Below are 45431 nucleotides of genomic sequence, written 5' to 3'. Positions count from 1 at the left end.
TCACCACCGTGCCATGGCCGCTCGCCCCTCAGAGCAGGCGCCGTTCTCTCTCCAAAACTTTTTGCAGAACCTTCAGCACACTATCGCAGTAGGGCAGTAGGGCAGTAGGGCAGTAGGGCAGTAGGGCAGTAGGGCAGTAGGGCAGTAGGCTATCGCTTCGGGAGCGCGCTTCTCTACAATTCACCTACTGCCGTACTGCCTTACTCCCCTATTCCCCTAACTATCTGCTCCGCCGCCGCTCCGATGCCGGCTGGAACGCCACGCGGGCGTGGTACTTGCAGTAGGGGCCGGTTTCGGCGGCGTCGTTGCCGCAGAAATGGAAGTCTTCCGAAAGCGGATCGCCGTTCGGCCATTTGCAAGTGCGCTCGTTGAGTTCGACAAGTTGCAGATGCCGCGAGATCGGCACGACGACGTTCTCGACCGGGCGGATATAGTGGCGCGCCACCGGTTCGGCATCGAACTGCGCCTTGAGCGCGGTCGCACCGATCGACATCGAGGTGGTGGCATGGCGCGTGGCGCTTGCTGCCCGGGACACCGATTTCTGGATCGTCGATCCCTGCACCGTCTTCTTCTGGCGTGCCGGTGAGGCGGTCGTGCGTCCGCGACCGGACAGTTTCAGCCGGTGCACTTTGCCGATGACCGCATTGCGGCTGACCCCGCCAAGCTGTGCGGCGATCTGGCTGGCGCTGAGGCCCTCCGACCACAATTTTCTGAGAAGTTCGACTCGCTCGTCAGTCCAGTTCATGAGACCGCGCTCCTGCTGAAACGTGCGGCAATCGGAATCCATTCCCGACCCGGCTTCTGCCGGGCAGACACCACATATATCGGGTGATTAGGTCCGCCGCACGAAATCTAGTTATTTCTCTACTACAATTACCTTATGCGCTGACTCGGTGACAAGAGTCCCAAGGCCAACACGAATCGGTTTTTTCGGTTTTCCCCAACTTGCCCGGTCGCTTATGAGCCGGCGTTATGCTGGGGGGCTTGCCGCGCGACCTTGCGCGACCTTTTCGTTGACTTCACGGCCGAAAAACACGATAAGCCACAAGGGCCGCCGCTTTGGCGGCTTTTTGATTTTTCCGGTTCCGGAGACGCATATAATGAGCGGTTCGGCGCTTTTCGAGACCTTTGTTCGCGCACCCCTGGCTTTCGACCACGGTGAAGGCACCTGGCTGGTCACCGACAAGGGCGAGCGATATCTCGATTTCGCCGGCGGCATCGCCGTGAATTCGTTGGGCTACAGCCATCCGCATCTGGTCGCGGCCCTCACCGAGCAGGCCGCCAAGCTCTGGCACGTCTCCAATCTGTACGAGATTCCTGGACAGAGCCGGCTCGGCGAGCGGCTGGCCGACGCAAGCTTCGCCGACAAGGTGTTCTTCACCAATTCCGGCGCAGAGGCGCTCGAATGCGCCATCAAGACGGCGCGGCGCTACCACTTCGTCAAGGGCCATCCCGAGCGCTACCGCACAATCACCTTCGAAGGCGCCTTCCACGGCCGCACCCTGGCGACCATCGCCGCCGGCGGCCAGTACAAGTATCTGGAAGGTTTCGGCCCCAAGGTCGACGGCTTCGACCAGGTCGGCTTCGACGATGTGGATGCCGCCGAGAAGGCGATCACGCCTGAAACCGCGGCGATCCTGATCGAGCCGGTGCAAGGGGAGGGCGGCATCAGGCAAGTGCCGACGCAATCGCTGAAGCGGCTCAGGCAGCTCTGCGATCAGCACGGACTGCTCCTGATTTTCGACGAGGTCCAATGCGGCGTCGGCCGCACCGGAAAGCTGTTCGCGCATGAGTGGGCGGGTGTCACACCCGACCTCATGGCGGTGGCCAAAGGCATCGGCGGCGGCTTTCCGATGGGTGCCTGCCTCGCCACCGACGAGGCAGCGGTCGGCATGACCGCCGGCGTGCACGGCACCACCTTCGGCGGCAATCCGCTGGCAATGGCGGTCGGCAACGCCGTGCTCGACGTGGTGCTGGAAGACGGCTTTCTCGAAGACGTCCGGCGCAAGGCACTGCTGTTGAAGCAGGGGCTCGCTGGCGTCGCCGACGAATTTCCGGATGTTATCGAAAGCATCAGGGGCACCGGCCTGATGCTCGGGCTTAAATGCGCGATGCCCAACACCAAGGTCACGGTGGCACTGCGTGACCAGCATCTCTTGACGGTTCCGGCCGGCGACAACGTTATCCGCCTGCTACCGCCTCTCACCGTCACCGACGCCGAGATCCACGAAGCGCTCAAGCGCATTCGTGCCGGCGCCAAGAGCCTGGCAGATGCCATCGTCGCTGCCGCTGCGAAGTAATCCTGGAATTTCTGATGTCCCTTCGCCATTTCACCGATCTTTCCGCCGTTTCCGAAGGCGATCTGCGCTTCATGCTCGACGACGCAGCGGTGCGAAAGGCAAGGCTCAAGGCCGGCGAACGCAGCAAGCCGCTCGAAGGCAAGGTGCTGGCGATGATCTTCGACAAGCCGTCGACGCGCACGCGCGTGTCGTTCGACGTCGGTATGCGGCAGTTGGGTGGCGAGACGATCATGCTGACCGGCACCGAGATGCAGCTTGGCCGCTCGGAGACCATTGCCGACACGGCCAAGGTGCTGTCGCGCTATGTCGATGCCATCATGATCCGCACCACCTCGCATGACCGGCTGCTGGAACTGACGGAAAACGCTACGGTCCCCGTCATCAACGGGCTGACCGACGAGACCCATCCCTGCCAGCTGATGGCCGACATCATGACCTTCGAAGAGCACCGCGGTCCGGTGGCCGGTAAAACGATCGCCTGGACCGGCGACGGCAACAACGTGCTGCATTCGCTGCTGGAGGCATCCGCGCGGTTCCATTTCAAGCTGAACGTCGCCGTGCCCGAGGGCAGCGAACCGGCCCAGAAGCATGTCGACTGGTCGAAAGCCAATGGCGGCAAGCTGAAATTCAGCCGTTCGCCCGAGGAGGCCGTTCACGAGGCCGACTGCATCGTCACCGACTGCTGGGTGTCGATGGGCCAGGAGCACCGTGCCCGCGGCCACAATGTCTTCCTGCCCTATCAGGTCAATGCGGCACTGATGGCGAAAGCCAAGCCGGACGCGCTGTTCATGCACTGTCTACCGGCGCATCGCGGTGAGGAGGTTACCGACGAGGTCATCGACGGACCGCATTCGGTGGTGTTCGATGAGGCCGAGAACCGGCTCCATGCCCAGAAGGCGGTCTTGGCCTGGTGCCTGGGCGCTTGATACGAGCCGCGGTGATCCGGGCCGGCCTGATCTGCGCCGCCTTGATCTGGGCCGCCTTGATCCGGGAGTTGGTGGTGCCTATCTCAGGCGCATCACGCAAATCGAGCGCGTCTCGTCGCATGCGCCCCGGAGGGCGGCATCGCCGCGCCCCGGAGCTTTGTCATGTTGGAAACTCATCAATTGGCTGAACATAAACCCAAGCTCGGCGAATTCGGCTACGCCGGCGACGACCATGTCGTGCCGTTCGAGGTCGGCCCGCTCGACGTGCGCGGTCGCACCGTCCAGCTCGGGCCGATGCTCGATGCTATTCTCAGCCGCCACGACTATCCCGAGCCGGTCGCCCGGCTCCTGGCTGAAGCCTGTGTGTTGACGGTATTGCTCGGAACTTCGCTGAAGTTCGAGGGCAAGTTCATTCTGCAGACCCGCACCGACGGGCCGGTCGACATGCTGGTCGCGGATTTCTCCACGCCGCACGCGCTGCGCGCTTATGCCCGCTTCGATGCCGACCGGCTGCAGGCTTTGACTTCTGCCGGCGAGACGTCACCGCAGACGCTGCTCGGCAGCGGCGTCCTGGCGCTGACCATCGACCAGGGCGCTCACACACAACGCTACCAGGGCATCGTCCAGCTCGACGGCGTCACACTGGAAGATGCCGCACGCACTTATTTCCGCCAGTCGGAGCAGATTCCGACCGACCTCCGGCTTTCGGTTGCCAAGCTTCTGACGCCCGGCGTCGGCGGTGCCCGCGAGCAATGGCGGGCCGGTGGCCTGCTGGCACAATTCCTGCCGCAGTCGGCGGAGCGCATGCGCGTACCCGACCTTCCCGGTGGCGACGGCGATCCGCGTGAGGAAATCCACGACCCGACCGACAATTCCTGGCAGGAGCTGCTGGCGCTGGTTGGTACTATTGAACCGACCGAGCTGATCGATCCGACGATCGGCGCCGAACGGCTGCTTTACCGGCTTTTCCACGAGCATGGCGTCCGCGTGTTCGGCGGGGTGCCGGTCGCCGACCAGTGCTCATGCTCGAGGGAGAAGATCCACGGCATCCTCGAAGGCTTTTCCGCCGAGGAGATCAGGGACAGCACCGAGGATGGCAGCATTCACGTCGCCTGCGAATTCTGCTCGAAGCAATATGACTTCGACCCGGCGGAGTTTGCAGCGGCCGGATGACGGCCGTCAATTGACGGTGCGCCGCATTCCCGGCAAGTCGAGCGAGAAGGCGGGGATGGCGACGTCGAACGTCTCGCCCCGCTTGTTGCGCATGGTGTAGTGCCCGACCATGATGCCGGACGGCGTCGAGAGCGGGCATCCAGACGTATACTGATAGCTGTCGCCGGGGTTGAGTCCGGGTTGCTCGCCGACGACCCCGGGGCCGCGCACTTCCTCGACCTTGCCGGTGCCGTCGGTAATGTGCCAGTAGCGCGACAGAAGCTGCACGAACTCATCCGACTGATTGTCGATGGTCACCTGATATCCCCAGACATAGCGGTTTTGCGGCGGGTCGGAGTGATCCTCCAGATAGAACGGCCTGACCTGCACTTCGATGTTGCGGGTGACGGCGCTGTACATAAACTGCTCCAAAGCAATGTAGATGGAACTTCGACGCTCAGCGCAGTTTGATCAACGATGCGCGTCATCTCCTTGCCCGACTCGAGCGCAGGTGCCGAAAAACAATGTCATTTAAGTGACACATGACAATGATGGTGTGCAGGCTTGTGCCGGGCGACTCAGCGTTCTGTCGAATTGTTGAAAACGGCCGTCATGCGGCCGGCACTTCTGGAGTGACCAGATCTCGATGGAACCGACATTCGCAGCCGCCCTCCTTTCCATAGCCCTCCTTCTTTCAAATCTCGCCAGCATCCTGTTAGCTTCGCTGAAGCTGAAGCGACCAGGCAGGATCGCACCGCCCGCGGCCAACGCGCCGCCGGTATCGATCGTCATCCCGGCGCGCGGCGTCGAGCCGTTTGCCGAAGAGACGCTGGAGCGCGCCTTCTCACTCGACTGGCCGCGCTACGAACTCATCTTCTGCGTTGCCCATGCCGACGACCCGGTGGTCAAGCCGATCACCGCCGCAATGGCGCGCTTTCCAGCTATTCGCGCCCGTCTTCTAGTCGGTGACGACCGCATCAGCGGCAATCCAAAACTCAACAATTGCGTGAAGGGTTGGGAAGCGGCGCATTATAGCTGGGTCATCCTTGCCGATTCCAACGTGCTTATGCCGAGCGACTACGTCCAGCACCTGATGGCGGCGTGGCGGCACGACACCGGCCTCGTCTGCTCGACGCCGATCGGCTCGCGGCCGGACGGCTTCTGGGGGGAGGTCGAATGCGCCTTTCTCAACACGCTGCAGGCACGCTGGCAGTACGCCGGAGAGGCGCTCGGCCTCGGCTTCGCGCAGGGCAAGAGCATGTTGTGGAATAAGCCGATGCTCGACGCCAATGGCGGCATCTGCGCGCTTGCTGCCGAGATCGCCGAAGACGCCGCCGCGACCAAGCTGGTCAACGGGTTCGGACTGCGGGTCAATCTTGTCGCCTCGCCCTTCGAACAGCCGCTCGGCCGGCGCACGTTTGGCGAGATCTGGTCGCGGCAGGCGCGCTGGGCGCGGCTGCGCCGCGTCACCTTCGCGCTGTTCTTCGCCCCCGAGATCCTGATCGGCGCAGCGCCGCCGCTGGTGCTGGCGCTGAGGGCGGCGGCGGCCGCCGGCGTCAGCCTGCCGGCAACCGCCATCGCCGTGCTGGTCGCGGCCTACCTGCCGGAATGCGCCTTGGCCTCGGCCAAGGGATGGCACCTGTCGCTGCGCACCATCCTGGCGATGATGGCGCGAGACCTGATGCTTCCCGCCATTTGGGCGCGCGGATGGCTGAGCGGCGCCGTCGACTGGCGCGGCAATGTGATGACTATCCAGACCAAGCCCGTCGCGGAGCTGGAAGAGACCCCGTCCGGCGCCTGATCGGCGCGTCCCCGCTCGCCTCTATTCGGCCAGCCCTTATCCGGCAACTCTCAGTGCCTGCTCGATGTCTTCGAGCAGGTCGTCGGCGTCCTCAAGGCCAACTGACAGCCTGAGCGTTCCCGGTCCGATGCCGAGCTCGGCGCGGGCCTCATCGGTCAAGTTCTTGTGCGTCGTCGTCGCCGGATGGGTGATCAGGCTCTTGGCGTCGCCGAGATTGTTGGAAATCAGCACGACGTCGAGTGCGTTCTGGAAGGCAAAGGCCGCCTGCTTGCCGCCCTTCACATCGAGGCAAATCAGCGTCGAGCCACCCGACATCTGCTTCTTGACCACCGCCGCTTGCGGGTGGTCGGCACGGCCAGGATAGATGACACGGGCGATTTGCGGGCGCTCGGCGAGGAAATCCGCGATGCGGCCGGCACTTTCCGTTTGCTGGCGTACGCGTAGCGGCAGCGTCTCCAGGCCTTTCAGCAGCGTCCAGGCATTGAAGGGCGAGAGGCTTGGGCCGGTGTGGCGGAAATAGTCATGCAGGTTCTCGTCGATCCATTTCTTGTCCGACAGAACGATGCCGCCAAGACAGCGCCCCTGGCCGTCAATATGCTTCGTGGCCGAATAGACGACGATGTGGGCGCCGAGCTGCAGGGGTTTCTGCTGCAAGGGCGTAGCGAAGACATTGTCGACGATCAGCCTGGCGCCGATCGAATTGGCAAGTGCCGCGACGGCGGCGATGTCGATCACCTCCAGCGTCGGATTGGTCGGGCTTTCCAGAAAGAACAGTTTGGTGTTCGGCTTGACCGCCTTTTCCCAATTGGCGATGTCGGTGCCGTCGACCAGCGTTGCCTCAATGCCGTATTTCGGCGCCAGCGTCTCGACCACCCAGCGGCAGGAGCCGAACAGCGCGCGCGCCGCGACGATATGGTCGCCCGCCTTGGCGCTGCACAGCAGTGCTGCCGTCACCGCCGCCATGCCGGATGCCGTGGCGCGCGCGTCCTCGGCTCCTTCCAGCGCGCACATGCGTTTCTCAAACATGTCGACCGTCGGATTGGCATAGCGCGAATAGATGAAGCCCGGCTCCTCGCCCTTGAAGCGGGCCTCCGCCGCTTGCGCCGTCTCGTAGACATAGCCTTGGGTGAGATACATCGCCTCGGAGGTCTCGCCGAAGCCGGAACGCAGCGTCCCGGCATGCACGAGTGCGGTCTGAGGCTTCCAGTCGCGCTTCTTGGTCATCATTCCATCCAAACACCAAAATTGGTCCAAACAACAAAAAACCGGTCGCGAAAGTCGCAACCGGTCCATATGGCCTTGCGGCCCGACGGTCCTTTAGCGACTTGTTTAACGTGGCTGCAAGCCGACCGGCCAAATCACCACGGGATAACGAGCTTTAGACCCGCGCCACGCTTGCGTCAATTGCCGGCATGATTAAGAGGGTTGTACCAAGCAGGTGCCAAAGGCGTCCACGGTCGGACCTGCGACAGAACAAGACCTCGCCCGGCGTTCGAACGGAGCCAGACCCTTGCGGCAGACAGGCATTCTTCCCGATCAGGATATTTCCGCGCTGTTCCAGACGGGCGCGCTGAAATCGCCGCGCACGCTCGATTCCGATCAGATCCAGCCGGCCAGCCTTGACCTCAGGCTCGGCGACAAGGCCTGGCGGGTGCGTGCTTCCTTCTTGCCCGGCCCGGACTACAGGGTTGTCAACAAGCTCGACCGGCTGAAGCTGCACGAGATCAACCTCGCCGAAGGTGCCGTGCTGGAAACCGGCTGCGTCTACATCGTGCCGCTGCTCGAAAGCCTGGCGCTGCCCGCGCATATTTCCGCCTCGGCCAACCCGAAAAGCTCGACCGGACGGCTCGATATCTTCACCCGGGTAATGACCGACCGTGGCCACGAGTTCGACAAGATCGCCGCAGGCTATGAAGGTCCGCTCTATCTGGAGGTCAGCCCGCGCACTTTCCCGATCGTCGTGCGCACCGGCTCGCGGCTGTCACAGATCAGGTTCCGCACCGGCAATGCGCTCTTGTCAGAAAGCGAGCTGCACGAGTTGCACCGCGCCGAGATGCTGGTCGCCACCGAACCACCCAACATCTCAGGCGGCGGCATCGCGCTGTCGATCGACCTCGACGGCGACAAGGATGGGCTTGTCGGCTATCGCGGCAAGCACCACACCGGCCTGGTCGACGTCGACAAGCGCGCCGCGCAGGATGTCGTCGATTTCTGGGAGCCGCTCTACAAGAGCGGTGCCGGCGAGCTGGTGCTCGATCCGGACGAATTCTATATTCTGGTGTCGCGCGAGGCGGTGCATGTGCCGCCAGTCTACGCCGCCGAAATGACGCCTTTCGACCCGCTGGTCGGCGAGTTCCGCGTCCATTATGCCGGTTTCTTCGACCCGGGTTTCGGCCATTCGGCGTCGGGCGGCACCGGCAGCCGGGCGGTGCTCGAGGTGCGCAGCCACGAAGTGCCGTTCATCCTCGATCACGGCCAGATCGTCGGACGGTTGGTCTACGAGCACATGCTGAAACGGCCGCAGGCGCTCTACGGCACAGATCTAGGCTCGAACTATCAGGCGCAGGGCCTGAAACTGTCCAAGCATTTCCGCGTCGCCCGCTGATCTTGTTCGCAGGCCATCAGCCGCGAAACAGATATTCTTTCGCGGCGCCAAGGCAGCCATGAAACTGACCGACAAAGAGCAGTTCTCGCACTGCCAATCGCTTCTTCCCCCAAAAACCTCTGGTTTGCTTCTCGTCGTCAAGTGAGGCGCTTGAGCTGGACTGCAAGGGGAACAACTGCTTGCCGAGACATCCCAGCACATGGGCTCTGGCGGAGTCGATACCGCAGGCTCTGCCATTGTCGTTCAGTCTGTCAGCGCGGAGTGCGGACGTCATGCGATCCGCGTTGCGCATCAGAAAGCTCACTTGCGATTTCGAATAGCCGGTGGCCAGAAGCCGGTCAGTCATCGACATTCGGGCTTCGCGATAGGATCTTGCGCTGCATTGTCCGGCGCTGTAAGCCGCTGGGGAGAAATAGGCGAGGAACAGGACTAAACTTACGAACACAGTGCCAATCCGCAGGCCGTTCATTTCTCGCCCCTGAATTATGTCACCAGTTTACAACGCCTTCACCGCCACCTTCACCGGCTGCTCGATTTCAAGCGGGTTGCGCAGAGGCAGGCCGAAATCCTGCGCCTCGATTTCGAATACGTCACCGGCCTCGGTCCTGATGCCGTCGGCGAAGGACAGCGTCGCCGTGCCGAACATGTGTACATGCACGTCACCCGGCTGGCGGAAGGCCGAGTATTTGAAGTGATGATGCTCGAGATTGCCAATGGTGTGCGACATGTTCGCCTCGCCCGACAGGAACGGCTTTTCCCAAAGCAGCTTGCCGTCGCGTAGGATGCGTGAAGCGCCGCGGATGTCGGACGGCAGGTCGCCGATCAGGATCTCCGGGCCGAACGAAGCGTTGCGCAGCTTGGAATGGGCGAGGAAGAGATAGTTCACACGCTCGGTGACGTGGTCGGAAAACTCGTTCGACAGGGTGAAGCCGACACGGAACGGGGCGCCGTCGTCGCCGATCACATAGATCCCGGCGATTTCCGGCTCCTCGCCGGCATCCTGGGCGAAGGCCGGCGACATAAGCGCCGCACCGGGCGCCACCGCCATGGTGCCGTTGCCCTTGTAGAACCATTCCGGCTGCACGCCGGTCTGGCCCTTCGCCGGCTTGCCGCCCTCAAGCCCCATGCGGAACATCTTCATGGAATCGGTCAGCTGTTCCTCGCCGTCCGTGCTGAGCTTCTTGTGCATGGAATCGCGGGTCGCGGCGGAGCCGAGATGCGTCAGCCCGGTACCGGTGAGATGGAGATGCGCCGGATCGGGATGGTTGATCGGCGACAGCAGCCGGCCCTTCTTGTAGGCTGCGTCGAGATCGACGGTTTCGCCGAAGCCCTTGCGCTCGATCAGGGCGACAAGCCCGCTGCCGGTACGCGCGGCTTCCATCGCCAGCGAATAGACGCTGCGGGCGCCGTTGATGACGCGGGTCTTGCCGCCGCTGCGGGCAACGACGCGGATCGTCTCGGCGTCGTCGAGGATTTGTGAGATCAGCATGGTAACCCTCTCTGAATTGTGGGCTTGGCGTGCCTTTCTTGGCAAACCCTGCCCTGCGCGGCCCGGACCCTGTCCGCGCCTCGGTTGAAATTCTTCGTCCGGATTGCGCTCGCGGATCAGGTCCCTCGGGGGACTTCTTTGCGCCGCCCGGCAGCGCCGCGATGTGACCCGTATGCCTCCTGGTTGCCTCTCAAGCCTTGTTCTTGTTGTAGACGTCGAAGACGACGGCGCCGAGCAGCACCAGGCCTTTGACCACCTGCTGCCAATCGACATTGACGCCCATGATCGACATGCCGTTGTTCATGACGCCCATGATGAAGCCGCCGACCACCGCGCCGATGACCTGGCCGACGCCGCCCATCGCCGAAGCGCCACCGATGAACACCGCGGCGATGACGTCGAGCTCGCTGCCGAGGCCGGCCGCCGGCACAGCCTGCCCCAGGCGCGCTGCGATAATCAGGCCGCCGAGTGCCGACAGCACGCCCATATTGATGAACACCATCAACGTCAGCCGTTCGGTCTTGATGCCCGATAGCTGGGCTGCCTTGACATTGCCGCCCATCGCATAGATGCGACGGCCGATCGTCATGCGTTTGGTAACGAAGACGAACAACGCGATCAGCACGCCCATCACCATGAGAACGATGGGGAGGCCCCTATAGGTGGCGAATTGGTAGACGAGAAACAGCGCCAGCGCGCTGATCACCAGGGTCTTGACGACGAACAGCGAGAAGGGCTCGGCTTCGTAGCCATGTTTCTCGCGGGTGCGCCGTGCCCTGAGCCCGAAATAGGCATAGGCGAGCACGGCGACGAGGCCGATCACGATCGTCGTCAGGTGCAGCGTCAGGCCGCTGCCGACAATGGTTTTGCCGGCGGCGTTCACGGTTGGCGGTATCAGCGTCAATGGGCCGATCAGGTCCGGAATGAAGCCGGAACTGAGCGCCTTGAAGCCGACGGGAAGCGGCCCTACGGAAGACCCGCCACCCAGCAGCGCCTGGCAGATGCCGCGGAAGATCAGCATGCCCGCCAGCGTGACGATAAAGCTCGGTATTCGGTGATAGGCAATCCAGTAGCCTTGTGCCGCGCCGATCGCACCACCGACGATCAGGCAGATGATCGACACCACCAGCGGATTGCTCAATGGGCCAAGCGGCCAGATGACCATCATCATCGCCGCCAGTGCGCCGATGAAGCCGGCGACGGAGCCGACGCTGAGATCGATGTGACCCGAAACGATCACCAGAAGCATGCCCAGCGCCATCACGATGATGAAGCTGTTCTGCTGCACGAGATTGCTGAGGTTCACCGGCTTGAACAGCGTTCCGGACGTGGTGAACTGGAAGAACACCATGATTGCGATCAACGCCAGCACCAACCCGTATTCGCGCAGGTTGGTGACCAGCGCCGAGACGGCAATGCGAGGTCCCTGTTGTAGATCCTGGGCAACGCCGGTCTGCGGCCCGGGAGCGCTTTCGGTGCTCATGATGCTTTTCCTTGTCCGCGGACGATGGCGCGCATTATCTTTTCCTGGCTGGCGTCGCTTGCCGCCATTTCGCCGACGATGCGTCCTTCGTTCATGACGTAGATGCGGTCGGTGATGCCGAGCAGTTCGGGCATTTCCGACGAGATGACGATGATTGCCTTACCCTCGGAGGCGAGACGCGCGATGATCGTATAGATTTCATACTTGGCGCCGACGTCGATACCGCGTGTCGGCTCGTCGAGGATCAGCACTTCCGGATTGGCGAACAGCCATTTCGACAGCACCACCTTCTGCTGATTGCCGCCAGAAAGGTTGCCGGTCATCTGGTAGACGCTCGAGGCGCGGATATTGGTCCTGCCGCGATAATCGTTGGCGACCGAAAGCTCGCGCAAATCGTCGATCACGCCGTGGCGCGACACGCCGGGCAGGTTGGCCAGCGTGATGTTGTGCTTGATGTGGTCGATCAAGTTGAGACCGTAGGTCTTGCGGTCCTCGGTAACGTAGGCAATGCCGTGTTCCACCGCCTTGCTCACCGAAGAGACGTCGATCGGCTTGCCGTTGAGGAACACCTCGCCGGTGATGCGACGGCCATAGGACCGGCCGAACAGGCTCATGGCAAACTCGGTCCGGCCGGCGCCCATGAGCCCGGCAATGCCGACCACTTCGCCCTTGCGGGCGTTGAGGTTGATACCCTTGATGACCTGCCGCTCGGCATGGATGGGGTGGTAGACCGACCAGTTTTTCACTTCGAGAACGGTCTCGCCGATCTTCGGCTCGCGCGGCGGATAGCGGTCGTCGAGCGAACGGCCGACCATCGAGGTAATGATGCGGTCCTCCGAGATGTCCTTCTTGGCCAGCGTCTCGATGGTCCGCCCGTCACGGATGATGGTGACCTTGTCGGCGACCCGGTTCACCTCGTTGAGCTTGTGCGAGATCAGGATCGAAGTGATGCCTTGCCGCTTGAATTCGAGCAGCAGATCGAGCAGCGCCTGGCTGTCCTTTTCGGACAGGCTCGCGGTCGGCTCGTCGAGAATGAGCAACTTCACTTCCTTGCTGAGCGCCTTGGCGATCTCGACCAGCTGCTGCTTGCCGACGCCGATATTGGTGATCAGCGTGTTGGGGTCCTCCTTGAGGCCGACCTTCTTGAGCAGGGCGCTGGTGCGCGCCTCATTGGCATTCCAGTCGATGACGCCGTATCTGGCGTGCTCGTTGCCGAGAAAGATGTTTTCGGCGATCGACAGCATCGGCACCAGCGCAAGCTCCTGGTGGATGATGACGATGCCCTTGCGCTCGCTGTCATGGATGCCTTTGAAATGGCACTCATCGCCGCGATAGATGATCTGGCCGTCATAGGTGCCGGACGGATACACACCCGACAGCACCTTCATCAGCGTCGACTTGCCGGCGCCGTTCTCGCCGACCACGGCATGGATCTCGCCTTCCTCGACCATGAGCTTGACGTTCGACAGCGCCTTGACGCCGGGAAACGTCTTGGTGATGTCGCGCATCTCCAAAATCGTCGATGCCATTGAGAATACCACTCCTGCGAGGTCCGCAAACAATACCGGGCTGGCTCGCCAACGAAAAGGGGCCCTGCCTGCGCAGGACCCCAGGCTTTGTAACCGCGATTACTTCAGTTCTTCGGCCTTGATGTAGCCGGAGTCGACCACCAGGGCCTGGTAGTTCGACTTGTCGACGTCATGCGGCGTCAACAGGATCGAGGGAACGACCTTGACGTCGTTGTTGTAGGTCGTGGTGTCGAGGCCTTCCGGCTTGCCGCCCGAGAGCACCTTATCGACGAGTTCGACCGTCGCCTTGGCGAGTTCGCGGGTGTCCTTGAACACCGTCGAATACTGTTCGCCGGCGATGATCGCCTTGACCGAAGCGGTCTCGGCGTCCTGTCCGGTGACGATCGGCCATGGCTGATCGGCGGTGCCGTAGCCTACGGCGCGCAGCGAAGCGATGATGCCGCGCGACAGGCCGTCATAGGGCGAGAGCACGCCATCGACGCGGCTGCCGTCCGAGTAGTTGGCGGAGAGCAGATTGTCCATACGGGCCTGGGCGGTTGCCGCCAGCCAGCGCAGCGTGCCGACCTTGTCCATGCCCATCTGGCCGGACTTCACGACGAGGGTCTTGTCGTCGATTAGCGGCTGAAGAACCGACATGGCGCCGTTATAGAAGAAGAACGCATTGTTGTCGTCCGGCGAACCGCCGAACAGCTCGATGTTGAACGGGCCCTTCTTCTCGGGATAACCGAGACCCTTGAGCAGCGATTTGGCCTGGATGACGCCGACGCCGAAATTGTCGAAGGTGGTGTAGTAGTCGACATTTGGCGTCTTCTTGATCAGGCGGTCGTAAGCGACGACGACAACGCCGGCGTCATTCGCCTTCTGCAACGCATCGCCCATCGTGGTGCCGTCGATCGAAGCGATGATCAGCGCCTTCGGGCCCTTGGTGATTTCGTTTTCCAGCTGGCTGAGCTGGTTCGGAATGTCGTCCTGCGCGTACTGCAGGTCGACAGTGTAGCCCAGAGCCTCGAGCTGGGACTTGACGGCGTCGCCGTCGTTGATCCAGCGCTGCGAGGTCTTGGTGGGCATCAGCACGCCGATCAGGCCTTCGCCCGCCTGCGCCGGCAGCGTCATGGCCGCGATGCCTAGGGCCGCGACGGCGGCCAGTGTCTTGACAATCTTCACATTAACTCTCCCTGGTTGATGGACGCGTACCCTTGGGTTTCGTGGGCCGCGCAATCGTGCAGGAGCGCCAAACGCGCCGCTGCCGTCAATCGATCTCCGGTATCCTCCCAATCGGCCCCGAGACTCTGGTTTCAATCGATACGAGTTTTCCCTCGTCACCGACCGTCAAGCCTCAGGACGCGCGAAGGGTGTGTCGCTTTGCCATAACTGTCAAATGCGATCTTTGATGGTTGCTATATCGAGACTGATATGGCTTAGGCTAGTGACGACGCTGCCGGATCCAGCCAGGGCGCCGGGCGTAAGAGTAGGGAAGAATCATGGCGGCGCTGCGAAATCCTGACGGAATATCAGCCAGTTACGATGAAATTCCGGGTGATGGCGGAACCTTGCTGCGCAGCGGCTTGAGCCTGCGTCACATGCGCATGATCGCAGCCCTCGACGAGCACGGCCGGGTGAGCGCCGCGGCCCAGGTCATGAACATCTCGCAGCCGGCGGCCTCGCGCATGATCGCCGAGATGGAGGCCGTGCTCGACGTCAAGCTCTGCGAAAGGCTGCCGCGCGGCGTCACGCTGACACCCTATGGCAAGGCGTTGGCACGGCGCGCGCGATCGATCCTGCTCGAGATGCGCGAGGTCGATCGCGAGATTTTCGAGCTCAAGGCGGGCAAAGGCGGCTCGGTGTTCCTGGGCGCGGTGACAGCACCGGCGATCGAGCTGGCGGTGCCGGCGATCCGCGAGATCCGGCGCCTTTATCCGCGCATCGAAATCACCATGCAGGTCGAGACATCGAACGTCCTGGCGCGCGAGCTGATCGCCTCGCGCCACGATTTCATCATCGCCCGCATCCCCGACGACCTCAATCCGCGGCTGTTCGAAGCGCGCGTCATCGGCGTCGAGAAAGCCTGCCTGATCGTGCGCCGCGGCCACCCGCTGACCAAGGGCAAGGCGGTGCGGCTGGAAGACACCGCCGCCTATGACTGGGTTTTCCAGTCGGGCGGCTCGCCGCTGCGCCAGGCGATGGAAAGCAACTTTTTGAACCGCAACATCGCGCTGCCGGACCGCATCCTCAACACCAGCTCGCTGCTATTGACTCTGGTCATGGTCGCGCAATCCGACGCCATCGCGCCGGTGTCGATCCAGGTCGCGAAGTTCATCCAGAACCCCGAGGGCCTGGCCGGCGCTATCGATGTCGTCCACACTGAATTCGACATCGAGGTCAGGCCGTACAGCCTGATCACGGTGAAGAACCGCGCGCTGTCACCGGCAGCCAAGATGCTGCACGATTTTATTTTGCGAGAGGTGGGCTGAGGGTTGGAGCGGGTAGCGGGCGCATCCCGTGGCCGGCCAGACGACCAGACAGGCCCGCCAGCAGCGGCGCCGATGCACGTCGGCCACTACTGCCTGATGCTCAAAAAAAGCCCGCCAGCAGAAGCCAGCGGGCCAAGGGTAGACTTTCCGGTTGGGGTCATTCGAGGCCCCGCCGACCCTCAATGTGAGATATTCCACGAACTGGCACATCGGCCAAACAGATGAAAGACGGCCAGCCGGGCTGTAAAACTGCCTATAAATCCGCTGGTTTTCAGCTTGGCCAGAACAAGTGCAATGCACCGGGGGCAAAAGCTGGAGCGGGTAGCGGGAATCGAACCCGCGCGTTCAGCTTGGGAAGCTGACAAGCTACCATTACATCATACCCGCGCTGGTTCCTCCGATATCATGGCCCGGCGCCGATGCGCAATCCGGTTTGAGGGCTCGGCTTGATGCAGGGCTATCAACTGCGTATTTCTAGGCATGTGCCCGAATCGCGGCACCCGACTGTGGAGACAGGCTTGTCCGCACTGAACCGCTTTCTCGGCGATACGCCGCTCCGGGTGATCCTGAAGCTGCTTGTGGTGTCGTTCCTCGTCGGGCTGGTCATGAATGCCTTCGGCTGGTCGCCGATGGATGTGCTTTACGGCATTCGCAAATTCTTCATCGACCTGTGGAATTTGGGCTTCCACGCCATCGACCGTTTCCTCGGCTACATCCTGCTCGGTGCCGCGATCGTCGTGCCGGCCTTCATCCTGCTCAGGATCGCTAACTACCGGAAATGAATTTTCAGGCGTAGCCCGCCGCCACCTCGAACAGGATGGCGTGCCGTGCAGCAAGTGCTGCGACATCCGTCGAATAGCCTCCGCCGATAACGCCGCATACCGGTATGCCAAGCGTGCGGAAATGGCGGATCACCATATCGTCGCGGGCACGCAGCCCGTCATCCGTGAGCGACAACCTGCCGAGCCGGTCCTCGACATGGACATCGACGCCGGCATTGTAGAAGACGAGGTCCCAGCGCCTTCGCGCCGACAACTCCGGCAGGATGGCGTCCAGCCGCTCCAGATAGGCTGAATCGCCGGCGCCGTCGGGCAGGGCGACATCGAGATCGGAGGCGATCTTGAGCGCGGGGTAGTTGCGGTCGCCATGCATGGAGAAGGTAAACACGCGCGGCTCGTCGTTGAGGATATCCGCCGTGCCGTCGCCCTGATGCACGTCGAGGTCGACGACCAGGATGTTTTGGACAGCAGCTTCGGCGAGCAGCACCAGCGCGGCAACGGCTACGTCGTTGAAGGTGCAGAAGCCGGCGCCTTGCGCGCGCCGCGCGTGATGGCTGCCGCCGGCGGTGTTGCAGGCGATGCCGTTCAGCAACGCCAGCCGCGCTGCCAGCACCGTGCCGGCCGTTGCGAGCTGCGCCCTCAGCGAAACCCGCGGTCCCACGGGAAAGCCGATCTCGCGCTCGATCGCCACCGGCACTTCGCAGGCAAGCACCTGGTCGACATAGTCGACCGCGTGGGCAAGCTTCAGCCATGATGGCCGCGCCGCCTCCGGCATGTTGAGCGCTTCGGGCTGCGCCAGGCCGCGTGCCCGCAAGGCATCCATCAGCAGCGGATATTTGCTCATCGGGAAGCGGTGGTTGACGGCGAAGCCGGCGTCGTAGTCGGGATGATGAACGATCTGCAAGGGCATGGGACGGGCGGTGCGCCAGAGGCGGGTTTCGGTTGACCATAGCGGGGTGGATGGTTGCGCGAGGTCCGCAAACTGGGGCACATCGGCTAGCCGATCAAGCCGCAACAGGAAGCAACACGCGTTTGGAGCAGGCTTTACCCACCGAAGTCCACGCCACCGAAGCCAGGGCCTTCGTCGTCACCAACCGCTCGGTGCTCGCCATCGCCGTGCCGATGACGCTTGCCTATCTGACGACGCCGTTGCTCGGAATTGTCGACACGGCGGTGATTGGGCAGTTCGGCGACGCCGCCCTTCTCGGCGGCCTGGCGGCCGGCGCCCTGATCTTCGACGTCGTTTTCACCACCTTCAACTTCCTGCGCTCCGGCACCACCGGCCTCGTCGCCCAGGCCTTCGGGCGCGGCGATGCGCTGGAGGAGCAGGCGGTGTTCTGGCGCGCCGTGCTGATCGCGGTCGTCGCCGGCGTCGTGCTTGCCGCGCTTGCGCCGCTGGTCTCCACCGCCGGGCAATGGTTCATAGGCGCCGAACCGCGCGTCAGCGCGGCGATGGACGTCTATATCCGCATCAGGATGCTCGCCGCACCGTTCTCCCTGATCAATTACGCCATCCTCGGTTACGTGCTTGGGCGCGGCGAGGGCGGGCTCGGGCTGATGCTGCAATTGATACTGAACGGCATCAACATCGCCCTCTGCTTCCTGCTTGGCCTGGAGTTCGGCTGGGGCGTCGCCGGCGTCGCCTGGGCGACGCTCACCGGCGAATTCGTCGCCATGCTGCTGGGTCTCGCCATCGTCGGCCGGCGCTTCTGGGCGGCACCCAGGCTGCCGCGCCACCGCGTCCTCGATCTGCCGGCATTCCTGCGCATGATGTCGCTCAACCGCGATATCATGATCCGCTCCTTTTCGCTGCTCGCCGCCTTCGCGCTGTTCACGCGCCAGGGCGCGCAGTTCGGCACGCTGACGCTGGCCGCCAACGCCGTGCTGATGAACCTGTTCCTGGTTGCCGGCTATTTCATCGACGGTTTCGCCACTGCCGCCGAGCAGCTCGCCGGCCGCGCCATCGGAGCGCGCGCCGCCACCGCCTTTAACCAGGCGGTGCGGCTGACGCTGCTTTGGGGACTCGGTCTGGCCGGCGCGGCGACACTCTTCTTCCTGCTGGAGGGCACGGATCTGATCGCCCTGATCACGACCGCGACGGACGTCCGCGCCATTGCCGACATCTACCTGCCCTGGGCGGCGTTCACCGCGCTCAGCGGCGTGCTGGCTTTCCAGATGGACGGTGTCTTCATCGGCGCAACATGGTCGCGCGACATGCGCAACATGATGCTGTTGTCATTCCTGGCGTTCAGCGCCGCGCTGCTGATCCTGGCGCCGGCCTTCGGTAATCACGGCTTGTGGGCGGCGTTGCATGTCTTCCTGCTGGTACGCGGCTTCAGCCTGCTCGCCATATTGCGGCTGCGGGTGCGCGCGGTCTTTGGCTGATCGCTAAAACGGTTTCGCCGCCCAGTGATCGAGGCGGCTGTCGCGAAGCTCGCGCAGCGACTTCAGCCGTTGACTGTCCATGAAACGGGCCATGCCGGAAAGAATGCGCCCCGGCAGCGCGGGCCCGGCATAGATCATGCCGGTATAGAGCTGGACGAGATCGGCGCCGGCACGGATCTTTTCCAGCGCCGTCTCGGCGGAATCGACGCCGCCGACGCCGATGATGGTGGGATCCGGGCCAAGCAGTTTTCGCATCCTTGCCAGCACGATAGTCGAGCGCTCGAACAAGGGTTTCCCCGAAAGCCCGCCGGTCTCGCCGGCAAGGCCGGCGCTGCTCAGGCCGGCTCGCGCGATCGTTGTGTTGGAGACGATGACGCCGTCCATTTGCTTGTCGCTGATCTCGGCGGCGATGTCCTCAAGCTCGGCCTCGACCAGATCCGGCGCGATCTTGAGGAACACGGGCGGTTTTGCCGGTGCTGCCGCACGCGCGGCCATGACCCGCGACAGAAGTTCGCCAAGCTGTTCGCGTGCCTGCATGTTGCGCAGGCCCGGCGTGTTCGGCGAGGAGATGTTGATTGCCAGATAACTGGCATATCGCGCGAACCGGACCACGCCGCGTTCATAGTCACTGACGCGGTCGGTGCTGTCCTTGTTGGCGCCGATGTTGACGCCGACGATGCCGGCACGGCCCATGCGGGCGGCAAGGCGCTTTTCCGCGGCGGCGTGGCCTTCATTGTTGAAGCCCAGCCGGTTGATCACTGCCCCGTCCGAAGGCAGCCGGAAGATGCGCGGCTTCGGATTGCCGGTCTGCGGCAGCGGCGTGATCGTGCCGACCTCGGCGAAGCCGAAGCCGAGGCCGAGCAGCGCGTCCGGCACTTCGGCATTCTTGTCGTAACCCGCGGCCATGCCGAGCGGGTTCGGGAAACCGAGCCCGCAACGGCTGACCTTTAACCTGTTGTCCTGCGGCGGACGACCGGCGACCGGCAGCCCGCATCTCAGCGCGGCAATCGACAGCCCATGCGCGGTTTCCGGATCGAGCGTGAACAGCAGTTTCTGGCCGATCCGGTCGAACGCGCTCATTCGGCCTCCAGCGCCGGGAATTCATGCCGGCCGTCAGCGCCGAGCGGCAATGCCTGCACCGAAACGACCGCATCGAGGCCGAGCCCGCCATAGAGATGCGGGAACAGGGCGCCGCCGCGCGAGACCTCATATTTCAGCGCATCGCCGAGGCGCGCGCTATCGACGGCGACCAGCAGCAACCGGCTTTGGCCGGCGAAATGTTTGGCCGCCGTTTCCCGAACCTGCCCGGCGGTGGAAAAATGGATGAAGCCGTCGGCGACGTCGATCGGCGCGCCGGTGAAGCCGCCTTCTCTTTCAGCCTCGCGCCACAGCGCCTCGGGAACTATCTTGTAGATGATCTCGGACATCGTTGCGCTATAGTCCGAACCGACCACGCGGGGAAGGGCAGGCCCGTGTTCTTCCCCATTTCAGGTTCATCCCCATTTCAGGCGCAAACTGTGATAGATTGCGCTGACTGGCTCATGGAGGAAAACATGCGTCTGAAACACGTCTTGATCCCCGCAGCACTGGTGTCGCTTGTCGCGGCGTCGGCCTTTTCCGAGGAAGCCGATCGCTACCGGTTGGAGAAATCGGCCAATGGCTATGTCCGCATGGATACGCAAACCGGCGCCATGTCGCTCTGCGAGGAACGCTCCGGCCAGCTCGTCTGCAAGACGGCGGCCGACGAACGTGCCGCCCTACAAGATGAGGTCGACCGGCTGCAAAGTTCGGTGAAGGCGCTCGACGAACGCGTCGCCAAGCTCGAAAATTCGCTTGCCGCCCGTTTCGAATCGACTTTGCCCAGCGAGGAGGATTTCAACAAGACGATGGGCTACATGGAGCGCTTCCTGCGCAGCTTCATGGATATCGTCAAGGACATGGACAAGGACGACGACGGCGCCAAGCTCAATTCGCAAAAGACCTAGGCAATTCGCAAAAGACCTGGGGCGGGAATAGCAAGCCGCCCACGCCGGACGGCAGGCGTAGCGTTACAATCGTTCAGATCCTGCAAGGCGGAACATCGCCAACGGGATTCGGGGAGGGATATCACCGTTGGGCTACACATTCGTCATTGCCGATGATCACCCGCTTTTTCGCGGTGCATTGAGGGAGGCACTCGCGGGTATCGGAGATGTTGCCGCCATTCACGAGGCTGGCGATTTCGAAAGCGCCAAGGCGCTTGTCCTGGCCAATGAGGATGTCGATCTGGTGCTGCTCGATCTCTCGATGCCGGGGGCAAGCGGTCTTTCCGGCCTGATTTCGCTGCGCGGCATCCATCCGGCGGTGCCGATGATGGTGGTCTCGGCGCATGACGATCCGGTGACGATCCGGCGCGCGCTCGATCTCGGCGCCTCCGGCTTCATCTCCAAATCGGCCAGCATGGAGGAGATCCGCAATGCGGTGCAGTCGGTGCTCGCAGGCGATATCGCGGCTCCCGTCGGCATCGATCTCGGCGTCGAGCGCGATCCCGAGATTTCCGACCTGATCAAGCGGCTGCAGGCGCTGACCCCGCAGCAGACGCGCGTGCTCAGCATGCTGGCTGAGGGACTGCTCAACAAGCAGATCGCCTATGAGCTCGGGGTCTCCGAAGCGACGATCAAAGCGCATGTCTCGGCCATCCTGCAGAAGCTCGGCGTCGACAGCCGCACGCAGGCGGTCATCCTTTTGTCCAAAATCGGCAGCGACCCGCTGCAGACGGCCGGCTGATTCCTATTCGGCCGCCGGCGCCAGCGGCCTGACCCTGGCCATCATCGAGCGCAGCATCGCCGGTTTCAGTGGTTTGCTGATCACCGGCACGTCGAGCCTGCCGGCGGCGGCGCGAACCTCGCTGGAGCGGTCGGCGGTGACCAGCACGGCCGGCAGGTCCTCGCCATGGATCGCACGCAACTGGGCGATCAATTCGAGGCCGGTCCTGTTGTCGAGATGATAGTCGGCAAGCACGAGGTCCGGCCGATGCATGCCGGACCTGTCGAGATCCTCCGCGCCGGAAAGCGTGTCGACGCTGCAGCCCCAACCCTCGAGCAGCAGCCGCATGCCGTCGAGGATGCGGGCGTCGTTGTCGATGCAGAGCACATGGAGCCCGGCAAGCGAGGCCGCGGCACGGGCAGGCGGCTTCGCCTCGGCCTCGCGCCGCGGTGCCTGCACGGCCACCACCGGCAGCAACACGGAAAAGCGTGTGCCCTTGCCTGGGTTGGAGAAGATCCGGATTTCGAGGCGCAGGACGCGGGCGATGCGGTCGACAATGGAGAGCCCAAGGCCGAGGCCTTCCGCCTCGCGTGCGCCCTCGTCGAGCCGGGTGAATTCGCGGAACACGGTGTTGAGCTCGTCGCCGGCAATGCCGATGCCGGTGTCGATAACCTGGATCTCGGCCAGTTCGCCGCGCCGCCGCGCGCCGACCAGGATGCGGCCACGGCGCGTATACTTGATGGCGTTGGAAACCAGGTTCTGGATCAGCCGGCGCAGCAGATTGCGGTCCGTCATGACGCTGAGCGACGACGGCATGATCGAGAGTTCGAGCTTCTTTTCGGCGGCAAGCGGCCGGAAGTCGTTGCCGATCTGGCGCAGCAGCCCGTCGAGGCCGAAGCTCGTATCGTCCGGCTTCATCGCGCCGGCATCGAGGCGCGAAATGTCGAGCACCGCGCCGAGGATGGTCTCGACCGATTCCAGCGACGATTCGATGTTCATCGCCGCCTTGCCGGCAGGTCCCTTGCCGGTCTTCTCGATCAGCGACGAGCAATAGAGGCGGGCGGCGTTCAGCGGCTGCAGGATGTCGTGGCCGGCGGCAGCGAGGAAGCGGGTCTTGCCGAGATTGGCCTCCTCGGCCAGCATCTGCGCCTGCGCCAGCTCCTCATTGACGCGGGTGAGCTCGGCGGTGCGGCTCTTCACTCGCTGTTCCAGGGATTCGTTCGCGCGCTTCAGCGCCAGATCCTGCTCGACACGTCCGGAAATGTCGGCGTAGGTGGCGACGATGCCGCCGTCCGGCATCGGATTGGAGCGCAATTCCAGGATGCGCCCGCTTGTCTTCAGCTCCATCTGCCATGGGCTGACGAAGCTGGTCAGGCGGTTGAGCATGGTGACGCGCTGGTCTGCCGGTATGTCACCGCGCTCGGCAAGGTGGCGCAGGATACGATCGAGTGAGACGCCGACCTGGCCCATCTCGTCGGGCAGGTCGAACAGCGCCCGGTACTGGCGGTTCCAGCAAATCAACCGGAAATCGCGGTCGAAGACAGTGATGCCCTGTTCCATCTGGTCGAGTGCGATCTGCAGCAGGTCGCGATTGTGCTGCAGCGCCTCGGTGGCGTCATCGAGCAGGCGGAAGGCGTCCTTGGATTCGCGGTCGTTGCGGCGCAGCAGCAGCGACAGGATCAGCCGCGCCGAAGAGGAGCCGACGGCACTGGCCAGAAGCTGCTCGGAGAAGCGGATGACATCCATGCTGGCCTGTTCGTTGCCGAGCAGTGAAGTGCCGCTGCTCTTTTCGAACGACTGAAAGGACCGCTCGGTCCGTTCGACACCGAGATAGCGCGCGATCGTGTCCTTGAGGTCGTTGACGGTAATGGTGGTGCGGAAGCGGCGCAGGCTGGGCAGCGGACCCGCTTCGCGCGGCACGAAGATCGACGCCTGGATGCGTTCCAGCGGCACAGAGGCGCGCGATAGCGAGCCGAACACAAAAAACAGCGTGTTGATCGACAGGCTCCACAGCACGCCATGGTTCAGCGGCTCGGCGACGGTGCCGAAAAGAGCCTGCGGCCGCAATGCATCGAAGCCGAACAGGCCGTGGACGAGGATGCCGGTATCGGGCGCGACGAGCGAGGGAAGCAGCAGCGTATAGCTCCAGACGACGATGCCGGCGACCATGCCAAGCGCCGCACCCCGGCCGTTGGCGCCGCGCCAGACCAGGCCGCCGATCATTGCCGGCGCGAACTGTGCGATCGCGGCGAACGACATCAGGCCGATCGAGGACAGCCGCGCGCTGTTGGTGCTCTCGCGGTAGTAGAGAAAGGCGATGAACAGCATGATGAAGATCGCCGCCCGCCGTACATTGAGGATGAGCGTCGACCAGTCCTCGTTCTCGGATGTCGTGGTCCGCAGAAGCCGGCGCACGAACAGCGGAATGACCAGGTCGTTGGAGATCATGATCGACAGCGCGACGCTTTCGACGATCACCATTGCGGTCGCCGCCGACAGCCCGCCGATGAAGGCGGCCATGGCCAGCACGTCGTGGCCGCTGAACAGCGGCAGCGACAGCACGTAAAGGTCGCTGCTGGTCCTGGGGCCGACCAGTTCCAGGCCGGCCAATGCGATCGGCAGCACGAACAGGTTGATTGCCACCAGATAGAGCGGAAACACCCATGTCGCGGTGCGCAGCTCGGCCTCGTTGCGGTTTTCGACGATGGTGACGTAGAACTGGCGCGGCAGCATGAGGATGGCAAAGCCGCTCAGGCATGTCAGCACCAGCCAGGTAGCGAGCGAGGTGTTGTAGCCCATCGCCTTGCGCACCTGCGTGTTTTCGGCGAGCTGGTCGAACATATCGCCTGGCCCGCCGAAGATCAGGAACGTGACCATCAGGCCGATCGCCAGGAAGGCGGCGAGCTTGACCACGGTCTCGACCGCCACAGCCAGCACCAGCCCGTCCTGGTGCTCGGTGGCATCGGCATGGCGCGTGCCGAACAGCACCGCAAACAGCGCCAGCAGCATGGCCACGACCAGCGAGATGTCACTGACGAACGGATCGAACGACGGCGGCGAGCCGGTATAGTGCTCGACCATCAGGCTGACCGAGCCGGAGATTGCCTTCAATTGCAGCGCGATATACGGCACGGCGCCGATGGTCGCGATCAGCGTGGCGATCGCCGCGACAGCGAAGCTCTTGCCGTAGCGGGCACCGAGAAAGTCGGCGATCGAGGTGATCTTCTCGGTCTTGGCCAGCCTGACGATGCGCTGCAGCAGCGGAAAGCCGAACACGAACACCAGGACCGGTCCGATATAGATGCCGAGGAACTCCAGGCCGCGCTCGGAGGACAGGCCGACCGAGCCGAAGAAAGTCCAGGAGGTGCAGTAGATCGCGAGGCTGAGCGCATAGATGAACGGCCGGGCGCGGCCGGGCCCGGTTGAAGTCGAGCGGCGGTCGCCCAGGCTGGCGATGACGAACAGCAACGTCACATAGGCGATCGCGATGATGACGATGAACCAGCCTTGCACGGCTCGAACTTCCTCCCTGCGCCGGCTTTTTCATCCGGCCTTCCAGACGCAATCACAGCTTGGCGACCGAGTCCATCGCGGCTTTCGGCGTATTATATCGGCTGCGTCGGGCAATCGTGACCGGCTGAAACCAGCTTTTGCTCCTGTTGCAACCGCAGGTTTTTGCTATTCTGCCTGCCGGTCGATGCCGGAGGAGCGGCAGAACGGCCGGTCAAGACAAGGAGGCGTCGAATGCTGAAAGAGTTTCAGGAATTCATTTCCAGGGGCAATGTGATGGACCTGGCCGTCGCCGTCATCATTGGCGCTGCCTTCGGCAAGATCGTCACCTCGCTGGTCGACGACATCATCATGCCGGTCATCGGGGCGATTTTGGGCGGATTGGACTTCAACAACTACTTTCTGCCCTTGTCCTCGGCCGTTAACGCCACATCGCTGGCTGAGGCAAAGAAACAGGGCGCGGTCTTCGCCTATGGCAGCTTCATCACCGTGGCGCTGAACTTCCTTATCCTCGCCTTCATCATCTTCCTGATGGTCAAAGCGGTGAACAATCTGCGCCAGCGGCTGGAGCGCGAGAAACCGGCCGCCCCGGCCGCTCCGCCGCCGGCCGATGTCGCGCTGCTCACCGAAATTCGCGATCTCCTCGCCAGAAAGTAGCGCCTGCGGTAACTTTCTGGACCAAAACCCCGGTCGCTTGCGGCCGGGGTTTTCTGTTTTCGTCCGCCCTGAAACACGCTAGCAGTCGAGCAAACGAAAGCGGACCATCCATGACCCTGATCGATACTCTGCGCGCCGAAGCGCGGGCGGCGCCTGAAAGCGGCATTGTCGCCGTCATGAATCGCGGCCGCGGCCGCGACGGCATGATCCCGCTCTGGGCCGGCGAGGGCGACCTGCCGACGCCTGCCTTCATCACCGATGCCGCCGCCAAGGCGATGGCTGGCGGCGAAACCTTCTACACCTGGCAGAGGGGCATTCCTGAACTCAGGCAGGCGCTCGCCCGCTACTACACCAGGCATTTCGGCAAGACTTTCGCCAACGAGGAATTCATCGTCACCGGCTCCGGCATGCATGCCATCCAGATGGCCATCGATGCGGTGGCCGGCAAGGGCGACGAACTCGTCTACCTGTCGCCGGCATGGCCGAACTTCGCCGCCGCCGCCGGCATCGCGGGCGCCGTTCCAGTCGCGGTCACGCTCGATCAGTCGGGCAATGGCTGGTCTTGCGATGTCGACAAGATCGCAGCGGCGATCACGCCACGGACCAAGGCGCTGTTCGTCAACACGCCGTCCAACCCGACCGGCTGGACCGCCGACAAGGAGACGCTGCAGGCGATCCTCGATCTCGCCCGCGAAAGGGGCCTGTGGATCATCGCCGACGAGATCTACTCGCTGTTTCATTACGGCCATGGCCGCGCGCCGTCCTTCATCGACATCATGGCCGATGAGGATCGCATCCTGTTCGTCAATTCCTTTTCCAAGAACTGGGCGATGACCGGCTGGCGCATCGGCTGGATCAAGATCCATCCCGCCTTGCAGCAGGTGTTCGAGAACCTGGTCCAGTATTCGACTTCCGGCGTTGCGCAGTTCATGCAGCGCGGCGCCGTCGTCGCCCTCGACGAAGGCGACGCCTTCATCGTCGAGCAGGTGGAGCGGGCGAGGGCGGCGCGCGACCTGGTCTGCGGCATTCTCGCTACCACCGGCAGGGCGCGGTTCACAGTGCCGCAGGGCGCATTCTATTTGTTCTTTGCGGTCGACGGCATCACCGATTCCCGCGCTGCCGCCTTCGACATGCTCGACCGCGCCAATGTCGGCCTGGCGCCCGGCACCGCCTTCGGCCCCGGCGGCGAAGCCTTCCTCAGGCTGTGCTTCCACCGCCGCCTCGACCAGCTCGAGGAAGCGGCAAATAGGCTGGCGAAATGGATGAAGACTGTCTGAGCGACTTCGCTCTGACGACCAAATGGTTCTCGGCGTAGAGTTTTAAACGACCTTCAGCCGCCCGACTTCGGCACCAGCAGCGGAATGACGCGATCGCTTTTGGCGACCGACGGTCGGCCGGCGGACCCGTACGGAATCCCCAACGCGTCCCATGTCTCGACCAGTGCGTCCTGCAGCGACGCGATCAGCGCGTCCGAATGGAACGGTGTCGGCGTGATGCGCAGCCGCTCGGTGCCGCGCGGCACTGTCGGGTAGTTGATCGGCTGGATGTAGATGCCGTGCACACCGAGCAGGCGGTCGGTGGCCATCTTGCAGAGCTCGGGATCGCCGACCAGAAGCGGCACGATGTGGGTAGGCGACTCCATCACCGGCAGGCCGGCCGCGGCCAGCACTTGCTTGGTCCGTGTCGCCTGACGCAGCTGCGCATCGCGCTCGGCCTGCGAGCGCTTGAGATGGCGGATCGAGGTGGTTGCCGCGGCAGCGATCGCCGGCGGCAACGCCGTGGTGAAGATGAAGCCCGGCGCATAGGAGCGCACCGCGTCGATCACCGCAGTGTTGCCGGCGATGTAGCCGCCAAGCGTGCCGAACGCCTTGGCCAGTGTGCCCTCGATGATGTCGATGCGGTCGGCCAGCCCTTCGCGCTCGGTGATGCCGCCGCCGCGCGGCCCGTACATGCCGACGGCGTGGACCTCGTCGATGTAGGTCATGGCGTTGTAACGCTCGGCGAGATCGACGATCTGCTTGATCGGCGCGATGTCGCCGTCCATCGAATAGACGCTCTCGAAGACAATCAGCTTGGCGCGCTCGCGGCCGGCCGTCTGCAGCAGGCTTTCGAGATGCGCGACGTCGTTATGGCGGAAGATCTTCTTCTCGGCGCCCGAGCGCCGCACGCCCTCGATCATCGAAGCGTGGTTGAGCTCGTCCGAGATGATCAGGCAATTGGGAAGCAGCTTTGCAATGGTCGAGATCGACGCCTCGTTGGAAACGAAGCCGGAGGTGAAAACCAGTGCCGCTTCCTTGTCGTGCAGGTCGGCCAGCTCCAGTTCGAGCTCGACCAGCGGGTTGCTGGTGCCGGAGATGTTGCGGGTGCCGCCGGCCCCCGACCCCATCTTGCCTGCCGCCTTCTGGAACGCGGCAATGACGTCGGGATGCTGGCCCATGCCGAGATAGTCGTTGGAGCACCAGACGGTGATTTCCTCGGCGCGGCCATTGGCGCGCCAGATGGCGCGCGGGAATTTCCCGACGATACGCTCAAGGTCGGCGAAGACGCGGTAGCGACGCTCCGCATGGAGCTGGTCGATCGCTTCCTCGAAAAACCGCTGATAGTTCATGTCGCCTTCCCAGTTTTGCGCGGGATCATAGTCATTGGCCCATTCGTCGTCCACCTGGCCTTTTTGGTCAAAATGCCACGCCCCGAGCCTGTTCCTAACGACCACGGAACGTGGCCTATTCCCTTGATGTGGATCAATCTTGTTTCACGACAATGCCACGCGCCGATGAGACCGGTTACCGCAGGTTCTAATGGCCTGGCGGCAGGTTTTCCAGTAAGGCGGCGTTTGAGACAGTTCCGACAAATCATGAATAGCGAGGATGCGGATGACGGTTTTGGTGACAGGCGGGGCCGGCTATATCGGTAGCCATATGGTCTGGGAATTGCTGGACACGGGCGACAACGTCGTCGTCCTCGACCGGCTTTCCACCGGCTTTGAATGGGCGGTGGCCCCGGAAGCAAAGCTCGTCGTCGGCGACGTCGCCGACAGGGAACTGGTCGCCTCGATCATTCGCGACAATAAGGTCGACGCGATCATCCATTTCGCCGGCTCGATCGTGGTCCCCGAATCGGTCGCCGACCCGCTTGCCTATTACGAGAACAACACCTGCAAGACGCGCACCTTGATCGAGACCGCGGTGCGCGAAGGCGTGCCCAATTTCATCTTTTCCTCGACCGCCGCCGTCTATGGCGGCGCCGGCCTGGAGCCGGTGCGCGAGGATGCCCGGCTTGCGCCGGAATCGCCCTATGGCCTGTCCAAGCTGATGAGCGAATGGATGCTGCGCGACGCGGCAATTGCCCATGGGTTGCGCTATACGGCGCTGCGCTATTTCAACGTCGCCGGCGCCGATCCGAAGGGCCGCACCGGCCAGTCGACGCCCGGTGCCACGCATCTGATCAAGGTCGCTTGCGAGACGGCGCTCGGCAAGCGCCCCTTCATGCAGGTGTTCGGCACCGACTATCCGACGCCGGACGGTACCTGCATGCGCGACTATATCCACGTCAGCGACCTGGCGGCGGCGCATCGGCTGGCGCTTCAGCGGCTGCGTGCCGGCGGATCGAGCCTGGTCGCCAATTGTGGTTACAGCCACGGCTATTCGGTGCTCGAGGTCATCGACAGCGTCCGCCGCGTCTTCGGCCATGATTTCGAGGTACGGATGGGCGATCGCCGCGCCGGCGACGCCGCCGCGGTCGTCGCCAATTCGGAGCTGGCGCGCGGCGAGCTCGGCTGGACCCCGCAGCGCGACAACCTCGACCGGATCGTTGCCGATGCGCTTGCCTGGGAGCGCATCCTGACCAGCAAGAATTCGGCTCTGGGGTGAAGTGGGCTCTCCGCAAAGGTTGGTTCAGCGCGCTGGGGGCGGAATGAAAATCCTGGTGCTTGGGGCCGGCGTCGTCGGTACGGCGGCGGCCTATTATCTGGCCAGCGACGGCCATGAGGTGACGGTGATCGAGCGCCATCCGGCGGCAGCACGCGGCACCAGCCGGTCGAATGCCGGCCTTGTGTCGCCCGGGGATGCCACCGCCTGGGCCTCGCCAGCCGCGCTGAAGACGTTCCTGCGCGGCCTCTACAACCACGATCTCGGCATCAAGGTGCGGCTGCGCTTCGATCCGTATTTTTTCGCCTGGAGCCTGCGCTTCCTGCGCCAGTGCACGCATAAGCGCATGCGCGCCAACACCGACGTCAAGCTGCGTCTGGCGCTCTATTCGCGCGACTGCATCAACGCCGTCTCCGCCGAAACCGGCATCCACTATGACGAGCGCAAGAAAGGCATTCTGTATTTCTTCCGCTCGCAGCAGAGCTTTGATACCGGCACCGACAATTATCGTTATCTCGGCGAACACGGCCTGCCGATCGAGATCGTCGGCCGCGACCGGCTGGTCGAGCTCGAACCCGGCCTTGCCGGCGCCAAGGACAAGATAGCCGGCGGCGTCTATTCGCCGATCGACCAGACCGGCGACTCCAGCCAATTCACGCAGCGCCTCGCTGCCTATGCCGCCGAGAAACTCGGCGTCCAATTCCTCTACGGCACCACGGTCGAAGGCCTCGACATCGACGGCGACCGGGTGCGCGCCGTGATGACCTCGGCCGGCCCGGCGGCCGGTGACGCGGTGGTCATTTCCATGGGGCCTGAGAGCGGTCTGCTCGGCCGCCGCTACGGCATCGACCTGCCCGTCTATCCCGTGAAGGGCTACACCGTGACTGTTCCGCTGGAAGATGAAAGCAAGGGGCCGATCATGGGCGGCGCCGACGAGGACCGGCTGATCGGCTATTCCAGGCTGGGAAATCGGCTGCGGATGTCCTCGACGGCGGAGTTCACCGGGTTCGACCGCACGTTCAAGCCACGCGATTTCAACTCGATCCTGAACACCGGCAAGGACCTGTTCCCCGGCGCTTTCGACGAGAGCAAGGCTGAGCTCTGGGCTGGACTTCGCCCGATGATGCCGAACTCCGTGCCGGTCATCGGACGGGCGCGGTACGACAATCTCTACCTCGACACCGGCCACGGCCATCTCGGCTGGACCATGGCCTGCGGTTCGGGAAAATTCCTTGCCGACATAGTTGCCGGCCGCAAGCCGGAGATCGATCCGCAAGGGCTGGTCTACAGGAACTAGGCATCTCCAGACATCAGGGCGCCATGAGCTCGGCGGTCAGGCTCGTTCGTCGACCGCCGCACGCCACGAGCGCGCGTAGTTCGCCCAACTCGGATCGGCCGACGGTTCGGTCCTTTCGCCTCTGCCTTGCGGTGTCCCCTGGTCCGACGCCAGCAAGGCGGCGCCGATGCTGGTGCCTGTCGCAGCCCCGGAGGCAATGACGGCGCGCGCCGCCGCCGCAGCCAGCATGCGGGTGAACAGCCGGTTGCGGGCGAAGGGTCCTTCGACGATGGTGGGACCGTCCGCGCCGATCAGGTCGAGGCAGGTCGCGGTCATCAGCGCCAGGTAGAACGAGATGGCGACAAAGCGCTGGCCGACGCTCATACCGTCCGCGTTAAGCCATGATGCGGTATGATGCGGAAACGGCCCCGAACCCTGTTGGGTCGAGGGCAATAGGGACGTCTTGCGCGCTAGCACCGTGGCAACATCGTCTTCCGTCCAGTTCTCCGATTGGCCCTCGGTCAGCACGGAAAACTCGCGGCCACCCATGAAGCGCGCCGAGGGCACGGGATCGCCGAGCGCGTTGACATTGACAAGCGTGTCGCGTGCCGGGTCGAGCGCGACCTTGTTGCCGCCAATCGCCATCGACACCACCCAGGTGCCCGTCGAGACGACGGAGAAAGGCGGCTTGTCGGACAGGAGATGCGGCAGCAGCGAGGCGTTGGAATCGTGCAGGCCGCAAAACACCGGCGTTTGCGGGTCGAGGCCGGTTTGTCGGGCAAGGGCGGGCAGGATCGGCCCCAGGCGGTCCTTGGCCTGCCGCACCGGCGCCATTAGCCGGCGCCATCCCAGCCGGTCGACCAGCGACGAAAAATCCGCTTTCCACGGGTTCCACAGATCGGTGTGGCAGCCGAGCGAAGTCACCTCGCCGGCGGCGACGCCGGTCAGGCGCAAGGCCCAGTATTGCGGATACATCAGGATCGCGGCGGTTCTGGCGAAATCCGCCGGAAAGCGCTTCTGCTGCCAGAACAGCTGCGCGCCGAGATTGAGGCCGGCCGGCAGGCGCGGCGTGCCGGTCTCGAAGAATGCCGGACGGATCGTGTCATAGTCCCCGGCAAGGGCATCCGGCCCGTCGAATTCGTAATCGAGCACCGGCAGCGCCAGTTCGCCTGATGCATCGACCAGCACTCCCGTCGCGCCATGGGTGGTGATCGATATCGCGTCGACGGAATGCTCTCGATCGATCTCGGCCAGGCTGCCGAGGATGAACGACCACAGAAGCTCGACGTCATGATGCGGGTACGGCCCTTGTCGAACGGGCGCGTTGGCCACGCGCCGCAGCGCGACTTCGCTTGCTGCGGCAAGATCGACCAGCGCCACCTTGGCGTTGGTCTTGCCGATATCGATGACGGCGACGTGACGGGTCATTCCATATGGAACATTGTTTCCAGCGGCACCGCCACCGGCTCGTTGTTCGGCTTGGTCTCCATGATGTCCGCCATCTCGGCCCACCAGCGCTGCATCACCGGATGCTTCGGCAATTCGTCCATGCCATGGTCGTCACGGCGCCACAGCACGCCGAACAAGGTGTTGGTCTCTTCGTCGAGATGGATCGAGTAATCGGAGATACCGGCCTGCTTGAGCAGCGCGACCAGCGACGGCCAGATGTCGTCGTGGCGCCTCTTGTATTCGGCCTTCATGCCCGGATTGAGCTTCATCTTGAATGCGTATTTCTCCGGCATCAGGCAAAGCGCTCCCGCCGTACTCGCCGCCACAGGATCGGCAGCGCGATGACGATGATCAGCAGCAGGCCGATGAAGATCGACATAACGATCCCCGGCACGTTGAGCAGGCCGAGGCCGAAGGTCACCAGTCCCATGATGAAGGCGGCCAGCACCACACCCAGAATGCTGCCGGCGCCGCCCAGGATGCTGACGCCGCCGAGCACCACCATGGTGATGACTTCCAGCTCGTAGCCCTGTGCGATGGACGGCCGGGTCGAGCCGAGCCGCGATGTGATCAGCACCGAGGCGATTCCCGCCATCAGGCCGGTCAGGCAAAACAGGATGAATTTGATACGGCCGACGCGTACGCCGGAAAACTGCGCCGCGACCGGGTTGTTACCGATGGCAAAGACCCGGCGGCCGAAGCTCGTCCGGTGCAGAAGGAACCAGTAGACGACTGCCGCGATCAGGAAAAGCGTCAGTTCGAACGACACCACCCACCAGACATAGCCCTGGCCGAAGAAGGCGAAGCTCGCGGGATAGCCCTTGTAGGCCTGGTCGCCGAGGATGATGAAGGCGATGCCGCGAAACAGGCTCATCGTACCGATGGTGACGACGATCGACGGCAAGCCGAGCCTGGTGACGAGCAGTCCGTTGAAGGCGCCGCAGCCGAGCCCGACGACGAGGCCGATTGCCACCAGTTCAGGCATGCCGGCGCCGGCCTGCACCGCCATGCCCATCATTGTTGACGCCAGCGCGATGATGGCGGCCACCGACAGGTCGATTTCACCGGAGATGATCAGCAGCGCCATGGCCAGCGCGATCAGCGCCTTTTCCGTGAAGTTGAAGGTTAGGTCCGACAACGACCACGCGTCGAGGAAGTAGGGCGAGGCAAAGCTGTTGACGGCAAAGATGGCAACCGCAACGACGACCAGCAGCGCCTCCCATGAGAAGATCGCCGACGTCAGCGGCTTGTCGAGCCGGTCGGGAATATGGCGTGGGGCAGGGGTGTCGGTCATGCCGCTTCCGCCTTCTTGAGGATGATGCGGCCTTGCCGGCGTTCGCCGCGCGCGTTGAGCACCACGGCCAGGATGATGGCGCTGCCTGAAATCGCCATCTGCCAGAAGGGTGAGATGTTGATCACCGGCAGCGCGTTGGAGATGATGCCGAGGAACAGCGCGCCGAGCACCGCGCCGCCGACCGAACCGATGCCGCCGGCAATCGAAATGCCGCCGATGACGCAGGCGGCGATGATATTGAGCTCATAGCCATTCGCGACCTCGACCGAGGCGATGACGTAGCGCGAAATCCAGAGATAGCCGCAGAGGCCGCCGATCATCCCCGAAATGCAGAAGACGGTGAATTTCGTCCGGCCGACATCGATGCCGGCATAGACCGATGCGGTCGGGTTGACGCCGATGGCATAGATCGAGCGGCCGAGCGCGGTGCGCGTCATCACGAGGAAGAACAGCGCAATAACCAGCACGGCGATCCACGACAGTACCGGAATGCCGAGGAAAGCCGCGCGCTGCAACCCGATGAAATCAGCGCTCATCTGGTCGGCGTTGACCCAGGCGCCGCCTGAAATGACGAACGTGGCGCCGCGGTAGATGGTGAGGGTGCCGAGCGTTACCACGATCGAGGGAATGTTCAGCCGCCATACCAGCAGGCCGTTGATGGCGCCGAGCACCAGGCCGACCAGAAGTGCGATGACGATCAGCAGCGGGATCGGGATCGCCGGATGCGCGGCGTTCAGCATTGCCACCACCATGCCGGTGAAGCAGAGATTTGAAGCCATCGACAGGTCGATCGAGCGGGTCAGGATGACGACCATCTGGCCGAGCGCCAGGATCATCAGGATCGACGTGTCGTTGAACACCTGGCGCAGGTTGGCCGGATCGGCAAAACCTGGAAACCGCGTGGAGATCAGCCCGATCAGCACGACGATTGCCGCCAGCAGCCAGACCTCGCGGTATTTGAGAAGAGCCTTCATGCCGCGATCCCCGCTGCCGTCCTGACCAAGGTTTCGGCGTCGAGCCCTTTATTGTCGTAGACCGCGGCAATGCGGCCCTCGCGCATAACGACGACGCGGTCCGACATGCCGAGGATTTCCGGCAATTCGGACGACACCATGATCACCGACAGGCCTTGCGCGACGAGCTCGGCCATGAAGCCGTGCACGGCGGCCTTCGAGCCGATGTCGATGCCCTTGGTCGGCTCGTCCAGGATGATCACCTTGGGCGCGGTCGCCAGCCATTTGGCGATGACGATCTTCTGCTGGTTGCCGCCCGACAGCGTGCCGACGTCCTGGCTGAGCGAGGAGGCGCGCAGATCGAGCCGCTCGGTGTAGGAGCGGGCCAGCGCGAACTCTTCGGCCAGCCGCAATATGCCGGATTTGGATGTCCGTTTGAGCGAGGGCAGCGAGACATTCTGGAAGATCGGCAGGCCGATCACCACGCCTTGCTTGCCGCGCTCCTCCGGCACATAGACGATGCCGGCGTCGATCGAATCCGCCGCCGATTTCGGCGCGATTGCCTTACCCTCCAGCGTGATCGTGCCGCCGCTGGTGCGGGTGATGCCTGATATCGCCTGCATCACCTCGCTGCGCCCGGCGCCGACAAGGCCGTAGAAGCCGAGGATTTCGCCCCTGTGCAGCTCGAAGCCTATGTCGTCGAACTCGGTCGGGTGCGACAGGCCGGAGACGGCCAGCACCGGCGCGCCGATCTCGGCCTTGCGCTGCGGAAAGATGTGATCGACCGAGCGGCCGACCATCATGCGCACGATCTGGCTCTGGCCGGCGTCCTTGATCAGGCCTTCGCCGACCATCTCGCCGTCGCGGAACACGGTATAGCGGTCGGCGATGCGGTAGATCTCATCGAATTTGTGGCTGATGAACAGGATCGCCTTGCCGTCGCTCTTGAGGAATTCGATCAGCAGGAAAAGCTCTTCGATCTCCTTCATCGAAAGCGCTGCCGTCGGCTCGTCCATGATGACGATCCGCGCGTCGATGGACATGGCGCGGGCAACCGCGACTAGGTGCTTGTTGGCAATGCCGAGATCCTTCAGCCTGGCGTCGGCGTCGATATGGCCGGCGCCCATCGTGTCGAGCACCTCGCGGGCATTCTTGCGCATGGTGCGCCAGTCGATGGTTTTGAAACGCGTGCGCGGCGCATGGCCGAGGAAGATGTTTTCGGCCACCGTCAGGTCGTCGAACAGCACGGTTTCCTGGTGGATGGCGGTGATGCCGTGCCCGAACGCGGCGTGGGCGCTGGGCAGTGTGACCGGCTGGCCGTCGATGCTGATCGTGCCAGCATCCGGCTGGTAGATGCCGGTCATGATCTTGACCAGCGTCGACTTGCCGGCACCGTTTTCGCCGATCAGCGCGGTTACCTGGCCGGGATAGAGCGACAGGCCGACATTGTGCAGCGCCCGCACGCCGGGAAAGCTTTTCGAGATGCCGGACAGCGTCAGGCGCGGTCCGGATGACAAAGGCGCTTCATTTGCCACTTCGTGCTGGGCTGTCGTGTCCATAATCGTATCAAGCCCTGTAGCAAGGTTCGTTTGAAAGCGCGGCGGAACCTGAGCCCCGCCGCACCGTTTCGAAGGTTCCAGGATCAATAGATCTTGGAGAACTTTTCGATGTTCGACTTGTCGAACTGGAATGGCGGAGCCATCGCAGCCGAGTTGGTGTCGTCGAGCGTGACCTTGCCGACGCGGCCGATCGACAGCGTAGCACCGGGCTTGGCCTCTTCCTTCTTCACCGCCAGGTCGTGGGCGAGGTAGACGGCGGAGTAGCCGAGATCGATCGGGTTCCACAGCGCAACCGCCTGGCTGGCGCCATTGTCGATGAACTTCTTGAACTCCGACGGCAGCGCCAGGCCGGTGACGTTGACCTTGCCGATCAGGCCTTCATCGGTCACCACCTGCGCGGCGGCAACGACGCCGACCGTGGTCGGTGCGATGATCGCCTTGAGGTTCGGATAGGACTTCAGCAGGCCCTTGGCTTCGTCCGTGCTCTTGGCCGAGTCGTCGTCGCCATAGACGGTGGCGACGAGCTTGATCTTGGGGAACTTCTCCGGCAGCACCTTCTTGGCCGCGTCGATCCAGGCATTCTGGTTGGTCGCGGTCGAAGAAGCCGACAGGATGGCGACATCGCCGCCTTCCGGCAGGTAGTCGGCGGCCAGCTTGATGATGGTCTCACCGATCAGGTTGGTATCGGAGGGGTTGAGGTGAAGCTGGCGTCCTTCCGGCGCGACGCCTGAATCCCACGAGATGACGGTAATGCCGCGCTGCATCGCCTTCTTCAGCACTGGCACCAGCGCGTCGGCGTCGTTCGCCGAAATGGCGATGGCATTGACCTTCTGGGCGATCAGCGAATTGACCACTTCGATCTGCGCTTCGGCGGTCGCCTTGGTCGGGCCGGTGTAGATGATGTCGACATCGCCGAGCTCCTTGGCCGCCTCTTCGGCGCCCTTGTTGGCGGCGTCGAAGAAGCCGTTGCCGAGCGACTTCACCACCAGCGCGATCTTGACGTTTTCGGCGTAGGCGGCATTCACGAACATGGCGGCGGAGAACGCCGCCGTAACCATCAATTTCTTCAGAAAGCTCATCGAATATCCTCCCTTGAGCGTTGCATTCCATCACCGCTGCGGGCGTGAGTGGTTCTCAGGCCTGCAGCGAAGATTCTTCCTTGTTGGTTGCCGTTGTGCGGGCGATGATCAGCGTCACGCCGGCGGTCTCCAGCATCTTGGCTTCGCGGTCCTCGATGCCGTCGTCGGTGATCACCGTGGCGATGCGCGACAGGCCGCACAGGATCAGGCTCGAGCGTTTGCGGAACTTCGAGGAATCGACCAGCACCACCAATTCGTCTGCCTGGTCGATCAGTTTCTGCTCGGCCTGGATCAGCAGCGGGTCGCCTTCCATAAGACCGAGCGGCCCCAGCCCTTGCGCGCCCATGAACATGCGGCGCGCGTAGAAATTGCGCGTCACGTCATTGTCGAACGGCGACAGGATGATGTTCTGCTCGCGGTAGATGGTGCCGCCCGACAGCATCACCGTGTTCTTGGAGTGCCTGAGCAGGTGCTCCGCGATCGGGAAGGAATTGGTGAAGATCGGCATGCGGCGGCCGGTCAGGAAATGCACCATCTGGAAGGTGGTGGTGCCGCCATTGATGATGATCGGCTCGCCGTCCTTGCACAGATCCACGGCTTCCCGCGCGATTGCCCGCTTCTGCGAAGCGTTGATGGTCTCGTTGACGGAAAAGGGCCGGCCGGCAAGGCCGATGAACTGCGGCGGCGAAAGCGCCTCGGCGCCGCCGCGCACCCGGCGCAGCCGTTTTTGCACATGCAATGCCGCGATGTCGCGCCGGATCGTCGCCTCCGACGACTCCGTCAGGTCGACCATCTCCTGCACCGTCACCACAGGCTTTTCCTGGACGGCGGACAGAATGATCCTGTGGCGCTCTTTCTCGTGCATGGTTCCTCCCTGCCGGAGCATCTAGGCACCCAAAGCGCGCAGTGTCAATCATTTCCGATCAGATAATTTCATTGTGCAATGCAATATGATTGATGTTGATCGTTTGTGATTGACAAGACCGCCGCTTGCGTAGAAATTCGCACAAAAGGGACCCGCGCCGTTTGCGTGTCCCAAAGGGAGGATACCTATGCTCGACAAGCGCTCCGGCACGCGCCTCGCCAATCTTTGGGATGACGCAAAAGCGCAAGCAATGAGCGAGCCCGAACGTCTGGTCTATCGCTCGAATGTTCTTGGCTCCGACAAGCGCGTCACCAACTATGGCGGCGGCAACACCTCCTCCAAGATCTGGCAAAACGATCCGCTCACCGGCGAGAGCGTGGAAGTGCTGTGGGTCAAGGGCTCGGGCGGCGACAGCGCCTCGATCAAGCTCGACGGCTTCGCCACGCTCTACATGGACAAATTGCGCGCGCTGAAAGGTCTCTATCGCGGCCTCGAACATGAAGACGAGATGGTCGGCTATCTGCCCCATTGCACCTTCAACCTCAACCCGCGCGCGGCTTCCATCGACACGCCGCTGCATGCCTTCGTGCCGAAGCCCTATGTCGACCATATGCATCCCGATGCCATCATCGCCATTGCCGCCGCCAAGGATTCGCAGGCGCTGACCAAGGAAATCTTCGGCGACACGATCGGCTGGCTGCCATGGAAACGTCCGGGCTTCGAGCTCGGCCTATGGCTGGAGAAATTCTGCCGCGAAAACCCCGAAGCCAAGGGTGTCGTACTGGCCAGTCATGGCCTGTTCAGCTGGGGCGACACGCCGAAGGAATGCTACGAGACGACGATCTCGGTGATCAACCAGGCGATCGACTGGTTCGAGCGCAAGAGCCATGGCAAGCCGATTTTCGGCGGCGAAGTCGTCAAATCCCTCGATGCGCCTGCGCGTCGCGCCGTGGCCGCAAAACTGATGCCGAGGATCCGTGGCCTGATCTCGGAGAACAGCCACAAGCTCGGCCATTTCGACGATTCCCCTGCCGTGCTCGAATTCGTCAATTCCAGGGATTTGCGGCCGCTGGCGGCACTCGGCACGTCCTGCCCGGACCACTTCCTGCGCACCAAGATCCGGCCGCTGGTCATCGAGTTCGACCCCCAAAATCCCGACGTCGATGCCGTCATTGCCCGTCTTGCCGATGATGTGGCGGAGTATCGCGTCGGCTATCAGGCCTATTATGACCGCTGCAAGCACGCTGACTCGCCTCCGGTGCGCGACCCTAACGCGGTGGTCTATCTGATGCCGGGCGTCGGCATGTTCACCTTCGCCGGCGACAAGGCGACGGCGCGCATTTCGGGCGAATTCTACGTCAACGCCATCAACGTCATGCGCGGCGCCTCGACGGTCTCGACCTATGTCGGCCTGCCCGACCAGGAAGCCTTCGACATCGAATACTGGCTGCTCGAAGAGGCAAAGCTGCAGCGCCTGCCGAAACCAAAGGCTCTTGCCGGCCAGATTGCGCTGGTCACCGGCGGCGCCGGCGGCATCGGCCGGGCCACCGCCAACCGGCTGCTGCGCGAGGGCGCGTGCGTCGTGCTGGCCGATATCGACGAAGCAGCCCTTGCCAGCGCCAATGACGAGCTTGCCAAGGCCTATGGCAAGGATTTCGTGCGGCCCGTAGTCATCAACGTCACGTCCGAGGATCAGGTGATCTCCGGCTTTGCCGAAACGGCGGTCGAATTCGGCGGCATCGATATTCTGGTCTCCAATGCCGGCCTGGCCTCCTCGGCGCCGATCGAGGACACCACGCTGACGCTGTGGAACAAGAACATGGACATCCTGTCGACCGGCTATTTCCTGGTTTCGCGGGAGGCGTTCCGGCTGTTTCGGGCGCAGAAGATCGGCGGCAACGTCGTCTTCGTCGCCTCCAAGAATGGGCTTGCCGCATCGCCAAACGCCGCCGCCTATTGCACTGCCAAGGCCGCCGAAATCCATCTGGCACGCTGCCTGGCGCTGGAAGGCGCGGAAGCGCAGATCAGGGTCAATGTCGTCAACCCCGACGCTGTGCTGCGCGGCTCGAAGATCTGGACCGGCGAATGGAAGGAACAGCGCGCCGCCGCCTACAAGATGTCGACCGACGATCTCGAGGAGCACTACCGCTCGCGTTCGATGCTGAAGCGGTCGGTGTTCCCCGAAGACATCGCCGAGGCGATCTATTTCTTCGCCTCCGATATGTCGGCCAAATCGACCGGCAACATCATCAACGTCGACGCCGGTAACGCACAGAGCTTTACGCGATAAGCAGTCGTTTGAGGGTTGGCGCCGACGCCGGAGCTTTACCCTTCTCCCCGTCACCATACGGGGAGAAGGTGCCGGCAGGCGGATGAGGGGCAGCGCCAACCGAACGCATTTGGGAGGAAACTTTAGTGTCCGAAACCATCATCTCCGCCGATGTTGTCGAGAAAGACAATGCCGCGCGCAACGCCAATCTCAAGCGCGACTACGAGTCTCTCGGCGAGCGCCTCGACCGCCGCGGCATCGCCATCGACGCCATCCGCGACAAGGTCGAGAAATTCGCCGTCGCCATCCCGTCCTGGGGCGTCGGCACCGGCGGCACCCGCTTTGCCCGCTTTCCCGGCGCCGGAGAGCCGCGTGACATTTTCGACAAGATCGAGGACTGCGCCGTCATCCGGCAATTGACGCAGGCGACGCCGACCGTCTCGCTGCATATTCCCTGGGACAAGGCCGATCCGAACCGGCTGAAGCAGGCGGCATCCCGCTTCGGCCTCGGCTTCGACGCCATCAACTCCAACACCTTCTCCGACGCCAGGGACCAAAAACTTTCCTATAAATTCGGCTCGCTGTCGCATGCCGATGCAGCAACACGCCGGCAGGCGGTCGAGCACAATCTCGAATGCATCGAGATCGGCAGGACGCTGGGCTCCAAAGCGCTGACGGTATGGATCGGTGACGGCTCGAACTTTCCCGGCCAGGTCAATTTCGCCAAGGCATTCGAGCGCTATCTCGACGCGATGAAGGAGATCTATGCCGGACTGCCGGACGGCTGGAAACTGTTCACCGAGCACAAGATGTACGAGCCGGCCTTCTATTCGACCGTCGTGCAGGATTGGGGCACCAACTACATCATCGCCAAAGAGCTTGGCGACAAGGCGTTCTGTCTGGTCGACCTTGGCCATCACGCCCCCAACGTCAACATCGAGATGATCGTGTCGCGACTGATCCAGTTCAAGAAACTTGGCGGCTTCCATTTCAACGATTCGAAATACGGCGACGACGATCTCGACGCCGGCTCGATCGATCCCTACCGGCTGTTCCTCGTCTTCAATGAACTGGTCGATGCCGAGCTTTCAGGTGCAGAAGGGTTCGATCCGGCTCACATGCTCGACCAGAGCCACAACGTCACCGACCCGATCGAAAGCCTGATGCTGTCGGCAATTGAGGTGCAGCGCGCCTATGCTCAGGCGCTGCTGGTCGACCGCAAGGCGCTCGAAGGTTTCCAGGACGCCAATGACGCGCTGATGGCGACGCAGACGCTGAAGATAGCCTATCGCACCGACGTCGAGCCGATCCTTGCCATGGCGCGGCTGAAGACCGGCGGCGCCATCGATCCGGTCGCCGCCTACCGCGCCGCCGGCTACCGAGCGAAGGTCGCAGCCGAACGGCCGGCGGTGGCGAGCGTCGGCGGCGGGATTGTTTGATGTTGGGGGTGAAAATGAAAAACCCGCCACGAAGGGCGGGTCGTTGGAGCCAATTAGCACCACACTCAAATTAGTAGCATAGCTGCCGGCACAAAGCAAGAACAAAATTGCTGTAACGTGAAAATTCTGGGAGCCGCGATGAAGCGTGGCCTTGTTTCCAACGCTGCGGCGCTCAGAAGTAACGGCATGGATCCTAGGGTCTCCGCGACGTCGCTTCGCTCCTGCTCCGCCCTAGGATGACGAAGGCGTGAGGGCCTACAGCTAATCGCAGATGTTGGGGATTGGCGGCTGATGGCAATGGCAAACGTTGCAGGCTGGCGGCTGCTGGCAAATCGCAAACTTTCGGGATTAGCCGATCCCTCCCTCCCTTCGTCATCCTAGGGCGGAGCAGGAGCGAAGCGACGTAGCGGAGACCCTAGGATCCATGCCGTTGCAGTCGCCGAAGATTGCAACGGCGGTTGCGAGGCGAACCGGCACAGGCGTGCGAACCCTCCCGATTCTTTCGATCTTCGCAGTAGACTCAACCGCTCCAAGCGCGTTTCCTAGGCCTACCCCACGCCTCGGAGTACGGCCATGCACAACACCCGCCGAACCCTAATCGCCGTAAGCCTTTCCCTCACCCTGACCTTCGTACCCTTCCTCGCCTATGCCGCCTCGCCGCAGCCGGCGAAGGGCGAGCACGGCATGGTGGTGACCGCCCAGCACCTTGCGTCTGAGGTCGGCGTCGAGGTGCTGAAGCAGGGCGGCAACGCGGTCGATGCCGCCGTCGCCGTCGGCTATGCGCTGGCCGTGGTCTATCCGACCGCCGGCAATATCGGCGGTGGCGGCTTCATGACCATCCGCTTCAAGGACGGCCGCTCGACCTTCCTCGATTTTCGCGAGCGCGCGCCGCTGGCCGCGACCAAAACCATGTATCTCGACAAGGACGGCAAGCCGGTAAAAGGCGCCAGTCTCGACGGCTATCTGGCGGTCGGCGTGCCGGGCTCGGTCGCTGGTTTCGAAATGGCGCGGGAGAAATACGGCACGCTGTCGCGGCAGGACTTGCTGGCGCCGGCCATCCGCTTTGCCAAAGAAGGCTTCGTGCTGGAGCAGGGCGATGCGGCCTCGCTCCAGGGCGGCGCGGAGCGGTTGGCCAGGGACCCAGCGGCGGCGGCCATTTTCCTCAAGCCGGACGGCAAGCCTTATGCTGTCGGCGAGCGCCTTGTTCAGCCCGATCTCGCGGCTTCGCTTGCCGCCATTTCCGAACGCGGGGCGGATGCCTTCTACAAAGGCGCGACCGCCGACGCCATCGTCAAGGCGAGTGGCGAGAAGGGCGGCATTCTGGCCAGGGCTGATTTCGAAAACTATGCGGTGCGCGAGCTCAAGCCGGCGACCTGCAATTACCGCGGCTACGAGATCATTTCCTCGCCGCCGCCGAGCTCCGGCGGCGTCATCATCTGCGAGATCCTCAACGTGCTTGAGTTCTATCCGTTGTCCTATCTCGGCGCCGGTTCGGCCGAGACGGTTCACGTCATGGTCGAGGCGATGCGCCACGCCTATGTCGACCGCAATTCGGCGCTCGGCGATCCCGGCTTCATCGACAATCCGGTCGCAAAACTGCTCGACAAGAATTACGCCAGGGAAATTCGCGAAAAGATCGATCCGTTCCGGGCCGGCGTCTCGCAGGAATTGATGCCGAAGGGCTTTGGCGAGAGCAACGAGACGACGCATTTTTCGATCATCGACAATGACGGCAATGCCGTCGCGGTAACCTACACGCTGAACGGCTCTTTCGGCGCCGGCGTTGTCGCCGCCGGCACCGGCATCCTGCTCAACAACGAGATGGACGATTTCACCCAGAAACCCGGCGTGCCCAATCTCTATGGCCTCGTCCAGGGCGAGGCGAATGCGATTGCGCCGAAAAAGACGCCGCTGTCGTCGATGAGCCCCACCATCCTCGCCAAAGACGGCAAGCCGTTCATGGTCATCGGCAGCCCCGGCGGTTCACGCATCATCACCATCACGCTGGAGGCGATCGTCAACGTCGTCGATCACGGCATGAACATCCAGGAGGCCATCGACGCACCGCGCATCCATCACCAGTGGCTGCCTGACACGGTCTATATCGAACCCTTCGGCCTGTCGCCCGATACCGAAAAGCTGCTTACCGGCATGGGCTACCGCCTCGATCTTGCCGACACGACCTGGGGCCAGGCGGCCGGCATCCTGGTCGGCGGCAAGAGCCTGGCGGAAATCGAGAAGGGTGGCGGCGCCCGCTACAATGGCGCCATCGACAGCCGCGCCGCAGCCGGCAAGGCTATCGGGTATTAAACCCCAAAAAGTGGGAACCGGTTTTCGGATAAGATCATGGTCAACAAGAAGATTGCGCCTTGCTTCAGGTGACCAGCGCGATCGTCGACGCTATCAGCATCAGCGCCGCGATGCCGACGAACAGGGCGTAGATGCGCGGCCGGTCGAGCAGAAGTGCATTGCCGGATATCCATGCCGCGGTGGCGCCACCAAGCGCGAAAAAGAAGGTGCTGCGGCGCCCGAAGCTCAAGCCGGCAGCCATCAGGCCACCGATGATCAGGGCGCCGAACACGATGATCACGGCGACTGCGTATTTTTCGAAATCGTTGCTGCCGGCGCTCGGGCCGATTGCGTTCAACCTCGACAGATCGTCCGGATCGAACGGGCTGGTCGACCCATATTCGTCTTGACCGACAGGCTCATGCATTATTCGTTCTCCGCAAACCGACAGCAAATCATCAAGCCTCGCCGAGCGCAACCGCTCGCCGAATGTGATCGGCACGGTGTTCAACACTTTCTGGCGGCGGCTTGCCAGAGATTTTTGAATTCGCGCTTGGATCGCCGCCCCGCTGCGCGGCCTGGTCAAGCGCTTTGCCCGAGCTGAATCTTCATGCCGCCCTGGCCAAAGACCGCGTCGCCTGAACGGAAGCCCCAAGCACCGCCTGTGCGGTGTCGGCCTGCCTTTCATCGACATGCGCCAGCACCAGGATCACACCTTGTGCGGCATCCGGCTGGCCTAGCTGCTTGCCGGTACCGGACAATGTGTCGAAAAGTCTGCCGGCAACGCAGCCCAAGGCTGCACCGACGAAGGCCGATGCCAGCCATCCCGCGCCGAGGGGATCGATGCCGGGGATATCAAAGGCGCCGAGGCCGGCCAACAAACCCGCCGCCGCGCCAAGGGCGGCACCGGTGCCTGGACCGCGCAAGACGGCGCCGATTTCGTCATCGTAGGGTCCGATGACACTGATTTCGTGGCGGGCGATCCCTGCCGCCTGAAGTGCTTCGACGGCTCGCGCCGCCTGGTCATGGGAATCAAAAAGTCTGCTGATTGTTCGCATTGAAACTGCCTGTGAGGCCCCCCGGCCCTCGACGGTACGGCGGGTTCCTGCTGAGCGACGACGCCGAGGAACCGCCTAACGCATACGTCGCCCCCCCCGCCATTTCGGGCGGCGGGCGGCTACAGGCCCCGCGTTGACGGCACACGCATGTCTTTGACCGCATTGGCGGGGCGGGGGGGGCCCCCCCGGGGGGGGTTGGGACG

General features: G+C 63.2%; 39 protein-coding genes, 1 tRNA gene and 1 riboswitch. Of the genes, 17 read left to right on the top strand and 23 right to left on the bottom strand.

What is annotated here, in order from left to right; all coding sequences use genetic code 11:
• Positions 1 to 220: 220 nt before the first annotated feature.
• Entirely contained in the window at positions 221 to 745 is a 525-nt protein-coding gene (locus NKJ73_RS31445) for a GcrA family cell cycle regulator (RefSeq protein ID WP_023677348.1), read from the bottom strand.
• Between the two features lie 355 nt (positions 746 to 1100).
• Here NKJ73_RS31445 and NKJ73_RS31440 point away from each other — a divergent pair, with 355 nt between their 5' ends.
• The 3 genes from NKJ73_RS31440 to NKJ73_RS31430 all read left to right on the top strand — a co-directional run bounded on the left by NKJ73_RS31440 (position 1101) and on the right by NKJ73_RS31430 (position 4399).
• Positions 1101 to 2300, top strand: a complete 1200-nt coding sequence (locus tag NKJ73_RS31440; protein ID WP_352572225.1) for an aspartate aminotransferase family protein — start codon at positions 1101 to 1103, stop codon at positions 2298 to 2300.
• 14 nt (positions 2301 to 2314) lie between these two features.
• Entirely contained in the window at positions 2315 to 3226 is a 912-nt protein-coding gene (gene argF / locus NKJ73_RS31435) for an ornithine carbamoyltransferase (protein WP_031211966.1), read from the top strand.
• Between the two features lie 162 nt (positions 3227 to 3388).
• Positions 3389 to 4399, top strand: a complete 1011-nt coding sequence (locus NKJ73_RS31430; RefSeq protein WP_023677351.1) for an Hsp33 family molecular chaperone — start codon at positions 3389 to 3391, stop codon at positions 4397 to 4399.
• Between the two features lie 6 nt (positions 4400 to 4405).
• Here the strand turns inward: NKJ73_RS31430 and apaG are convergent, their stop codons facing one another.
• Positions 4406 to 4798 carry a Co2+/Mg2+ efflux facilitator ApaG/CorD gene (gene apaG, locus NKJ73_RS31425; protein WP_023677352.1) on the bottom strand — a complete coding sequence of 131 codons (393 nt, stop codon included), beginning with the start codon at positions 4796 to 4798 and terminating at the stop codon, positions 4406 to 4408.
• A 226-nt stretch (positions 4799 to 5024) separates the two neighbouring features.
• Between apaG and NKJ73_RS31420 the strand changes: the two genes are divergently transcribed.
• A complete protein-coding gene (locus tag NKJ73_RS31420; RefSeq protein ID WP_352572224.1) occupies positions 5025 to 6179 on the top strand; it encodes a glycosyltransferase in 1155 nt (384 codons plus the stop codon).
• Between the two features lie 36 nt (positions 6180 to 6215).
• On the opposite strand, the gene NKJ73_RS31415 is transcribed toward NKJ73_RS31420, so the two are convergent.
• Positions 6216 to 7406, bottom strand: a complete 1191-nt coding sequence (locus NKJ73_RS31415) for an O-succinylhomoserine sulfhydrylase (RefSeq protein ID WP_031211967.1) — start codon at positions 7404 to 7406, stop codon at positions 6216 to 6218.
• 70 nt (positions 7407 to 7476) lie between these two features.
• Positions 7477 to 7554: riboswitch (SAM riboswitch) on the bottom strand.
• Positions 7555 to 7689: 135 nt separating this feature from the next.
• On the opposite strand from NKJ73_RS31415, the gene NKJ73_RS31410 reads away from it, so the two are divergent.
• Positions 7690 to 8784: a 2'-deoxycytidine 5'-triphosphate deaminase gene (locus NKJ73_RS31410; protein ID WP_023677355.1), complete on the top strand. Its 1095-nt coding sequence runs from the start codon at positions 7690 to 7692 to the stop codon at positions 8782 to 8784.
• Positions 8785 to 8800: 16 nt separating this feature from the next.
• Here the strand turns inward: NKJ73_RS31410 and NKJ73_RS31405 are convergent, their stop codons facing one another.
• From NKJ73_RS31405 to chvE, 5 genes are all read right to left on the bottom strand, one after another.
• Positions 8801 to 9253, bottom strand: coding sequence for a hypothetical protein (locus NKJ73_RS31405; RefSeq protein WP_023677356.1), 453 nt, complete (start codon positions 9251 to 9253; stop codon positions 8801 to 8803).
• Positions 9254 to 9280: 27 nt separating this feature from the next.
• Positions 9281 to 10273: an AraD1 family protein gene (gene araD1 / locus NKJ73_RS31400; protein WP_023677357.1), complete on the bottom strand. Its 993-nt coding sequence runs from the start codon at positions 10271 to 10273 to the stop codon at positions 9281 to 9283.
• A gap of 190 nt (positions 10274 to 10463) precedes the next feature.
• Entirely contained in the window at positions 10464 to 11756 is a 1293-nt protein-coding gene (mmsB, locus tag NKJ73_RS31395) for a multiple monosaccharide ABC transporter permease (RefSeq protein WP_023677358.1), read from the bottom strand.
• Positions 11753 to 13285 (bottom strand): multiple monosaccharide ABC transporter ATP-binding protein, encoded by a 1533-nt coding sequence (gene mmsA, locus NKJ73_RS31390; RefSeq protein WP_352572223.1) that lies wholly within the window; start codon positions 13283 to 13285, stop codon positions 11753 to 11755. Before mmsA ends, mmsB begins: the two co-directional genes overlap by 4 nt.
• Positions 13286 to 13384: 99 nt before the next feature.
• Complete coding sequence (chvE, locus tag NKJ73_RS31385; RefSeq protein WP_023677360.1) at positions 13385 to 14449, bottom strand: multiple monosaccharide ABC transporter substrate-binding protein; 1065 nt, start codon at positions 14447 to 14449, stop codon at positions 13385 to 13387.
• Between the two features lie 317 nt (positions 14450 to 14766).
• Between chvE and NKJ73_RS31380 the strand changes: the two genes are divergently transcribed.
• The gene (locus NKJ73_RS31380) at positions 14767 to 15756 is read left to right on the top strand and encodes a LysR family transcriptional regulator (protein WP_023677361.1); all 990 of its coding nucleotides are present in this window, start codon (positions 14767 to 14769) and stop codon (positions 15754 to 15756) included.
• 313 nt (positions 15757 to 16069) lie between these two features.
• Here the strand turns inward: NKJ73_RS31380 and NKJ73_RS31375 are convergent.
• A tRNA-Gly gene (locus NKJ73_RS31375) sits at positions 16070 to 16143 on the bottom strand.
• Between the two features lie 131 nt (positions 16144 to 16274).
• Here NKJ73_RS31375 and NKJ73_RS31370 point away from each other — a divergent pair.
• Positions 16275 to 16538 carry a DUF6460 domain-containing protein gene (locus NKJ73_RS31370; RefSeq protein ID WP_023677362.1) on the top strand — a complete coding sequence of 88 codons (264 nt, stop codon included), beginning with the start codon at positions 16275 to 16277 and terminating at the stop codon, positions 16536 to 16538.
• A 4-nt stretch (positions 16539 to 16542) separates the two neighbouring features.
• Here the strand turns inward: NKJ73_RS31370 and NKJ73_RS31365 are convergent, their stop codons facing one another.
• A complete protein-coding gene (locus NKJ73_RS31365; RefSeq protein ID WP_023677363.1) occupies positions 16543 to 17445 on the bottom strand; it encodes a histone deacetylase family protein in 903 nt (300 codons plus the stop codon).
• A 50-nt stretch (positions 17446 to 17495) separates the two neighbouring features.
• On the opposite strand from NKJ73_RS31365, the gene NKJ73_RS31360 reads away from it, so the two are divergent.
• On the top strand, positions 17496 to 18920 hold the full coding sequence (locus tag NKJ73_RS31360) for an MATE family efflux transporter (RefSeq protein ID WP_031211968.1): 1425 nt from the start codon (positions 17496 to 17498) through the stop codon (positions 18918 to 18920).
• Positions 18921 to 18923: 3 nt separating this feature from the next.
• Here NKJ73_RS31360 and NKJ73_RS31355 read toward each other — a convergent pair whose 3' ends face one another.
• Both NKJ73_RS31355 and NKJ73_RS31350 read right to left on the bottom strand, forming a co-directional pair.
• Positions 18924 to 20000, bottom strand: a complete 1077-nt coding sequence (locus NKJ73_RS31355; protein WP_023677365.1) for a quinone-dependent dihydroorotate dehydrogenase — start codon at positions 19998 to 20000, stop codon at positions 18924 to 18926.
• Entirely contained in the window at positions 19997 to 20347 is a 351-nt protein-coding gene (locus NKJ73_RS31350; RefSeq protein ID WP_023677366.1) for a DUF952 domain-containing protein, read from the bottom strand. Before NKJ73_RS31350 ends, NKJ73_RS31355 begins: the two co-directional genes overlap by 4 nt.
• 126 nt (positions 20348 to 20473) lie before the next feature.
• On the opposite strand from NKJ73_RS31350, the gene NKJ73_RS31345 reads away from it, so the two are divergent.
• Together NKJ73_RS31345 and NKJ73_RS31340 are read left to right on the top strand one after the other, a co-directional pair.
• Positions 20474 to 20905: a hypothetical protein gene (locus tag NKJ73_RS31345; RefSeq protein WP_023677367.1), complete on the top strand. Its 432-nt coding sequence runs from the start codon at positions 20474 to 20476 to the stop codon at positions 20903 to 20905.
• Positions 20906 to 21023: 118 nt separating this feature from the next.
• Positions 21024 to 21686 carry a response regulator transcription factor gene (locus NKJ73_RS31340; RefSeq protein ID WP_502905414.1) on the top strand — a complete coding sequence of 221 codons (663 nt, stop codon included), beginning with the start codon at positions 21024 to 21026 and terminating at the stop codon, positions 21684 to 21686.
• Between the two features lie 3 nt (positions 21687 to 21689).
• Here NKJ73_RS31340 and NKJ73_RS31335 read toward each other — a convergent pair whose 3' ends face one another.
• Positions 21690 to 25178, bottom strand: coding sequence for a PAS domain-containing hybrid sensor histidine kinase/response regulator (locus tag NKJ73_RS31335; RefSeq protein WP_352572221.1), 3489 nt, complete (start codon positions 25176 to 25178; stop codon positions 21690 to 21692).
• Positions 25179 to 25409: 231 nt separating this feature from the next.
• Between NKJ73_RS31335 and mscL the strand changes: the two genes are divergently transcribed.
• Positions 25410 to 25832, top strand: coding sequence for a large conductance mechanosensitive channel protein MscL (gene mscL, locus NKJ73_RS31330; protein ID WP_023677369.1), 423 nt, complete (start codon positions 25410 to 25412; stop codon positions 25830 to 25832).
• A gap of 110 nt (positions 25833 to 25942) precedes the next feature.
• The gene (locus tag NKJ73_RS31325; protein WP_352572220.1) at positions 25943 to 27109 is read left to right on the top strand and encodes a pyridoxal phosphate-dependent aminotransferase; all 1167 of its coding nucleotides are present in this window, start codon (positions 25943 to 25945) and stop codon (positions 27107 to 27109) included.
• 53 nt (positions 27110 to 27162) lie between these two features.
• Here the strand turns inward: NKJ73_RS31325 and hemA are convergent, their stop codons facing one another.
• Positions 27163 to 28440 carry a 5-aminolevulinate synthase gene (gene hemA / locus NKJ73_RS31320; protein ID WP_023677371.1) on the bottom strand — a complete coding sequence of 426 codons (1278 nt, stop codon included), beginning with the start codon at positions 28438 to 28440 and terminating at the stop codon, positions 27163 to 27165.
• Between the two features lie 265 nt (positions 28441 to 28705).
• On the opposite strand from hemA, the gene galE reads away from it, so the two are divergent.
• Positions 28706 to 29701, top strand: a complete 996-nt coding sequence (gene galE, locus NKJ73_RS31315) for a UDP-glucose 4-epimerase GalE (protein ID WP_352572219.1) — start codon at positions 28706 to 28708, stop codon at positions 29699 to 29701.
• A gap of 43 nt (positions 29702 to 29744) precedes the next feature.
• Complete coding sequence (locus tag NKJ73_RS31310; protein ID WP_352572218.1) at positions 29745 to 30995, top strand: D-amino acid dehydrogenase; 1251 nt, start codon at positions 29745 to 29747, stop codon at positions 30993 to 30995.
• Positions 30996 to 31031: 36 nt separating this feature from the next.
• Here NKJ73_RS31310 and NKJ73_RS31305 read toward each other — a convergent pair whose 3' ends face one another.
• The 7 genes from NKJ73_RS31305 to NKJ73_RS31275 form a co-directional block, all read right to left on the bottom strand.
• Positions 31032 to 32402, bottom strand: a complete 1371-nt coding sequence (locus NKJ73_RS31305) for an FGGY-family carbohydrate kinase (protein ID WP_352572217.1) — start codon at positions 32400 to 32402, stop codon at positions 31032 to 31034.
• Positions 32399 to 32716 carry an L-rhamnose mutarotase gene (gene rhaM, locus NKJ73_RS31300; protein ID WP_352448660.1) on the bottom strand — a complete coding sequence of 106 codons (318 nt, stop codon included), beginning with the start codon at positions 32714 to 32716 and terminating at the stop codon, positions 32399 to 32401. Before rhaM ends, NKJ73_RS31305 begins: the two co-directional genes overlap by 4 nt.
• Positions 32716 to 33717 (bottom strand): ABC transporter permease, encoded by a 1002-nt coding sequence (locus tag NKJ73_RS31295; protein ID WP_352448661.1) that lies wholly within the window; start codon positions 33715 to 33717, stop codon positions 32716 to 32718. Before NKJ73_RS31295 ends, rhaM begins: the two co-directional genes overlap by 1 nt.
• Positions 33714 to 34691: an ABC transporter permease gene (locus tag NKJ73_RS31290; RefSeq protein ID WP_352572216.1), complete on the bottom strand. Its 978-nt coding sequence runs from the start codon at positions 34689 to 34691 to the stop codon at positions 33714 to 33716. The genes NKJ73_RS31295 and NKJ73_RS31290 overlap by 4 nt, the downstream gene beginning before the upstream one ends.
• The gene (locus NKJ73_RS31285; protein ID WP_352541323.1) at positions 34688 to 36229 is read right to left on the bottom strand and encodes a sugar ABC transporter ATP-binding protein; all 1542 of its coding nucleotides are present in this window, start codon (positions 36227 to 36229) and stop codon (positions 34688 to 34690) included. Before NKJ73_RS31285 ends, NKJ73_RS31290 begins: the two co-directional genes overlap by 4 nt.
• A gap of 83 nt (positions 36230 to 36312) precedes the next feature.
• A complete protein-coding gene (gene rhaS, locus NKJ73_RS31280) occupies positions 36313 to 37308 on the bottom strand; it encodes a rhamnose ABC transporter substrate-binding protein (RefSeq protein ID WP_352448664.1) in 996 nt (331 codons plus the stop codon).
• Between the two features lie 55 nt (positions 37309 to 37363).
• Positions 37364 to 38173, bottom strand: coding sequence for a DeoR/GlpR family DNA-binding transcription regulator (locus NKJ73_RS31275; protein WP_352572215.1), 810 nt, complete (start codon positions 38171 to 38173; stop codon positions 37364 to 37366).
• Positions 38174 to 38360: 187 nt separating this feature from the next.
• Between NKJ73_RS31275 and NKJ73_RS31270 the strand changes: the two genes are divergently transcribed.
• The 3 genes from NKJ73_RS31270 to ggt all read left to right on the top strand — a co-directional run bounded on the left by NKJ73_RS31270 (position 38361) and on the right by ggt (position 44191).
• Positions 38361 to 40463, top strand: a complete 2103-nt coding sequence (locus NKJ73_RS31270; RefSeq protein WP_023677381.1) for a bifunctional rhamnulose-1-phosphate aldolase/short-chain dehydrogenase — start codon at positions 38361 to 38363, stop codon at positions 40461 to 40463.
• Between the two features lie 125 nt (positions 40464 to 40588).
• Positions 40589 to 41881: an L-rhamnose catabolism isomerase gene (rhaI, locus tag NKJ73_RS31265; protein ID WP_023677382.1), complete on the top strand. Its 1293-nt coding sequence runs from the start codon at positions 40589 to 40591 to the stop codon at positions 41879 to 41881.
• A gap of 573 nt (positions 41882 to 42454) precedes the next feature.
• Entirely contained in the window at positions 42455 to 44191 is a 1737-nt protein-coding gene (gene ggt, locus NKJ73_RS31260; RefSeq protein WP_023677383.1) for a gamma-glutamyltransferase, read from the top strand.
• Between the two features lie 64 nt (positions 44192 to 44255).
• On the opposite strand, the gene NKJ73_RS31255 is transcribed toward ggt, so the two are convergent.
• The gene (locus tag NKJ73_RS31255) at positions 44256 to 44597 is read right to left on the bottom strand and encodes a hypothetical protein (protein ID WP_292663955.1); all 342 of its coding nucleotides are present in this window, start codon (positions 44595 to 44597) and stop codon (positions 44256 to 44258) included.
• 181 nt (positions 44598 to 44778) lie between these two features.
• Positions 44779 to 45228, bottom strand: coding sequence for a hypothetical protein (locus NKJ73_RS31250; protein WP_352572214.1), 450 nt, complete (start codon positions 45226 to 45228; stop codon positions 44779 to 44781).
• Positions 45229 to 45431: the final 203 nt, after the last annotated feature.

Origin of the sequence: Mesorhizobium sp. M0074, assembly GCF_040322975.1 — a bacterium.
GTDB lineage: Bacteria > Pseudomonadota > Alphaproteobacteria > Rhizobiales > Rhizobiaceae > Mesorhizobium.
The sequence above is the reverse complement of the archived record's forward strand: the minus strand, read 5'-3'. Positions and strand labels throughout refer to the sequence as shown.

Bases quoted from the DNA above. Each gene is read 5' to 3' on its own strand.
- NKJ73_RS31445 (WP_023677348.1), bottom strand. From the start codon at position 745: ATGAACTGGACTGACGAGCGAGTCGAACTTCTCAGAAAATTGTGGTCG.
- NKJ73_RS31440 (WP_352572225.1), top strand. From the start codon at position 1,101: ATGAGCGGTTCGGCGCTTTTCGAGACCTTTGTTCGCGCACCCCTGGCT.
- argF (WP_031211966.1), top strand. From the start codon at position 2,315: ATGTCCCTTCGCCATTTCACCGATCTTTCCGCCGTTTCCGAAGGCGAT.
- NKJ73_RS31430 (WP_023677351.1), top strand. From the start codon at position 3,389: ATGTTGGAAACTCATCAATTGGCTGAACATAAACCCAAGCTCGGCGAA.
- apaG (WP_023677352.1), bottom strand. From the start codon at position 4,798: ATGTACAGCGCCGTCACCCGCAACATCGAAGTGCAGGTCAGGCCGTTC.
- NKJ73_RS31420 (WP_352572224.1), top strand. From the start codon at position 5,025: ATGGAACCGACATTCGCAGCCGCCCTCCTTTCCATAGCCCTCCTTCTT.
- NKJ73_RS31415 (WP_031211967.1), bottom strand. From the start codon at position 7,406: ATGATGACCAAGAAGCGCGACTGGAAGCCTCAGACCGCACTCGTGCAT.
- NKJ73_RS31405 (WP_023677356.1), bottom strand. From the start codon at position 9,253: ATGAACGGCCTGCGGATTGGCACTGTGTTCGTAAGTTTAGTCCTGTTC.
- araD1 (WP_023677357.1), bottom strand. From the start codon at position 10,273: ATGCTGATCTCACAAATCCTCGACGACGCCGAGACGATCCGCGTCGTT.
- mmsB (WP_023677358.1), bottom strand. From the start codon at position 11,756: ATGAGCACCGAAAGCGCTCCCGGGCCGCAGACCGGCGTTGCCCAGGAT.
- mmsA (WP_352572223.1), bottom strand. From the start codon at position 13,285: ATGGCATCGACGATTTTGGAGATGCGCGACATCACCAAGACGTTTCCC.
- NKJ73_RS31380 (WP_023677361.1), top strand. From the start codon at position 14,767: ATGGCGGCGCTGCGAAATCCTGACGGAATATCAGCCAGTTACGATGAA.
- NKJ73_RS31365 (WP_023677363.1), bottom strand. From the start codon at position 17,445: ATGCCCTTGCAGATCGTTCATCATCCCGACTACGACGCCGGCTTCGCC.
- NKJ73_RS31360 (WP_031211968.1), top strand. From the start codon at position 17,496: ATGGTTGCGCGAGGTCCGCAAACTGGGGCACATCGGCTAGCCGATCAA.
- NKJ73_RS31355 (WP_023677365.1), bottom strand. From the start codon at position 20,000: ATGAGCGCGTTCGACCGGATCGGCCAGAAACTGCTGTTCACGCTCGAT.
- NKJ73_RS31350 (WP_023677366.1), bottom strand. From the start codon at position 20,347: ATGTCCGAGATCATCTACAAGATAGTTCCCGAGGCGCTGTGGCGCGAG.
- NKJ73_RS31345 (WP_023677367.1), top strand. From the start codon at position 20,474: ATGCGTCTGAAACACGTCTTGATCCCCGCAGCACTGGTGTCGCTTGTC.
- mscL (WP_023677369.1), top strand. From the start codon at position 25,410: ATGCTGAAAGAGTTTCAGGAATTCATTTCCAGGGGCAATGTGATGGAC.
- NKJ73_RS31325 (WP_352572220.1), top strand. From the start codon at position 25,943: ATGACCCTGATCGATACTCTGCGCGCCGAAGCGCGGGCGGCGCCTGAA.
- hemA (WP_023677371.1), bottom strand. From the start codon at position 28,440: ATGAACTATCAGCGGTTTTTCGAGGAAGCGATCGACCAGCTCCATGCG.
- galE (WP_352572219.1), top strand. From the start codon at position 28,706: ATGACGGTTTTGGTGACAGGCGGGGCCGGCTATATCGGTAGCCATATG.
- NKJ73_RS31310 (WP_352572218.1), top strand. From the start codon at position 29,745: ATGAAAATCCTGGTGCTTGGGGCCGGCGTCGTCGGTACGGCGGCGGCC.
- NKJ73_RS31305 (WP_352572217.1), bottom strand. From the start codon at position 32,402: ATGACCCGTCACGTCGCCGTCATCGATATCGGCAAGACCAACGCCAAG.
- rhaM (WP_352448660.1), bottom strand. From the start codon at position 32,716: ATGCCGGAGAAATACGCATTCAAGATGAAGCTCAATCCGGGCATGAAG.
- NKJ73_RS31295 (WP_352448661.1), bottom strand. From the start codon at position 33,717: ATGACCGACACCCCTGCCCCACGCCATATTCCCGACCGGCTCGACAAG.
- NKJ73_RS31290 (WP_352572216.1), bottom strand. From the start codon at position 34,691: ATGAAGGCTCTTCTCAAATACCGCGAGGTCTGGCTGCTGGCGGCAATC.
- NKJ73_RS31285 (WP_352541323.1), bottom strand. From the start codon at position 36,229: ATGGACACGACAGCCCAGCACGAAGTGGCAAATGAAGCGCCTTTGTCA.
- rhaS (WP_352448664.1), bottom strand. From the start codon at position 37,308: ATGAGCTTTCTGAAGAAATTGATGGTTACGGCGGCGTTCTCCGCCGCC.
- NKJ73_RS31275 (WP_352572215.1), bottom strand. From the start codon at position 38,173: ATGCACGAGAAAGAGCGCCACAGGATCATTCTGTCCGCCGTCCAGGAA.
- NKJ73_RS31270 (WP_023677381.1), top strand. From the start codon at position 38,361: ATGCTCGACAAGCGCTCCGGCACGCGCCTCGCCAATCTTTGGGATGAC.
- ggt (WP_023677383.1), top strand. From the start codon at position 42,455: ATGCACAACACCCGCCGAACCCTAATCGCCGTAAGCCTTTCCCTCACC.
- NKJ73_RS31255 (WP_292663955.1), bottom strand. From the start codon at position 44,597: ATGCATGAGCCTGTCGGTCAAGACGAATATGGGTCGACCAGCCCGTTC.
- NKJ73_RS31250 (WP_352572214.1), bottom strand. From the start codon at position 45,228: ATGCGAACAATCAGCAGACTTTTTGATTCCCATGACCAGGCGGCGCGA.